The 45,775-nt window shown below is 68.4% G+C and carries 44 protein-coding genes, 2 pseudogenes and 1 riboswitch; of the genes and pseudogenes, 33 read left to right on the forward strand and 13 right to left on the reverse strand.

What is annotated here, in order from left to right:
- A pseudogene (locus MLGJGCBP_RS35090) lies at positions 1–627 on the forward strand (anti-sigma-D factor RsdA); the annotation flags it as partial.
- Positions 628–743: 116 nt separating this feature from the next.
- Here the strand turns inward: MLGJGCBP_RS35090 and MLGJGCBP_RS35095 are convergent.
- Positions 744–1,148, reverse strand: coding sequence for a DUF5319 domain-containing protein (locus tag MLGJGCBP_RS35095; RefSeq protein ID WP_005239778.1), 405 nt, complete (start codon positions 1,146–1,148; stop codon positions 744–746).
- A 230-nt stretch (positions 1,149–1,378) separates the two neighbouring features.
- On the opposite strand from MLGJGCBP_RS35095, the gene guaB reads away from it, so the two are divergent.
- The 4 genes and pseudogenes from guaB (at position 1,379) to guaA (ending at position 7,663) form a co-directional block, all read left to right on the forward strand.
- The gene (gene guaB, locus MLGJGCBP_RS35100) at positions 1,379–2,902 is read left to right on the forward strand and encodes an IMP dehydrogenase (protein ID WP_005239781.1); all 1,524 of its coding nucleotides are present in this window, start codon (positions 1,379–1,381) and stop codon (positions 2,900–2,902) included.
- A gap of 33 nt (positions 2,903–2,935) precedes the next feature.
- Positions 2,936–4,075, forward strand: coding sequence for a GuaB3 family IMP dehydrogenase-related protein (locus tag MLGJGCBP_RS35105; protein ID WP_087558425.1), 1,140 nt, complete (start codon positions 2,936–2,938; stop codon positions 4,073–4,075).
- A gap of 209 nt (positions 4,076–4,284) precedes the next feature.
- A pseudogene (locus MLGJGCBP_RS35110) lies at positions 4,285–6,024 on the forward strand (GMC family oxidoreductase N-terminal domain-containing protein); the annotation flags it as partial.
- Between the two features lie 67 nt (positions 6,025–6,091).
- Complete coding sequence (gene guaA / locus MLGJGCBP_RS35115) at positions 6,092–7,663, forward strand: glutamine-hydrolyzing GMP synthase (protein ID WP_160101529.1); 1,572 nt, start codon at positions 6,092–6,094, stop codon at positions 7,661–7,663.
- A 61-nt stretch (positions 7,664–7,724) separates the two neighbouring features.
- Here guaA and MLGJGCBP_RS35120 read toward each other — a convergent pair whose 3' ends face one another.
- Together MLGJGCBP_RS35120 and MLGJGCBP_RS35125 are read right to left on the reverse strand one after the other, a co-directional pair.
- Complete coding sequence (locus MLGJGCBP_RS35120) at positions 7,725–7,952, reverse strand: hypothetical protein (protein WP_160101531.1); 228 nt, start codon at positions 7,950–7,952, stop codon at positions 7,725–7,727.
- The gene (locus MLGJGCBP_RS35125; RefSeq protein ID WP_160101533.1) at positions 7,945–9,411 is read right to left on the reverse strand and encodes a PspC domain-containing protein; all 1,467 of its coding nucleotides are present in this window, start codon (positions 9,409–9,411) and stop codon (positions 7,945–7,947) included. Before MLGJGCBP_RS35125 ends, MLGJGCBP_RS35120 begins: the two co-directional genes overlap by 8 nt.
- Before the next feature lie 68 nt (positions 9,412–9,479).
- On the opposite strand from MLGJGCBP_RS35125, the gene MLGJGCBP_RS35130 reads away from it, so the two are divergent.
- The 6 genes from MLGJGCBP_RS35130 to MLGJGCBP_RS35155 all read left to right on the forward strand — a co-directional run bounded on the left by MLGJGCBP_RS35130 (position 9,480) and on the right by MLGJGCBP_RS35155 (position 13,823).
- Positions 9,480–10,856: an ATP-binding protein gene (locus tag MLGJGCBP_RS35130; RefSeq protein WP_160101535.1), complete on the forward strand. Its 1,377-nt coding sequence runs from the start codon at positions 9,480–9,482 to the stop codon at positions 10,854–10,856.
- 155 nt (positions 10,857–11,011) lie between these two features.
- Positions 11,012–11,515, forward strand: coding sequence for a YbaB/EbfC family nucleoid-associated protein (locus MLGJGCBP_RS35135; RefSeq protein ID WP_160101537.1), 504 nt, complete (start codon positions 11,012–11,014; stop codon positions 11,513–11,515).
- Positions 11,512–11,826, forward strand: coding sequence for a WXG100 family type VII secretion target (locus tag MLGJGCBP_RS35140; protein ID WP_160101539.1), 315 nt, complete (start codon positions 11,512–11,514; stop codon positions 11,824–11,826). The genes MLGJGCBP_RS35135 and MLGJGCBP_RS35140 overlap by 4 nt, the downstream gene beginning before the upstream one ends.
- Complete coding sequence (locus tag MLGJGCBP_RS35145; protein ID WP_160101541.1) at positions 11,826–12,683, forward strand: WXG100-like domain-containing protein; 858 nt, start codon at positions 11,826–11,828, stop codon at positions 12,681–12,683. The genes MLGJGCBP_RS35140 and MLGJGCBP_RS35145 overlap by 1 nt, the downstream gene beginning before the upstream one ends.
- Positions 12,680–13,177 carry an RDD family protein gene (locus tag MLGJGCBP_RS35150; protein ID WP_087558416.1) on the forward strand — a complete coding sequence of 166 codons (498 nt, stop codon included), beginning with the start codon at positions 12,680–12,682 and terminating at the stop codon, positions 13,175–13,177. Before MLGJGCBP_RS35145 ends, MLGJGCBP_RS35150 begins: the two co-directional genes overlap by 4 nt.
- Positions 13,164–13,823 carry a response regulator gene (locus MLGJGCBP_RS35155; RefSeq protein WP_015889975.1) on the forward strand — a complete coding sequence of 220 codons (660 nt, stop codon included), beginning with the start codon at positions 13,164–13,166 and terminating at the stop codon, positions 13,821–13,823. The genes MLGJGCBP_RS35150 and MLGJGCBP_RS35155 overlap by 14 nt, the downstream gene beginning before the upstream one ends.
- Before the next feature lie 12 nt (positions 13,824–13,835).
- Here the strand turns inward: MLGJGCBP_RS35155 and MLGJGCBP_RS35160 are convergent, their stop codons facing one another.
- On the reverse strand, positions 13,836–15,047 hold the full coding sequence (locus MLGJGCBP_RS35160; RefSeq protein ID WP_087558415.1) for a serine/threonine-protein kinase: 1,212 nt from the start codon (positions 15,045–15,047) through the stop codon (positions 13,836–13,838).
- A gap of 210 nt (positions 15,048–15,257) precedes the next feature.
- On the opposite strand from MLGJGCBP_RS35160, the gene MLGJGCBP_RS35165 reads away from it, so the two are divergent.
- The 10 genes from MLGJGCBP_RS35165 to MLGJGCBP_RS35210 all read left to right on the forward strand — a co-directional run bounded on the left by MLGJGCBP_RS35165 (position 15,258) and on the right by MLGJGCBP_RS35210 (position 24,336).
- The gene (locus tag MLGJGCBP_RS35165) at positions 15,258–16,097 is read left to right on the forward strand and encodes a hypothetical protein (protein ID WP_160101597.1); all 840 of its coding nucleotides are present in this window, start codon (positions 15,258–15,260) and stop codon (positions 16,095–16,097) included.
- Entirely contained in the window at positions 16,094–17,647 is a 1,554-nt protein-coding gene (locus tag MLGJGCBP_RS35170) for a DNA polymerase Y family protein (protein WP_160101543.1), read from the forward strand. The genes MLGJGCBP_RS35165 and MLGJGCBP_RS35170 overlap by 4 nt, the downstream gene beginning before the upstream one ends.
- Complete coding sequence (locus MLGJGCBP_RS35175) at positions 17,640–18,242, forward strand: dihydrofolate reductase family protein (RefSeq protein WP_160101545.1); 603 nt, start codon at positions 17,640–17,642, stop codon at positions 18,240–18,242. Before MLGJGCBP_RS35170 ends, MLGJGCBP_RS35175 begins: the two co-directional genes overlap by 8 nt.
- A 552-nt stretch (positions 18,243–18,794) precedes the next feature.
- Complete coding sequence (locus tag MLGJGCBP_RS35180) at positions 18,795–20,036, forward strand: RNA-guided endonuclease InsQ/TnpB family protein (protein WP_160101547.1); 1,242 nt, start codon at positions 18,795–18,797, stop codon at positions 20,034–20,036.
- Positions 20,033–20,404, forward strand: coding sequence for a VOC family protein (locus MLGJGCBP_RS35185; protein ID WP_160101549.1), 372 nt, complete (start codon positions 20,033–20,035; stop codon positions 20,402–20,404). The genes MLGJGCBP_RS35180 and MLGJGCBP_RS35185 overlap by 4 nt, the downstream gene beginning before the upstream one ends.
- A gap of 40 nt (positions 20,405–20,444) precedes the next feature.
- A complete protein-coding gene (locus tag MLGJGCBP_RS35190) occupies positions 20,445–21,224 on the forward strand; it encodes an alpha/beta fold hydrolase (RefSeq protein ID WP_160101551.1) in 780 nt (259 codons plus the stop codon).
- Positions 21,225–21,316: 92 nt separating this feature from the next.
- Positions 21,317–22,291 carry a R2-like ligand-binding oxidase gene (locus MLGJGCBP_RS35195; protein WP_160101553.1) on the forward strand — a complete coding sequence of 325 codons (975 nt, stop codon included), beginning with the start codon at positions 21,317–21,319 and terminating at the stop codon, positions 22,289–22,291.
- A gap of 35 nt (positions 22,292–22,326) precedes the next feature.
- A complete protein-coding gene (locus MLGJGCBP_RS35200; RefSeq protein WP_160101555.1) occupies positions 22,327–22,839 on the forward strand; it encodes a hypothetical protein in 513 nt (170 codons plus the stop codon).
- Positions 22,840–22,849: 10 nt separating this feature from the next.
- Positions 22,850–23,428, forward strand: a complete 579-nt coding sequence (locus tag MLGJGCBP_RS35205; RefSeq protein WP_160101557.1) for a YdeI/OmpD-associated family protein — start codon at positions 22,850–22,852, stop codon at positions 23,426–23,428.
- 29 nt (positions 23,429–23,457) lie between these two features.
- The gene (locus tag MLGJGCBP_RS35210; protein ID WP_160101559.1) at positions 23,458–24,336 is read left to right on the forward strand and encodes a sucrase ferredoxin; all 879 of its coding nucleotides are present in this window, start codon (positions 23,458–23,460) and stop codon (positions 24,334–24,336) included.
- Between the two features lie 5 nt (positions 24,337–24,341).
- Here the strand turns inward: MLGJGCBP_RS35210 and MLGJGCBP_RS35215 are convergent, their stop codons facing one another.
- Both MLGJGCBP_RS35215 and MLGJGCBP_RS35220 read right to left on the reverse strand, forming a co-directional pair.
- Positions 24,342–26,336: an SDR family oxidoreductase gene (locus MLGJGCBP_RS35215; protein WP_160101561.1), complete on the reverse strand. Its 1,995-nt coding sequence runs from the start codon at positions 26,334–26,336 to the stop codon at positions 24,342–24,344.
- A gap of 32 nt (positions 26,337–26,368) precedes the next feature.
- Positions 26,369–28,489 (reverse strand): MMPL family transporter, encoded by a 2,121-nt coding sequence (locus tag MLGJGCBP_RS35220; protein WP_160101563.1) that lies wholly within the window; start codon positions 28,487–28,489, stop codon positions 26,369–26,371.
- A gap of 104 nt (positions 28,490–28,593) precedes the next feature.
- Positions 28,594–28,723, forward strand: a riboswitch (cobalamin riboswitch).
- 99 nt (positions 28,724–28,822) lie between these two features.
- Here MLGJGCBP_RS35220 and MLGJGCBP_RS35225 point away from each other — a divergent pair.
- The 7 genes from MLGJGCBP_RS35225 (at position 28,823) to MLGJGCBP_RS35255 (ending at position 37,039) form a co-directional block, all read left to right on the forward strand.
- Positions 28,823–29,818, forward strand: coding sequence for an ABC transporter substrate-binding protein (locus MLGJGCBP_RS35225; RefSeq protein WP_160101565.1), 996 nt, complete (start codon positions 28,823–28,825; stop codon positions 29,816–29,818).
- On the forward strand, positions 29,815–30,903 hold the full coding sequence (locus tag MLGJGCBP_RS35230) for a FecCD family ABC transporter permease (RefSeq protein ID WP_160101567.1): 1,089 nt from the start codon (positions 29,815–29,817) through the stop codon (positions 30,901–30,903). Before MLGJGCBP_RS35225 ends, MLGJGCBP_RS35230 begins: the two co-directional genes overlap by 4 nt.
- Positions 30,900–31,676: an ABC transporter ATP-binding protein gene (locus MLGJGCBP_RS35235; protein ID WP_160101569.1), complete on the forward strand. Its 777-nt coding sequence runs from the start codon at positions 30,900–30,902 to the stop codon at positions 31,674–31,676. The genes MLGJGCBP_RS35230 and MLGJGCBP_RS35235 overlap by 4 nt, the downstream gene beginning before the upstream one ends.
- Positions 31,669–32,412 (forward strand): (2Fe-2S)-binding protein, encoded by a 744-nt coding sequence (locus tag MLGJGCBP_RS35240; RefSeq protein WP_160101571.1) that lies wholly within the window; start codon positions 31,669–31,671, stop codon positions 32,410–32,412. The genes MLGJGCBP_RS35235 and MLGJGCBP_RS35240 overlap by 8 nt, the downstream gene beginning before the upstream one ends.
- A 148-nt stretch (positions 32,413–32,560) precedes the next feature.
- Entirely contained in the window at positions 32,561–35,815 is a 3,255-nt protein-coding gene (locus tag MLGJGCBP_RS35245; protein WP_160101573.1) for an error-prone DNA polymerase, read from the forward strand.
- 25 nt (positions 35,816–35,840) lie between these two features.
- On the forward strand, positions 35,841–36,734 hold the full coding sequence (locus tag MLGJGCBP_RS35250; RefSeq protein WP_160101575.1) for a DUF4349 domain-containing protein: 894 nt from the start codon (positions 35,841–35,843) through the stop codon (positions 36,732–36,734).
- Entirely contained in the window at positions 36,731–37,039 is a 309-nt protein-coding gene (locus MLGJGCBP_RS35255; RefSeq protein ID WP_087558399.1) for a rhodanese-like domain-containing protein, read from the forward strand. The genes MLGJGCBP_RS35250 and MLGJGCBP_RS35255 overlap by 4 nt, the downstream gene beginning before the upstream one ends.
- A gap of 34 nt (positions 37,040–37,073) precedes the next feature.
- Here the strand turns inward: MLGJGCBP_RS35255 and MLGJGCBP_RS35260 are convergent, their stop codons facing one another.
- Positions 37,074–38,117, reverse strand: coding sequence for a TDT family transporter (locus tag MLGJGCBP_RS35260; protein ID WP_160101577.1), 1,044 nt, complete (start codon positions 38,115–38,117; stop codon positions 37,074–37,076).
- An 89-nt stretch (positions 38,118–38,206) separates the two neighbouring features.
- On the opposite strand from MLGJGCBP_RS35260, the gene MLGJGCBP_RS35265 reads away from it, so the two are divergent.
- Entirely contained in the window at positions 38,207–39,151 is a 945-nt protein-coding gene (locus tag MLGJGCBP_RS35265; RefSeq protein ID WP_087558397.1) for a LysR family transcriptional regulator, read from the forward strand.
- Here MLGJGCBP_RS35265 and MLGJGCBP_RS35270 read toward each other — a convergent pair.
- Positions 39,132–39,599, reverse strand: coding sequence for a tRNA (cytidine(34)-2'-O)-methyltransferase (locus tag MLGJGCBP_RS35270; protein ID WP_160101579.1), 468 nt, complete (start codon positions 39,597–39,599; stop codon positions 39,132–39,134). The two genes, MLGJGCBP_RS35265 and MLGJGCBP_RS35270, sit on opposite strands and share 20 nt — an antisense overlap.
- A 22-nt stretch (positions 39,600–39,621) precedes the next feature.
- Between MLGJGCBP_RS35270 and MLGJGCBP_RS35275 the strand changes: the two genes are divergently transcribed.
- Complete coding sequence (locus MLGJGCBP_RS35275; protein ID WP_160101581.1) at positions 39,622–41,253, forward strand: recombinase family protein; 1,632 nt, start codon at positions 39,622–39,624, stop codon at positions 41,251–41,253.
- Positions 41,254–41,292: 39 nt separating this feature from the next.
- Here the strand turns inward: MLGJGCBP_RS35275 and MLGJGCBP_RS35280 are convergent, their stop codons facing one another.
- From MLGJGCBP_RS35280 to MLGJGCBP_RS35290, 3 genes are read right to left on the reverse strand one after another with little or no spacing between them, the layout of a single operon-like run.
- Positions 41,293–41,547, reverse strand: coding sequence for a hypothetical protein (locus MLGJGCBP_RS35280; protein WP_160101583.1), 255 nt, complete (start codon positions 41,545–41,547; stop codon positions 41,293–41,295).
- A complete protein-coding gene (locus MLGJGCBP_RS35285; protein WP_201453295.1) occupies positions 41,547–41,930 on the reverse strand; it encodes a hypothetical protein in 384 nt (127 codons plus the stop codon). Before MLGJGCBP_RS35285 ends, MLGJGCBP_RS35280 begins: the two co-directional genes overlap by 1 nt.
- Positions 41,927–42,244, reverse strand: coding sequence for a hypothetical protein (locus MLGJGCBP_RS35290; RefSeq protein WP_160101585.1), 318 nt, complete (start codon positions 42,242–42,244; stop codon positions 41,927–41,929). The genes MLGJGCBP_RS35285 and MLGJGCBP_RS35290 overlap by 4 nt, the downstream gene beginning before the upstream one ends.
- Positions 42,245–42,992: 748 nt before the next feature.
- Between MLGJGCBP_RS35290 and MLGJGCBP_RS35295 the strand changes: the two genes are divergently transcribed.
- The 3 genes from MLGJGCBP_RS35295 (at position 42,993) to MLGJGCBP_RS35305 (ending at position 43,967) form a co-directional block, all read left to right on the forward strand.
- Positions 42,993–43,310, forward strand: a complete 318-nt coding sequence (locus tag MLGJGCBP_RS35295) for a hypothetical protein (protein WP_160101587.1) — start codon at positions 42,993–42,995, stop codon at positions 43,308–43,310.
- 31 nt (positions 43,311–43,341) lie between these two features.
- Positions 43,342–43,566: a hypothetical protein gene (locus MLGJGCBP_RS35300; protein WP_160101589.1), complete on the forward strand. Its 225-nt coding sequence runs from the start codon at positions 43,342–43,344 to the stop codon at positions 43,564–43,566.
- Between the two features lie 239 nt (positions 43,567–43,805).
- Positions 43,806–43,967, forward strand: a complete 162-nt coding sequence (locus MLGJGCBP_RS35305; protein WP_160101591.1) for a hypothetical protein — start codon at positions 43,806–43,808, stop codon at positions 43,965–43,967.
- Between the two features lie 25 nt (positions 43,968–43,992).
- Here MLGJGCBP_RS35305 and MLGJGCBP_RS35310 read toward each other — a convergent pair whose 3' ends face one another.
- Both MLGJGCBP_RS35310 and MLGJGCBP_RS35315 read right to left on the reverse strand, forming a co-directional pair.
- A complete protein-coding gene (locus tag MLGJGCBP_RS35310) occupies positions 43,993–44,904 on the reverse strand; it encodes a helix-turn-helix domain-containing protein (protein ID WP_160101593.1) in 912 nt (303 codons plus the stop codon).
- The gene (locus MLGJGCBP_RS35315; RefSeq protein ID WP_160101595.1) at positions 44,882–45,061 is read right to left on the reverse strand and encodes a hypothetical protein; all 180 of its coding nucleotides are present in this window, start codon (positions 45,059–45,061) and stop codon (positions 44,882–44,884) included. The genes MLGJGCBP_RS35310 and MLGJGCBP_RS35315 overlap by 23 nt, the downstream gene beginning before the upstream one ends.
- Positions 45,062–45,775 lie beyond the last annotated feature (714 nt).

Raw genomic sequence — 45,775 nt, forward strand, 5'->3', positions numbered from 1 at the left:
AAGTCGGTCGTGTTCAGCCAGCAGGCCGATTCGACCGTCGCGCAGATCGACACCACGTCGCAGCTGCAGGAGGCCGAACGGCTGATCGCCGCGGGCGACGCGGAGTCGGCGAAGGATCTGCTCGACGGTGCCGCCGACCGCGCGGGCGGTGTACGCGACGACGACATGCGCAACGAACTCGACGTGTGGCGGGCGAAGCTGGCCGCGGAGGTAGAGAAGATCGCCCCGACCACACCGCCGGCCGCGACCATGACGCCGGGTACCACCACCACCGACGCGCCGTCGCAGGCCACCTCGTTGCCGGCCACCGTTCCGGGAACACCCGGCTCGACGACGGTGCCGGGAGCCGAACTGCTGCCGGGAGCTCAGCTGCCTACGGATCTGCAGATTCCGGGGTTGCCGCCGATTCCGCTGCCGCAGCTCCCCACCATCCCGCCGCAGCCGCCGCTTCCTCCCGAGACGATGCCGTCCACGAGCCCGGACCCGACGATCATGCAGTTGCCGATACTGCCGCCGGACAATCCGACCACGCAGCCGCCCACTCAGCAGCAGCCGTCTCAGCAGCCCTCGACGGTGCCGCTACCGACCACCACGACCCCCGTCCCGGTGCTGCCGCCCACCAGCTAGCGGCTCGGCGGCCCACCCGCACAGACCACTGTGGCCCGACACTTCGCGTGTCGGGCCACAGTTGTCTGTGAATTCAGTTGTCTGTGAAAACAGGGTTTGTACCGGGTTGTGCCGGATCAGGCGTCGAAGCCGTCTCCGTGCAGAGCGTCGTTCATCGAGGCGTCCGCGTAGCCGCGGCAGTAGTCCCAGGTGACGTAGGCCTCGGGTGTCGGGTCGTAGGCGGGCTCGTGGGGGCGCACGGTGCCGTCGACCAGAAGCTGGAGGAGGTTGGCACGGAGCATGTCCCAATCGTGGTAGTGATCTTGCTGGCAGTCTTCGCAGCAGACGACGAGACCGCGGATCCCACGATGCGCCAGCAGCGCCTCGTACACGGCGAGGTCGGCCAGGTCTTCCTCCACGGCGAGACGCTCGTGGGGATCGAGTGGCTGGCCCGGTTCGATCGCATCGAGAGCTGCGGACGGGTCGGCGGGGTCGCCGGCGAAGGGGTCCGGGGGCAGACCTGGAGGCAGTTGATCGCGCACAGCACCACGGTACGCAGGTCAGCCCGGTCTGCGCCAGCCGTTCGGCGTACGCCCAGCGTGGGTGGGCTCCGTGGCGATCGCGTCGAGCCGATATCATGGTTTGCGGAGCTGGGAATATCGATCGTCGCTCCGGACTTTTCCCTGTATCCGTGTTCCCGCAGTTTCAGATCTGATGTCCGCAGACGGCGCCACCGGCGCTGCACCTATGTTCCATGGAGGGCCCGAACCGCATGACAAGTTCAGCAGGGCATGTACACACCGGCGGTGACGACCCGAACAAGGTCGCGATGCTGGGTCTCACGTACGACGACGTCCTGCTCTTGCCGGCGGCGTCGAATGTCATCCCCGGCCAGGTCGACACGTCCAGCCAGCTGACCAGGGACATCCGGCTGCGGGTGCCGCTCGTCAGTTCCGCGATGGACACCGTCACCGAGGCGCGGATGGCCATCGCCATGGCCCGCGCGGGCGGCATGGGCGTGCTGCACCGCAACCTGTCCGTCGAGGCGCAGGCCGGTCAGGTGGAGACGGTCAAGCGGTCCGAGGCCGGAATGGTCACCGACCCGGTCACCTGCAAGCCGTCCGACACCCTCGCCGAGGTCGACGCCAAGTGCGCCCGGTTCCGGATCTCCGGACTTCCGGTCACCGACGCGGCCGGGCAGCTCGTCGGCATCATCACCAACCGCGACATGCGTTTCGAGGTCGACCAGAATCGGGCCGTGTCCGAGGTCATGACGAAGGCGCCGCTGATCACCGCCCAGGAGGGTGTCACCGCCGAGGTGGCGCTGGGCCTGCTGCGCCGTCACAAGATCGAGAAGCTGCCGATCGTGGACGGGCAGGGCAAGCTCACCGGTCTCATCACGGTCAAGGACTTCGTGAAGACCGAGCAGCACCCGGACGCCACCAAGGACCGCGACGGCCGGCTCCTGGTCGGTGCCGCCGTGGGTGTGGGCGACGAGGCGTGGAGCCGCGCAATGGCTCTCACCGACGCCGGGGTCGACGTTCTCGTCGTCGACAGCGCGCACGGTCACTCGGCCGGTGTGCTGGACATGATCTCGAAGCTCAAGGCCGAGGTCGACGAGCGCGTGCAGATCATCGGCGGCAACGTCGCCACCCGCAGTGGTGCGGCCGCCCTCATCGAGGCCGGTGTGGACGCGGTCAAGGTCGGTGTCGGTCCCGGTTCCATCTGCACCACCCGTGTCATCGCCGGTGTCGGCGCCCCCCAGATCACCGCGATCCTCGAAGCGGTCGCCGCGGCCAAGCCGCACGGTGTGCCGGTCATCGCCGACGGTGGACTGCAGTTCTCCGGCGACATCGCCAAGGCCCTCGCGGCAGGCGCGTCGACGGCGATGCTCGGTTCGCTGCTCGCAGGTACCGCGGAGTCGCCGGGTGAGCTGATCCTGGTCAACGGCAAGCAGTACAAGAGCTACCGCGGCATGGGTTCGCTCGGTGCGATGCAGAGCCGCGGGGCCGCGAAGTCGTATTCCAAGGACCGCTACTTCCAGGACGACGTGCTGTCCGAGGACAAGCTGGTCCCGGAGGGCATCGAGGGCCGGGTCGCGTTCCGCGGTCCGCTGTCCCAGGTCACGCATCAGCTCACCGGTGGTCTGCGGGCCGCCATGGGCTACACGGGAGCGTCGTCGATCGAGGAACTGCAGAACGCGCAGTTCGTGCAGATCACCGCTGCGGGTCTGAAGGAGAGCCACCCGCACGACATCACGATGACGGTCGAAGCTCCCAACTACACCGCTCGCTAGCAACCAGTCACGATTCACGAGAAAGGGGCGCGCGTGCGCGACCTCGTTGAGATCGGCATGGGCCGAACAGCCCGACGAACCTATGAGCTGGACGACATCGACATCGTCCCCTCCCGCCGGACCCGCTCCTCCAAGGAGGTGTCCACCTCCTGGCAGCTCGACGCGTACCGGTTCGACATTCCGGTGCTGGCGCATCCGACGGACGCGCTCGTGTCGCCGTCGTTCGCGATCGAACTCGGCAAGCGCGGTGGCCTCGGGGTCATCAACGGTGAGGGTCTGTGGGGCCGGCACGCGGACGTCGAGGCCAAGCTCGCCGAACTCGTCGCGCTGGCGGAGTCGGACGTCGACGTCGAGGCGCCGATCAAGAAGCTGCAGGAACTGCATGCGGCGCCGTTGCAGCCGGGTCTTCTGGCCGCCGCGGTGGCGCAGGTCCGCGACGCGGGTGTCACGACCGCGGTGCGGGTCAGTCCGCAGAACGCGCGGGCGCTGACCCCGCAGTTGCTGGAGGCGGGCATCGACCTGCTGGTGGTGCACGGCACGATCATTTCCGCCGAGCACGTCGTCCACGGCGACAGCGAGCCGCTGAACCTGAAGACGTTCATCTCCGAACTCGACGTTCCGGTCGTGGCCGGTGGGGTGAGCGATCACCGCACCGCACTGCACCTGATGCGCACGGGCGCGGCCGGGGTGATCGTCGGGTACGGCTCCACCGAGGGCGCCACGACCACCGGTGAGGTGCTGGGCATCGGTCTCCCGATGGCGACGGCCATCGCGGACGCCGCCGCCGCCCGCCGCGACTACCTCGACGAGACGGGCGGTCGCTACGTCCACGTCATCGCGGACGGCGACATCACGTCGTCGGGCGACCTCGCGAAGGCGATCGCCTGTGGCGCGGACGCCGCAGTTCTGGGCGCGCCTCTGGCCGTTGCCGCGGAGGCTCCCGGCGGCGGCTGGTACTGGCCGTCGGCTGCCGCGCACCCGTCGGTGCCGCGCGGCACGATGCTGCCGGTCTCGTTCGGTGACCGCCCGTCGCTGGACCGGGTCCTGACCGGCCCGTCGGACGACCCGTTCGGCTCCCTGAACCTGGTCGGCGGACTGCGCCGCTCGATGGCGAAGGCGGGGTACTCCGATCTGAAGGAATTCCAGAAGGTGGGCCTGACGGTTCGCGCCTGAGGCGAACGCCGCCACTGCTTCTCTCGTCGCCCGATGCCGCATCGGTGCAGTTCAACTGCGCCGGTGCGGCATCGGGCGACGTGCGTTTGCGGGTATCGCGACCGTTCCTGATACCTCTCGTTACAGTTAAGGTGACCCTTGTGGCAGTTGTCACAACTGCCGGGTGCATACTGGCGAGTAATAAACTCAGGTTCGTTGGAGGTCGAGTGATGAGCAAGCAGCGCACAACGGATTACGACGTCCTCATCGTCGGTTCCGGATTCGGTGGCAGTGTCACCGCGCTCCGGTTGGTCGAGAAGGGGTACAAGGTCGGCATCCTCGAGGCGGGCCGCCGCTACGCCGACGCGGACTTCGCGAAGACCAGCTGGGATCTCGCGAAGTTCCTCTGGGCGCCCGCCCTCGGTTTCTTCGGCATCCAGCGCGTGCACCTGCTCCGCGACTGCCTCATCCTCGCCGGCGCCGGCGTCGGCGGCGGTTCGCTCAACTACGCGAACACCCTCTACAAGCCGCCTGCCTCCTTTTTTCAGGACAAGCAGTGGTCGCACATCACCGACTGGCACGACGAGCTCACGCCGTACTACGAGCAGGCCCGCAAGATGCTCGGCGTCGTCCAGAATCCGCACATGACCCCCGCGGACGAGATCATCAAGTCGGTCGCCGAGGACATGGGCGTGGGCGACACGTTCATCCAGACCCCGGTCGGCGTCTTCTTCGGCGAGGCGGGCAAGACCGTGCCCGACCCGTACTTCGGCGGCGTCGGCCCCGACCGCACCGGATGCATCGAATGCGGCGAATGCATGACCGGATGCCGGCACGGCGCCAAGAACACCTTGCTCAAGAACTACCTCGGACTTGCGGAGAAGTTCGGCGCGGAGATCATCCCGATGACGACGGTCAGCGGGCTGCGTGAGGCGTCCGACGGCACCTGGGACGTCTTCACCCGGCGCAGCGGGCCGCGGAAGAACCGGAATCGCAAGACGTACACCGCGGCGAACGTGGTCCTGGCCGCCGGCACGTGGGGCACTCAGCATCTGCTGTTCGACCAGAAGGAGTCGGGCGCGCTGCCCAAGATCTCCGACCGGCTGGGTGTGCTGACCCGCACCAACTCGGAGTCGATCCTCGGCGCCGCCAAGAACAAGGTGGACCCCGCGCTCGAGCTCACGAAGGGCGTCGCGATCACGTCGTCGTTCCACCCGACGTCCGACACCCACGTGGAGCCGGTGCGCTACGGCAAGGGGTCGAACTCGATGGCCATGCTGCAGACGCTGCTGACCGACGGCGGCGGCAGGCGGTGGATGACATTCCTCCGGGAACTCGTGAAGGATCCGACGGCACTGAAGGTCCTCACCCCGTACAAGTGGAGCGAGCGCACCATCATCGCGCTGGTGATGCAGAACCTCGACAACTCCATCACCACGTACACGAAGAAGGGCCTGTTCGGCCGGCGCAAGGTCACCAGCAAGCAGGGCCACGGTCAGCCGAACCCCAGCTGGATCCCGGCGGGCAACGAGGCGACCCGGCGGATCGCGGAGAAGATCGACGGTCGCGCAGGCGGCACCTGGGGCGATGTGTTCAACATCCCGCTCACCGCGCACTTCCTCGGCGGCTGCACGATCGCCTCGGACCCGTCGCACGGCGTCATCGACCCGTACCACCGCGTGTGGGGTTACCCGACGCTGAGCGTGGTCGACGGCTCGGCCGTGTCCGCGAACCTGGGCGTCAACCCGTCGCTGACGATCTCGGCGCAGGCCGAGCGTGCGGCGTCGCTGTGGCCCAACAAGGGTGAAGCGGACCTGCGTCCTGCGCAGGGGGAGGGATACCGGCGGCTGAACCCGATCGCGCCGATCAAGCCGGTCGTCCCGGAAGGCGCGCCCGCCGCGCTGGTGCTGCCGATCGTCGAGATCCGAAACGGCTCGGTGCTGCCGGACACGCGGAAGCACGGCGTTGCACAGCACCCGCAAGGGCCGGGTCGTGGGGTCGCGCAGACCACAGAGCTGCGCCGATTAGACTGACCCGGTGGCAGATATCGAGCAACAGAGACCGGTCCTCGTCGTCGACTTCGGCGCGCAGTACGCGCAGCTGATCGCCCGGCGGGTGCGTGAGGCCAAGGTCTATTCCGAGGTGGTCCCGCACACCGCGACCGTCGAGGAGATCGCGGCCAAGAACCCGCTCGCAGTGGTGCTGTCCGGCGGGCCGTCGAGCGTATACGCCGACGGGGCGCCCCAGCTCGATCCGGCCCTGTTCGATCTGGACGTTCCGGTGTTCGGCATCTGCTACGGATTCCAGGCCATGGCCGGTGCGCTGGGTGGGACGGTCGCCCACACCGGCACCCGTGAGTACGGTCGTACCGACCTGAAGGTGCAGGGCGGTTTGCTGCACGAGGGGCTGCCGTCGAGTCAGCCCGTGTGGATGAGCCACGGCGACGCGGTCACCGAGGCCCCCGAAGGTTTCACGGTGACGGCCACGAGCGAGGGCGCACCCGTCGCCGCATTCGAGGACCGGGCCCGCAGGCTCGCGGGTGTGCAGTACCACCCGGAGGTTCTGCACTCTCCGCACGGCCAGCAGGTGCTCAGCCGGTTCCTGCACGAGATCGCCGGCATTCCCCCCGCGTGGACGGCCGCGAACATCGCCGACGCCCTCGTCGAGCAGGTCCGCGAGCAGGTCGGCGACGGCAAAGCCATCTGCGGACTGTCGGGCGGTGTGGACTCCGCTGTCGCGGCGGCGCTCGTGCAGCGCGCGATCGGCGACAACCTGACGTGTGTGTTCGTCGACCACGGTCTGATGCGGGCCGGGGAGCGTGCGCAGGTCGAGCAGGATTTCGTCGCCGCCACCGGCGCCCGGCTCATCACGGTCGACGCCGCCGGCACCTTCATCGGTGAGCTGGCCGGGGTGTCCGACCCGGAGACCAAGCGCAAGATCATCGGCCGCGAGTTCATCCGCAGCTTCGAGGGTGCCGTCAGCGACGTCCTCGGCGAGAACGCCGCGCACGGCGACACGGTCGAATTCCTCGTGCAGGGCACGCTGTACCCGGACGTCGTGGAATCGGGCGGTGGCACCGGCACGGCCAACATCAAGAGCCACCACAACGTCGGCGGCCTGCCCGAAGACCTGCAGTTCACGCTCGTGGAACCGCTGCGCCTGCTGTTCAAGGACGAGGTCCGCGCGGTGGGACGCGAGCTGGGTCTGCCCGAGGAGATCGTGGGACGCCAGCCGTTCCCCGGCCCCGGGCTCGGCATCCGCATCATCGGCGAGGTCACCCAGGAGCGGCTCGACCTGCTGCGTCACGCGGATTCCATTGCACGCGAAGAGTTGACGGCCGCCGGGCTCGACGGCCAGATCTGGCAGTGCCCGGTGGTGCTGCTCGCCGACGTCCGCAGCGTCGGCGTGCAGGGCGACGGACGCACCTACGGGCACCCGATCGTGCTCCGCCCCGTGTCCAGCGAGGACGCGATGACCGCGGACTGGACGCGACTGCCCTACGACGTTCTCGAGCGGATCTCCACCCGGATCACCAACGAGGTTCACGACGTCAACCGAGTCGTGCTGGACATCACGAGCAAGCCGCCGGGCACCATCGAGTGGGAGTGACGCACTGTGCGCGGTGAGCGAGTCGTCCGACTCGCTCACCGCGCACGTGCGCGGTGAGCGCCTATCGTCGCCGGTTGGGCGCGAACACGAGTACCACGCCGACCAGCACCGCGACCACCACGAACAGCCAGCGGAATTCGACGTTCGCGAGCGGTTGCAGCGAGAACGGTCCCGCGAGCGCCCATCCACTCACCAGCAGTGCTGCCACTCCCGCGAAGAGCAGGAGCGGTGACGTGCGCTTGCGCGTCCGGGTCTGCTGGCCGTCCTGAGTGTCGTCGACGTCATCCACGGCGCACCTCCATACTTCCGAACCGGATATCTGCATTGAGGGTGAGGACGTGACCGTCCGTGCCGTCGGTGCCGCCGTCGAGACCGTCGGGGAGACACTGCGCGTCGCCGAACTGAGCGGTGCAGTTGTTCTCGACGTTCATGCCGGGCGGCAGAAGCACCACGACCTCACCGAACTGACCGCTGACGTCGACCGTCTTGTCCTCGGTGAGCGTGACGTTCCGGAGGTCGAGCGTGAAATTGCCGAACCCACCGGAGTAGGCGGGGTCGATGTCGGCCGCCGTCATGGGCACCCAGGTCCGGTCGCCCATGTTTTCGCTGTTCAGGTCGAGTGACCCGACGAGCGAGGCGAGGATCACGAAACCGGCGAGGGGGCCTGCGACGACGAGAAGCCCGTAGCCCTTGCGCAGGAAGCCGCCGATCAGCAGGCCCACTCCGATGACGGCGAGCGCGATCGCGCCGATCCGACCGGGGTTCAGCCAGTCGGATCCGGTGGCGACCGCCAGCGCCGTCGCTGCCGCGGCCGCGAGGATGGCCAGTCCGATCACCATGGTGGTCAGGCGGGAATGCGTGCGCTCCGATTGTACTGCGGGAGTGGTGGTCCTGGCCGGTTCGGGCAGATCCCACGCGAACGGCGCGACTCCGAGCGGATCCCATGCCGGTGGTCGCGGCTCGAGCGGCGCGAACGGCGCCGACGGTGCGTCGACCCGTGGACCGGCGGTCGGGGACTTCTCGAACGACACCGGATCGGTCTGGGGGGCAGGGGTTTCGGGTTTCAGTGCCTCGGTCGGGGCCTCGCCGGTCGCGTCCGCCGACTGCCCAGTCGTGGGAGGTGCACTCGGCGTGTAGGAGTCGGGAAGCTTCGTGTACGGACCGTACGCACCCGAACCGTACGTGCCCGGGCCGAACGGGTTGGCGCCGAACTGTCCGGGCGAGAAACTCGTCCCGGGATAACCGGTGCCGACACCGGGGGCGACGGCTCCGGCGGGTGACGGCGGGGGGATCGGCTGCCGCTGGTACAGCAGCCACAGGCCGCCGAGCATCAGCGCCATGCTGATCAGCCCTGAGCCGCCGAGGCCGACGCCGAAGGGGCCGACGGTGCTCACCGCGATCGCCAGTGCGACGAGAAGGACGACGGTCTTGGTGCCCGAGTCGGAACTGTGACCGCGTCCCATCAGCGACTCCGCGGGGGAGGCCGGGTCGCCCGACTTCGTGAGGGCGAGCCAGCACGCCAGGTAGAGGAGCACACCGGCGCCGCCGAAAATGGTGGACACGACGAACGCGACTCGTATCAGTACGGGATCGACGCCGTAGCGGTAGCCGATTCCCGCACAGACACCGGCGACGTGGCCACGGCCGGGCAACCGCACCGGTCGGGTCCGCCACAGATCCTGTATCTGCTCTTGGAAGCTCCCATTGCTCATACGACCATCGTTCCGGTCCCCGCGTTTCGCGTACATCGGGAAGTACCCTGATCTTTCCGGTCGGGGTGGGCCGGAATGCGGCCCGAAGTCAGGGTCGGACCCTGATGCCGCGGCCCCGGGATCGTGCCAGTATCGAAGGTGTGCAACCTGTGAACACGTCCGCGGGCGGCGCCCAGTACGCGGGCGCCGTGACCGCGCCGGTACCGCCCGGCGGTCCCCCCATGCCGCGGCTCGAACGCCGGACCGGTGGCCGCATCGTCGGCGGCGTCGCAGGTGGTATCGCCGACCAGTTGGATATCGACGTGATGAAGGTGCGGGTCGCGTTCGCCTGTCTCGCCGCTCTCGCCGGCGCGGGCATCGTCGGCTACGGGCTGTTGTGGATCTTCACGGCCGCGGGTTCGGACACGGAGAAACCCAGTGCGTCCGAGCGGCGCAGAGCGTACGGGCTGATCGCGATCGGCCTGGCCGGCGCATCCGCGTTGTCGTGGTTGTTCAGCGGCCGGGTCGGCTCGGTGATCGCACCGATCATCGTGGTGGCGGTCGGCGCGGCCCTCGTGTGGCGCGAATTCGACTCGGAGGGACCGCGCACCGTCATCGGGCTGCCGCAGCGCCCCACCGTCCTCACCTGGGCTCGGGTTCTCGGCGGCGTGACGCTCATCGTGTCCGGTCTCGGGGTGGTGATCCTCGCGCAGGTCGACTTCGCCGCGCTGCGTTCGTCGTTGCTGGCCGTCGTGGTCACCCTGGTCGGCGCCGGTCTGCTGACCGTGCCCCTGTGGTTGCGGCTGTGGCGGGCGCTGGGGGCGGAGCGTGCCGCCCGGATCCGCAACGAGGAGCGTGAGGAGATCGCGTCGCACCTGCACGATTCCGTCCTGCAGACCCTGGCGCTGATCCAGAAACAGGCCGACCATCCACAGGAGGTCGCGCGGCTCGCGCGGGGGCAGGAACGGGAACTGCGCAAGTGGTTGTTCGGTGGGGGAGACACCGACCATTCCAGCCTGGCGGAGGCGTTGCGCATCATCGCGGGCGAGGTCGAGGACCACCACGGCGTCACTGTGCGGCCGGTGACGGTCGGGGACGTGGCGCTCGACGTCGACGGCACCGGCGAGGGACTGTCGAAGGAGAGTTTCACGGCGGTGCTCGGCGCGACGCGGGAGGCTCTGGTCAACGCCGCCAAGCATTCCGGGGAGACCGACATCAACCTGTTCGCCGAGGCCGAGCGCGAGCAGGTCAGTGTGTTCGTTCGCGACCGCGGCGTCGGATTCGACGTCGACGAGGTGTCCCCGGACCGGCAGGGGCTGACGAAGTCGATTCGCGGGCGGGTCGAACGGCGAGGCGGGCACGTCGACGTGCGGTCCACGCCCGGAAAGGGCACCGAGGTGCGAATCCACATGCCGCGGAACGGCCGGACGCGCGCGGGAGCGGGGGCCGCCGAGAGCGCGGACACCGGCGTGGAGGACGTGCCGCTCAGTCAGGGCGCGTGAACACCACTTTCGTCGTGTCGGTTCATCTGATGCGCAGCGCCTGCTCGCATCCTGTCCCCGTGAGGGGGTAATGTTCGCCCGCGACGCGACTGTGGGGGTCGTGCGGTCACACCGTGCCGAGGCGGGGTGCGACGCGAGACGTCAAGGGGGGATTCATGTTCGACCGCGACAGCCTGCGGGTCCGTGAGCAGGAACTGCAGGGTCAGATCGATTCGATGCTGGCCACACTCGACCGGCAGACGCACGATCTGCATGCCGCTCAGCAACAGGTGGCACGGCTACGGGTGACGGGTGAGTCCGCCGACGGGCTGGTGCAGGTGGTGGTGAACTCGGTCGGCGGGGTGGTCGAGGTGCACCTGGCACCGGACGCGTTCCGGCGGTCGACCCCCGACTCGCTGGGACGCGCGATGACCGACGCCGCCCGCCGCGCCGGCGAGGCCGCGCACGCCGAGTCGATGCGCATCATGGGATCGATCGTGTCCGCGACCGAGACCCTGCCGGATCTGCCGGACCTCGTTCCTGGCGCGCCGAGCCTGCGGGACTTCCTCCCGCCGCTGACCCCCGAGGGCGGCGACACCCCGGCCGATCCGGAACCGGCCCCGGACGATCACTGCGACGGGTCGTGGAATCGGCCGCTGCTGCGGGACGGGTGGCAGTGAGCGCGCAGCTGTGGGTGGACCCGGCGCATCTGCGCGGCGTCGCACCCCGATTCGATGCCCTGTCGCAGCGGATGGCGGAGGTCGCCGCCACCTTGACCGCGACCCTCGACGGTGAGGGCGAGTGCTGGCGAACCGACGGCGCCGGGGCGACGTTCGCGAGCGGGTATCTGCCGTCCGCGGACGCGGCCGAACACTCGCTGGGCTTCGCCGTCGCCGCCCTGGCCGCGGTCGGGTCGAAGCTGCGGAGTACCGCCGACTCGTTCGACGACACCGACCGCGGTACCGCGTCCAGCCTCGCCGGGCTGTTCTGATGGGCATCGAGGTTCCGGGCGGGGTCCGCTGGTTGGCGGAGAAGGTGGTCGGGGCGGACTGGCCCGACGCGGACGAGACGGCGATGGAACGGCTCGGGCAGGGGTGGAAGGACGCCGGTGCCTCGCTCGACGACATCATCGACGAGGCCGATGCCGCGATCCGGTCGGCGTTGTCCGGTGTCCGTGGTGACGTCGAGACCGCGATGGCGCAGGAGTGGGCGCGGATCGGCGCGGACGGTGCGTTGCATGAGTTGTCGGAGTTGTTCCACGAACTCGGGGACACCCTGGACTGGTCGGCCGACGACATCCGGGTCGCGAAGCTGTCGATCATCGCGGCGCTGGTGGCGTTGGCGGCCGAACTCGTCGCGGTGGCCGTGGCGAGCGCGATGACGTTCGGTGCGGCGAGTCCGGCCGCGTTCGCGGCGGAGGCGGCCACCCAGGTCGCCGTGCGGATGATCATGCGGCAGCTGATCACCTCGCTCCTCCGCCGCGCCGCCGTCGGCGCGGCCAAGGGGGCGGCAGGTGGCGCCGCAACGCAGGCCGGACTCGAGGCTGCGTTTCAGAGGTATGAGATACACGTGGGCCGGCGCGACACCGTGGACTGGGGCAACGTCGCGGAGGCAGGCGGCAAGGGCGCGGTCCAGGGCGTGGTGAAGGGAGCGGTCAACGGTGCATTTGGGCTGAAATTCGCGGACCCGCGTTCTCGAGTCGGGGGCATGCTCGGCTCCTACGTGCAGGAACAGACCGTCGGCACACCGAGGTTCTCCGACGCCGTCGTCGACGAGGTCCTGGACCGGACCGGACTCGACGACGAGGTCCGGCGCGCCCGCGAAGAGATCGACGGGCGGCTGCCGTGACCAGAACCGGTGCGGACCGGCGGCCCCAGCCCGCCGGTTTCCTGCGGCGAGGTCTCGCGCTGGCGCTCGACCTCGCGCTGCATGTACTGATCGCCGCGCTGGTCGGCGTCGTCGTGTACGTGCTGCAGACGGATGGAGGCTCGGTGCAGTCGATCGTGGCCGAAGGGACGGCGGGACTCGCCACGATCCCGGCGTGGATCGTCGCCTCGTTCGTCCACCGGACCGCACTCCAGGCGCGATTCCATGCGACGTTCGGCAAATGGATGACGGGTCTGTGTGTCGTGCGGCCGGAGGACGGAACGTGGCCGAGCTTCGGATATCTGGTGAAGGCCTGGTTCCGAAGTGTCTATGCCATCGTCGAATCGGACATCGCCACGGACGGCGAAGACGGGATGCCTGCGGTGGTGCGGCGACCTGGTGAATCGTGCGACACGCTCTACAGTGGGGTGACACTACCGCCCACGCCGAGGAACAGCCGCAGTGACTTTGCCTGAAACACCCCCGTACCGTGTCTTTCTCGTCGACGATCATGCCGTGTTCCGCTCCGGTGTCCGCGCCGAGCTGGGCAGGGAAGCGGACATGGAGGTGGTCGGCGAAGCGGGCGGTGTCGCGGAGGCGGTCTCCGGGATCAACGCCACCTCGCCGCACGTCGTGCTGCTCGACGTCCACATGCCCGACGGCGGCGGTGTCGCCGTACTGCGGGGCATCGAGTCGGGTCCGGTGTGCCTGGCGCTGAGTGTGTCCGACGCCGCCGAGGACGTGATCGCCGTGATTCGCGCGGGCGCCCGCGGGTACGTCACCAAGACGATCTCGGGCGCCGAGCTGGCCGACGGCGTACGCCGGGTGGCCGGCGGTGACGCCGTGTTCAGTCCGCGGCTCGCGGGTTTCGTGTTGGACTCCTTCACCGGACGTTCCAATGCTCCTGAGCCGCAGCTGGATCCGGAGCTGGATTCGCTCACACCGCGGGAACTGGAAGTGCTGCGCCTCCTCGCCCGCGGTTACACGTACCGCGAGATCGCCGAGGAACTGGTGATCTCGGTGAAGACGGTCGAGACGCATGCGTCGAACGTGCTGCGGAAGACGCAGCAGTCCAACCGGAATGCGCTCACGCGGTGGGCGCACCGCAGGCGCATCGACTGACGTCCCCGGGGGTCAGGGCTGCGCGAGCAGGACGATCACGGCCACGAGCACGGCCAGGATCAGGATCGCGACCATGACACCCATGGCGATCGGCGCCCACGCGACCACCTGGTCGCGGACCGTGGGAGCCGGCGAACCCGGAGCGGGTTTCGCCGGGCGCGGAGGCCACTGCAACCGGCCGAGCGGACGCGGCACGTTCTTCAACGGCGTGCTCTGATGGACGGCGGGCAGCCCGGCCTGGGTGGAACCGACCAGTTTGCTGCGGCGCCGTGAGTCGGGCAACGGTGTCGAACGGTGAGCCCACGCGGGGATGGTGCCGTCCGCGGAATAGACGGGCGAGCCGACGAGGTGCGCGACGTTGCCGTCCCCGGCCATGGCCACCCGGGCCAGGGCGTCGCGGGCCTCGGCCATCGTCGGGCGACGCGCCGGGTCGGGTTCGAGGAGGTGCAGCAGCGTGTCGGTGAGCGGTCCGGCCTTGCTCGGACGGTAGATCTCGGCCTTCGCGACCCGGTGCAGGAGTGCGATGGAATCGGAGTCGATCCCGAACGGCGGCTGTCCTTCGACGACGGTGTACAGCGTGGACCCGAGCGAGAAGACGTCGCTGGCCTCGGTGGGGTCCTGACCGCGGGCGACCTCGGGGGAGAAATACGCGGGCGTGCCGGTGATGACCCCGTTCGCGGTGTCCGCGGAATCGCCCTTGGCCCGGGCGATACCGAAGTCGCTGATCTTGACGGTGCCGAGTTCCCGGCCGCGGTCGGCGACGAGGATGTTGCCCGGCTTGATGTCCCGGTGCACGATCCCCGCGGCGTGGGCGGCGGTGAGCGCGTCGGCCACCTGCGCGCCGATCTGGGCGACCTCGAGCGGAGGCAGGGTGTCGGCGATGTTCATCGCCTGGGCGAGACTGCGGGACGGCAGGTACTCCATGACCAGCCAGGGTTCCCCGGCCTCGAGCGCCACGTCGTACATCGCGATGGAATGACGGTGCGCGAGTTTGGCGGCGTTGCGACCTTCCCTCATGGTGCGGTCGCGGACCCGGCGGGCCTCGTCGGGGTCGAGTCCGGCCGTCGTGGTGACCTGTTTGATGGCGACGTCGCGGTGCAGCAGGGTGTCCCGTGCGAGCCAGACCGCGCCCATTCCGCCGCCGCCCAGTTTGGACCGCAGGCGGTACCTTCCGGCCACCAGGTATTCGGGTCCGATGCCCCTTTCGCTCTGCTCCTGCTCCATCACGCGTTCAGGTTAGAGGATTGTGCGGACACGGGATGCGCGGCCGTCCTGACCTGGTCGTTCTGGGTCCACTTGACGGGCATTCGCAGACCGGCTTTACTGGAAACGGGTTCGAAAATACGTTCGAACAAAGCGTCTGTTCGAGCCGCGTCTTCCCCGTGGTTGCCGACCGCTGTTGGTGTCGAGTGTCAGGGGTGTCAGTTGGCTGAAGTGGCCGGCGAGCCGGGGTTTCCGGTGCCGGGGTCTCCCGAGTTGTCCGGGCTGTCCCGGCAGGAGCGTCTGGACTACCTCCGGCGGCGGATGGCCGCTGTTCCCGCGCGCGGTGAATCGGTGGCGGGCCGGGCCCCGGTGGACGGCGGGTTTCCTGCGACGGGCACGTCCACGGCTCCCGATTCCCATGCCGCCGGGGTGCTTCCGGTTCCGGCCGCGCTGGCCGGCCTTCTTCCCCGGGGCGGGCTGGTGCGCGGTTCGGTGGTGTCGGTGTCGGGTGCCACCTCACTCCTGCTGGGGTTGGTCGCGTCCGTGACCGCGGGCGGCGGTCACGTCGCGGTGATCGGGCATCCCCGGCTCGGGGTGCTGGCCGCGGTCGAGATGGGCGCGCAACTGGAACGGCTGGCCCTGATCCCGGACCCGGGCGCCGATCCGGTGGAGATCGCCGCGGTGCTGCTGGACGGAATGGATCTGGTGGTGCTCGGGCTGGGAGGGGCGTCGGTGGCGCCGTCCCGTGCGCGTGCGGTGGTGGCCCGCGCCCGGAGCAAGGGGGCGACCCTGGTCGTCACGGACGGGCACTGGGACGGCGCGGAGATGCGGCTGGAGGCGCGGGTGCACGGTTATGCCGGGCTGGGCAACGGATCTCAGGACCGGGGCTGCGGGCGGTTGCGGTCCCTCAGCCTGGCGGTGTGCGCCCGGGGGCGGTCGTTCCAGCCGCGCACCACCCGGCTGGACGTGCGGTCGGCGCAGGGCCGGGTGGAATGGGTGGGCGCTCCGGAACCGGTGGTGCCTCTCGGGAACGTCCCCTTCCCGGAACCGGTGGAGGTGGTGGGCCTGTGAGCCGGGTGCTGGCACTGTGGTGCCCCGACTGGCCCGCGGTCGCGGCGGCCGCCGCCGCGGATCTTCCGCCCACTCATCCGGTGGCGGTGACGTCGGGCAACCGGGTGATCGCCTGCTCGGCACCGGCCCGCGCGGACGGGGTGCGGCGGGGTCTGCGCCGCCGCGAGTCCCAAGCCCGGTGTCCCCGGTTGCACGTGGTGGCAGCCGATCCCGACCGCGACGCGCGGCTGTTCGAGCCGGTCGCCTCCGCCGTCGACGCGGTGGCGCCCGGCGTCGAGGTGTTGCGGCCCGGTCTCGTGGTGCTGTCCGCTCGCGGCGTCGCCCGGTATTTCGGTTCGGAGGAAGCCGCCGCGGAACGGCTCGTGGACCAGGTGTCGGCGGTGGGGGTGGAATGCCAGGTCGGTATCGCCGATCAGCTGTCCACGGCCGTGATCGCCGCGCGCAGAGCAACTCTCGTGCCACCCGGTGAGGGGGCGGCCTTCCTGGCGCCGCTTCCGATGCGGGAATTGGCCGCGGAGCCGAGCCTCGCGGCGCCGCATCGCGGGGGGCTGGTCGATCTGCTGCACCGGCTCGGGTTGCGCACGATCGGCAGTTTCGCCGCACTGTCGGCGGGTGATGTGGCGTCGCGGTTCGGAACCGATGCGGTGCTGGCGCACCGGGCCGCACGGGGTGAGCCGGAGCGTCCGCCGTCGGGGCGGTCGCTGCCTCCGGACCTGGAGGTCGAGGAACGGTGCGATCCCGTCATCGAACGGGTCGACGCCGCCGCCTTCGCGGGACGGGCGTTGGCGGAGAAGCTTCATCGCACACTGTCGGATGCCGCGGTGGCCTGCACCCGGCTGTCGATCTCGGCGAGCACCGGCAACGGTGAACAACTGTCCCGGATCTGGAGGTGCGCGGAACCGCTGACCCCGGAGGCGACGGCGGACCGGGTGCGGTGGCAGCTGGACGGGTGGCTGACCGGTCGCAGCGAGAAGCGGCCCACCGCCGGTATCGCCGTCCTGCGGCTCGAGCCGGTGGAAGTGGTGGCGGCAGGCGCCCTGCAGCTGGGGCTGTGGGGTGGGGTCGGCGATCAGGACGAACGGGCCCGGCGGGCCCTGGTGCGGGTGCAGGGCCTGCTCGGCGGGGAAGCCGTGCAGGTAGGTGTCCTCAGCGGCGGTCGGGGACCGGCGGAACGCATCACGTTGCTGCCGTTGGGCGACGAGTTGATTCCTCGCAACGATCCGTCGGAGCCGTGGCCGGGCACGTTGCCGGAACCGGCGCCCGCCGCGGTGCTGACCGCGTATCCGGAGGTGTGGATGTCGGACGAGCGGGGTATGGCTGTGACGGTCACGGAACGTGGTGTGTTCAGCGCGCCTCCCGCGCGGCTGCGGTGGGGGAGTCGAGAGTGGGCGGTGTGCGGATGGGCCGGACCGTGGCCGGTGGACGAGCGGTGGTGGGACCCTCCGGCAGCGCGGACGGCGGCCAGGGCGCAGGTGCTGCTGGAGGAGTCGCGGGCGCTGCTGGTGATCTGCACGGCAGGCCGCTGGTCGGTGGAGGGAATCTATGAGTGACACGGGGCGCGGCGTTCCGCACCGCAGGGTCGTCGTCCAGGAATTGACGAGCCTCGACGGGTTCGTCGCCGGGCGGTCCGGTGAGCTGGACTTCTTCGAGGCGGTGCCGGATTACGGTGAGGTGGACCGGTACAACCTGCGGCTGCTCGCCGGCACGGACCTCGCCCTGCTGGGGCGCAGGACGTATCAAATGTTCTCGGACTACTGGCCCACGGAACAGGCGCAGGGCGAAGTCGTGGCAGAGACCGTCAACTCGATCCCGAAACTGGTGTTCTCCTCGACGCTGGACAGTGCCCCGTGGGGTGATCGGGAGCCGGCGCAGCTGTGGTCGGGCGATGCCGTGGACCGGGTGCAGCGACTGCGGCAGGAGCAGAGTGGCGACATGATCGTCTGGGGGAGTATCTCCCTCGCGCGGTCGCTGCTCGCGGCCGAACTGGTCGACGAGATCCAGCTACACGTGATTCCCGTCCTACTTGGGCACGGGCGCAGGTTCCTCGACGAGGACACCGGAATGCATTCGCTGACGTTGCTGGAGTCCAAGGGGTATGACTCCGGCGTCGTCACGTTGCGGTATCGGGTGGGGCGGGCGACGTAACATGCGCACCGGCCTCCCTTGCGGACCGGACGTCCGAAATGCTTTGCTGTGCAAAGGGTCGCGTGCCGGTGGCGGACAGCGTCAGGCATGGAGGCCGGCCGCGGTCGCGTCGTCGGCTCATGGCATACCTCGAAGGGTCGACTGTGACCATTTTCTCAACCTGAGCTATCGGCGGATTCCTGGCTGTTCAGTTCCGGGAGCACGCTGATCTGTGGTGGGGGTCGTTTCGGGGTGGATGTGGGTGTGGCGGGTCGGGTCGTTTCTGGTTGGTGATGTAGTCGGCGGTGGTCAACAACGGCGCTCCGCATGCGGATGCAGCGGAAGTGGGAGGGCGGACAGAGGTGGTTGCCCCACAAGTGTTTGCGTATGGGTTTGGGGAACTCCTGCCGCAGGCAGCGGGCGGATACGCCTTTGCCGTTGTTGATCAAGGCGCAGAGCTGCGCTGTGGGTGGTAGTGGATACCCCGGACTTGTCGGACCCCGCTGTCATGATCTGTGCACGCGTCGGCATCGGATCGGTGAACGCTCGTTGGCTAGCAGAGGTGGGTGCGAGGTGAAACGGATTGTCGTGGTCAAGCTCGTGCCCACATCCGATCAGTTCGCGGCGCTGGAATCAACATTGTTGGTGTGCAACGATATTGCCAACGAGATGTCCGGGTTGGCTCAGTCGATGCGACAGCGGTCGCGACGGGCGCTGCAAGTCGCGCTGTATCCGATGGTGAAGGCGCGGGGGCTCTCCGCCCAGCCGACGTTGCATGTTCTGCGGAAGGTTGCCGACGCGTACACCGCCCGGCAGGCGAACTTGACCAACGGAAACTACGGTCAGTCAGGCTCGAAACGGTATATGGCGGTGGCAGGTACCGCAGTCGAATTCCGGCCACTTGCTGCCCAACCGTTCGACGACAGGTGCCTGTCGTGGCAGGTGGAGTCCTCGACCGTGTCGATCTGGACCACCGTGGGCCGGATGCGGGGTGTGCGGTTCGTGTGCGCGCCGTGGCAACACGCACTCCTCGCGGACCGCAAAGGGGAAACAGACCTCGTCTACCGCGACGGTCACTTCTACCTGCATGCCACCGTGGACGCGCCCTCGCCGGAACCGGCCGCGCCGCCGGACACCGCCGTGGGCTGGTTGGGTGTGGATCTGGGAATTGTGAACCTCGCCGTCACCACCGACGACGATCCCGCTGACCTCGACGTGCGGTGGTCCGCCGGGGCCGTGACGGCGCGCCGGAAGAAGGACGCCGACCTACGCGCGAGTCTGCAACGAGTCGGCACGAAATCGGCGAAACGGAAATTGAAAACACGGCGACGAAAGGAACAGCGGTTCGCCACCGACATCAACCACCAACTGTCGAAAACTATTGTTGCCAGTGCACAACGCACCGGTCGGGGGATCGCGATGGAAGACCTGTCGGGTATCCGCGACCGGGTACGGCTAGCACGACAGCAGCGGACCCAACTCCACTCCTGGGGTTTCGCCCAGCTTCGAGCGCAGATCATCTACAAGGCCGAGATGGCTGGGGTGCCCGTCGCTGTCGTCGATCCCCGGAACACCTCGCGTACCTGTTCACAATGCGGGTACTGCGACAAGGCGAACCGGGTCTCGCAGGCAACGTTCCGATGCCGACAATGCCAGTGGGCCGGTCATGCCGACCACAACGCGGCCTGCAATATCGCCGCACTCGGGCATCGCATGTACAGGGCCGCCCAATCAACCGCGCCTATAGCAGCCACCCTTCCCACAGCCAGTGGGAACGTGAGCAGCAAACCCGGCCCTTTACGGCCGAGTAGTTGATCCACACGATAGTCGCCGCCAAGGACAAGCAGGAGTCGGCGACGTTCTTCACCACGCTGTTCGGGCTGCCGGACGCCGTGCCCGCCGGACATTTCCTGGCGGTCGCCCTCGACAACGGGGTGTCCCTCGACTTCGCGGAACCGCCGATCGAATTCCAGCCGCAGCATTACGCGTTCCTCGTCGGGGAAGACGACTTCGACCGGATCTACGACCTGATCGTCGAGTGGGGTCTCGACCACTGGGCGGATCCGCGGCAGACGCTGCCGGGCACCATCAACACCAACGACGGCGGCCGGGGCGTCTACTTCCTCGACCCGTCCGGCCACTACCTGGAGATCATCACCCGCCCGTACGGGTCGGGCCGGTAGTCCGCGGCCGGGGTGCCGGTGCTCGCTAGTCTGGATTGTCGTGGACACGACTCGGACTACCCCGACGCGTACCGGCATCGAGATCGCCTATCGGGACAGCGGTGAGCCGTCGGTGTCGGCGGACGTCTGTCCCGTGCCGGTGGTGCTGGTGCACGGGATGGGCGGTGACGGCGGCACCTGGGACCGGTTCGCCCGCGCACTCGTCGCGCAGGGGAGACGCGTCCTCGTCCCGGATCTGCGGGGGCACGGTCGCAGTGCCCGGGCCGGGTCGTATCGGTTCGAGGAGTTCGGCGCCGACGTGGTGGAGGTGTGCGACAACCTGGGGCTGACGAGGGTGGATCTCGTCGGGCATTCGCTCGGTGGTCATGCCGCGTCGCTCGCGGCGCAGGCCCGACCCGGGCTGGTCCGCCGGCTGGTGATCGAGGAGGCCCCGCTCCCGTTGCGTCCCGGTGACCCGGAACAGGTGTTCGCGAACCGGTTGCCGTCGCTGCCGGAACTGTGGCACGCGACGACGAGCGTCGTCCGGCATCCGCGGGCCGTGTTCGCCTTCGACCGGTCGATGACGGGCTCCGCGCTCGAGCAGTTCCGCCGCCCGGATCCGTTGTGGTGGGACCGATTGCCGGACATCGAGGCCGACACGCTCATTCTGCGCGGCGGACCGGGCGGGATGGTCGACCCGCGCAAGCTCGAATCCGCGGTCGCGGCGATACCGAGGTGCCGGGTGGTGGTGTTTCCCGGCGGGCACAGCATTCACCGCGACCGGTACGACGAGTTCGCGGCGGAGGTCCTGCCGTTTCTGATGCAGCCTCGGGCAAGCTGACAAAAAGTCCGAAAATGTAAACCGCGGCGGCCTCGACAGGACTAGCGTGGAAACGGAAAGAGGGGGCTCGGACCGAGGAAGAAGGACCCACGATGTCGACACTCACGCCAGGACGTCCCTACGCGCCCGGCAGGCAAGGGTTCAGCTCGCTCCGCGACGGGGGACTCAACTGGGACGCGTTCCCGTTGCGGCTGTTCACGAAGGGCAACGCCAAATTCTGGAACCCCACGGACCTCGACTTCAGCCGGGACGCGGAGGACTGGGAGGGGCTGAACTCGGAGCAGCAGCGGAACTCCACGTATCTGGTCGCACAGTTCATCGCCGGTGAGGAAGCGGTCACCGAGGACATCCAGCCGTTCATGAAGGCGATGGCCGCCGAGGGCCGCTTCGGCGACGAGATGTACCTGACGCAGTTCTGTTTCGAGGAGGCCAAGCACACCCAGGTGTTCCGGTTGTGGATGGACGCGGTGGGCCTGACCCGGGACCTGCACCCGTTCGTCGCCGACAACCCGTTCTACCGGCAGTTGTTCTACGAGGAGTTGCCGGGATCGCTGAAGGTCCTCGAGACCGATCCCAGCCCGGCCAATCAGGTGCGGGCCAGCGTCACCTACAACCACGTCATCGAGGGCAGCCTCGCGCTCACCGGGTACTACGCGTGGCAGAAGGTGTGCACGACGCGCGGAATCCTGCCGGGAATGCAGGAACTCGTCCGCAGGATCGGCGACGACGAACGACGCCACATGGCGTGGGGTACGTTCACGTGTCGCCGGCACGTCGCCGCCGACGACGGCAACTGGGGCGTGGTTCAGGAGCGGATGGCGGAGCTGATGCCGTTGGCACTGGGCATGATCGACTGGGTCAACAAGCAATTCGAGGTCCAGCCGTACGGGCTCGACCCGCAGGAGTTCATCGCGTACGCCGCGGACCGGGCGCAGCGCAGGCTGGGGGCGATCGAGTCCGCGCGCGGACGCCCGGTCGAGGAGATCGACCTGGACTACTCGCCCGAGGCGCTCGAGGAGAAGTTCGGCGAGGAGGACGCCGAGGCGATGTCCGAGGCTGCCGGCTGAGACACACTCCGCGGTGGCAATGGCAGGATCTGCTCATGGCGCTCACCGCACTCGACCGCAGACTCCTCGGCTGGTCCGCAGCATTCGTGATCTCGCAGGCGAACATCATCCGCCTGCTCGGTCCCGTGGCACCCCGGCTCGCCGAGATCCAGACGGCCCGCTCCGCGCGGGACTACACGGCGATCCTCGACGGGATGACCGCCTCCGACACGGCGCGCTACCGCAGCCACTACTACCCGGACTTCGTCCACCCGCTGATCTACGCCGTCGCGTTGCGCACGGGTGCCCGGCGGTTGGCGGAACTGACCCCGCTGTCGCCGAGAACGCAGAGGGTGCTGGCGGTGGCGCCGGTGATCTCGGCGGCGGGCGACTATGCCGAGAACGTCGTCGGGCTGCATCTGCTGTCCCACCGTGAGCACATCACCGACGCGACCGTACGGACCACCAGCGCGGTCAGCGTCACCAAATGGGTGCTCGCGCTCGGTGCGCTCGGGTACCTGTCCCAGGGATTCGTGAGGGTCTGGGCGGGAAAGCTGTTCTCCCGCTAGATTCAGGCGCATGGGTGCTGCCGAGCTGAGCGTCGAGTACTTCACCGGCCAGGCCGAGTTCCGGGAGTGGCTCGCCGCTCATCACGCCTCCTCGCCTGGTATCTGGCTGAAGATGGCGAAGAAGGGGTCGGCGCATTCGTCGATCGACTACGACCGGGCGCTGGAGGTCGCGCTGTGCTACGGCTGGATAGACAGCCAGGTGCGCCGCGTCGACGACGACTTCTTCGTGCAGCGGTTCACCCCACGCTCGTCGCGGAGTCCGTGGTCGAAGCGGAACCGCGAGTTCGCGGAGAAACTCGCCGAGGCCGGTCTCCTCGAGCCCGCGGGCATGGCCGAAGTCGAGCGGGCCCGGGCCGACGGCCGCTGGGACCGCGCGTACGCGGGACAGAAGGCGGCGGAGATACCGCAGGACTTCCTGGACGCCCTCGCGCGGAATCCCGAGGCCGAGGCCTTCTACGCGACACTCGACAGCCACAACCGGTACGCCGTCTACTACCGCCTGCAGGACGCCAAACGCCCGGAGACGCGTGCCCGCCGCATCGAGAAGTTCGTCCAGCAGCTGGCCGAGCGCAGGAAGTTCCACGACTGACCGATTTCGGCTACTGACACAATGGCAGCGTGCCCGACACGATCACCGCCACCTGTTCCGCGCTGTCCGCGACCGACGAACCCCTCGCGGGCACCGCTGCGCACGTCAGGGGCTGGGTGTGCCTGGAATTCCCCGGTGCGTGGGGCCGGGACGTGCTCGATGGCACCGCGCTCGGTCCGGACCTGGCCCGCGAACTCGACGTCCGCGCCGACGCCGCCGGGGTGCGGATCATGTTCATCCGCCGGCCCGGCCGCGGCACCGCGTCACCGGATCGGCGAACGGTGCTGCTGGCGCAGTCGCATCCCGCGCGGTCGTGGTGCGAGCGGCTGGAGATCGGCTACCCGGAAGACCTGCTCGACCTGGACCTCGGTCTGGTCGCGGGACCGGCACCCGGTCTCGGCACGCCGGTGACGGACCCCGTCGCCCTGGTGTGCGCGCACGGGAAGAGGGACCAGTGCTGCGCCGTGCTCGGGCGGCCGGTCGCGGCCGGTCTGGCCGCGGAGTTCGGCGACGCGGTGTGGGAGTGCTCGCACACGGGCGGGCATCGGTTCGCGCCGTCGCTGATCCTGCTGCCCACGGGCTACACGTACGGCCGGCTGTCGGCGCAGCAGAGCGTCGAGACGGTCCGCGCCGCCGCCCGGGGCGAGGTGTACCGGAGCGGGCTGCGCGGCCGCAGTTGCTGGGACACCCCGCGGCAGGTGGCGGAACTCGCCGTTCGCGATCTGGTCGACGCCGCCGCCGGCGAGCTGACGGTGGACGCGAATTCGGTTGTCACCCATCGCGACGGGCGTCGCTGGGTCGTCGACCTCGAGGAGCGGGAACTGCCGCCACGGCCCGCGAGTTGTGGGGCGGCGCCGAAGCCGGTGCGACCCGTCGTCGCCACCGGAGTCCGCGCCCTCGCCCCCTGAGGCGGTCACCAGTGGGTGCCGGGCACCAGCCTTCCGACCTTCCGGGCGGCGCGGCCGAGCACCGACGACGTGTGGGGCCGGGGTTCCGGCGTGCGACGAGGGGCCGGTGCCGCGTCGTCCGTGCTGGTTCCCTTCGCGGCCGGTGAATCGGGGAACATGCGGTACATCTGGTGCATCACGCGATCCTTGACCGCCGGTGCGAAGACGTGGCCGAGTTCACCGAGCGTGCCGGTCGGGACGTCGATGCGTTTGGGGCGTTCGATCAGCGCCCGGACGACCATGGCGGCCGCCTTCTCCGGGGACGTGATCGGCCCGATGTTGTACCGGCCGGTGGGCGCGATCATCGGCGTCTCGACCAGCGGCATGTGGATGGTGGTAAACGTGATTCCGTCCGAAAGGGTTTCGGATGCCGCGACGTCGGTGAATCCGTCGAGGGCCGATTTGCTGGCGACGTAGGCGGCGAACCGCGGGGTCGCGCCCTGGACCCCGGCGCTGCTGATGTTGACGATGTGGCCGAACCGCCGCTCGCGCATCTGCGGGAGGAAGGCGAGAATCAGCCGGACCGCGCCGAAGTAGTTGACGGCCATGGTCCGTTCGAAATCGTGGAACCGGTCCGTCGAGTGGTACAGCCCCCGGCGAATCGAGCGACCCGCGTTGTTGACGAGCATGTCGACGTGATCGTGTTCGGCGAGAACAGCTTTGACGGTGTGTTCGACCGACTCGTCGTCGGTGATGTCGCAGGGGTAGCCGTAGGCCTCGCCGCCCGCCGCGCGGATCTCGGCGACCACGGCGTCGAGTTCCGCGGCGCGCCGGGCGAGGAGGATGACCTTCGCGCCCTTGCGGGCCGTCGCGATCGCGGAACTCCGGCCGATCCCGGACGACGCCCCGGTGATCACGACGTGCCTGCCCACGAGCGGTCCGGCGGGGTGGGGCCTGCGCGCCCGGTCGGGGTCGAGGTTCTCGCGCCAGTACGTCCACAGCCTGCCGGCGTACGAGGCGAAGGGGGGCACCTCGATGCCGGTGCCGCGCAGCACCTCCCGGGTATCGCGGTCGTCGAACACCGTGGGCAGGGTCAGGTTCTCGACGAGCACCGGCGGGATGCCGAGTGCGTCGAGCACGGCCTTGCGTCCCGCGTCGAGGGTGGAGTCGGGGGTGGGGGTGAGGAACGGGCGGACGAGTTCGCCGGGCAGGCCGATCGCGGGGTGCGGTGCGCCTGCCGCCTCGGCGAGCGCGGCGTAGATCTCGCGGACCGGCTGGGGGCGCGGATTGACGAGGTGAAACGTCTGGCCGTCCCGTCCCGGCGCCGTCATCAGTTCCACGACGGCCGCCGCCACGTAGTCGACGGGCACGACGTTGGTCGCCCCGATCTTCGGGACCGCCACGGGCAGGGCCGCGGGGAGTTTCGCGAGTGCCGCGATGGCGGGGAAGAGGTAGTACGGGCCGTCGATCTTGTCCATCTCGCCGGTGACGGAACTGCCGACCACCGCGGCGGGGCGGTAGATGCGTGTGCGCAGGCCCTCGGCGTCGCGGACCAGTTTCTCGGCCTCGAACTTGGTGCGATGATACGGGGTGGGGAAGCCCTGGCCGAGATCGAAATCGGTTTCTCTGAACGGGCCTTCGTGATCTCCCGCGACGGCGATCGAGGAGACGTGGTGGAGAGTCGCATCCAGTTCCCGGGCCAGCGCGATGACGGAACGGGTGCCGTCGACGTTCGTGGCGGCCTGCTCGTCGCCGGCCGTGAGGTCGTAGATCGCGCCGAGGTGCAGGACGTGATCGGCCGCGGGGGCGGACTCGAGTCCGAGGCCGGGCTCGGTCAGGTCACCGATCAGCGGATGCACCCGTTCGCCGCCGGGCATGCCGTCGACGAGTGCCTCCAGTCGTGCGACGGACGCGCGCCGGACGAGGACGTGGATCTCGGCTGATGCATCGCGGTCGAGGATCAGGGGCAGCACGTGCCGGCCCAGGAATCCGGTACCGCCGGTGACGAGGTAGGTGGCCATGCCCCGAACTTACTCCAAAGTAAGATAATGCACTAGTGGCCGAGACCCACCTTGGCGTGCACCTTCTTCATCCACACCGGAGCCCACCAGTTGGCCTCGCCCATCAGCTTCACCAGGGACGGAACGAGGAGCATCCGGACCACTGTCGCGTCGACGAGCAGCGCGACGATCATGCCCACGCCGAGGAATCGCATGATCGACAGACCGGAGATGGTGAACGCCCCGGTCACCACCACGAGCAGCAGCGCGGCGGCCGTCACGATCCGGCCCGTGCGCTCGGTGCCGAAACGCACCGCCTCCTCCGTCGTCGCGCCCGCCTCGTGCGCCTCGACCATGCGCGACATCAGGAACACCTCGTAGTCGGTGGACAGGCCGAAGACGACGGCGAGGATGAGGACCACGAACGTCGCCTCGAGCGGTGCCGGACTGACCCCGAGCAGACCCGCTCCGTGTCCCAGCTCGAAGATCCAGGTCAGCACCCCGAACGTGGCGGCGAGACTCAGTCCCGCCATCGCGACCGCCTTGATCGGCAGCACCACCGAGCCGAACGCCAGGAACAGCAGCACCAGCGTCGAACCCACCATGATCGCGATCATGACCGGCATCCAGTGCACGATCGCGGTGTTGCCGTCGTCGACGGTCGCCTGGCCGCCGCCGACGAGGAGTTCGGTTCCCTCGGGGGTGGAGATGGCGCGGAGACCCACCACCGCCGCGCTCTGGTCGTCGGTGGTCACTCCCTCGGAGTAGACGGCCTGCACGGCCACCAGTTCGCCGCCCGCCGCGACGACGGTGGCCGCGCCGATGCCCGGCACCTGGCCTGCGGCCTGGGCCACTGCGGCTCCGTCGGCGGCGGTGGGCGCGGTGCCGTCGGTGCCCCGGAGGATGAGGGTGGCGCCGTTTCCGGTGGTGGGAAATTCGGTGGTGAGGGTGTCGGTGGCGATACGCGCGGGATCGTTCTCGGGCAGCGCCGTGTACGTGACCTCGCCGAGCGAGGCGCTGAGCAGGGGCGCGGCGAGGACCATCAGGCCCGCGACGATCCCGACCGCGATGGCGACCGGCCGCCTCATCACCGCGGTGACGACGGAGCCCCAGAACTTGCGGGCGCGCACCTCGCCGCGCTGCGCCGCGTCCTTGCGCCAGCTCAGCGCGTTGATGCGGTGACCGAGGATCGCGAGCAGCGCAGGTACCGCGGTGAGGGACAGCAGCGCCGCACTCGCGACGGCGGCCATCGCACCGAACCCGAGCGACTTGATCACGTCCTGCGGAAACACGAGCATCCCCGAGAACGCGCACACGAGAAGCAGTCCGGAGAACAGTACGGTGCGGCCCGCGGTCAGGACGGTCCGCCGGGTCGCCTCGGCGACGTCGGCGCCGGACTCGAGTTCCTCGCGGAAACGGCCGACGATGAACAGTCCGTAGTCGATCGCGAGCCCCAGGCCGAGCAGGGACGCCACGTTGATCGCGAACGAACTGACGTCGGTGAACAGGGTTAGCAGGCGCAGGGTCGCCAGGGCGTTGAAGATCGAGAGAAGCCCGACGAACACCGGCACGGCGGCGGCGACCAGTCCGCCGAAGATGAAGACCAGCAACACGAGAGTGATCGGCAGCGCGATCGCCTCGGCCCGCACCAGGTCCTGCTGCAGCCGGTTGTTGAACGCCACACCCACCACCGAGTTGCCCGCGAACTCGGTGTCGACGCCCTCCACCTCGAGCTTCGGCAGCAGGTCGTTGAACGTGGCGGCGGTGATCCCGGCATCCGGGTCGACGGTGATCGCGGCCGACGCCTTGGTGCCGTCCTCCGACACCATCAGTTGCTTCCGCGTGGCGTCCGCCGTCCAGTACGACGTCACCGAATACGTCGGCACCTCGGCGGCGAACCGGTCGAGGCTCGCGGTGACCTCGGGGCCGATGTCGTCGAGGGGCTTCCCGTCGGGTGCGGTGTAGATGGCGATGATGTCCGGCGTCTGCGGACCCAGATTGTCCTCGACGATTCGCGCCACCTCGGCGGATTCGCTACCGGGGTCGATGAATCCGCCCGAGCTGAGCTTCGCGAACACACCGGTGCCCCACACGCCGCTCACCAGGACGGCGAGCACGGCGAGGGTCAGGACCCACCATTTGCGTGAAACAACGGTCGAGGCCCAACGTGTCATGCGTCAACTCCGGGTGGTCGGGGGCGGTCGGCTGCGACTGCCGACTGTAGTGCGGATCGAGGGAATGCCGGTGGGGGTGTGACGCGGGTCCCGGCGAATCGTGCATACTCGGCAGTGCACTTGCAGTCACACGCACGGGGGAAGCCGGTCCGAATCCGGCGCTGACCCGCAACGGTAGGCCACCAGAGCTTTTCGGTGGCGAGCCCGATTACCCGGCGTGTGGTGTGCGACATCCTTTTCGTCGTGGTCTACGAAGCGGAGTCCCGCAGGCGCGCCTCCTCGTGGGCGTCTGCCGGCTTCTCATTCGTGGCTCTGAGCCGCAATGAGGTCTACATGCACAGTCAGTTGTTCCGAAGTTCCGCTCTGGTCACGCTCGCCGCGGCCGCGCTGGTGGTCACCGGATGTTCACGCGGGGAGTCCGTGGGGCAGACCGCTTCCACCGAATCCTTCGCCCAACCGGTGTCCGTCACCAACTGCGCGCGAACGGAGACGTTCGACGCGCCGCCCCAGCGCATCGTCAGCATGAACGATCACGTCACCGAGGTGCTGATCGAGATGGGGGCGGGCGATCGCATCGTCGGCACGGGTTACGGCGACGCGACCCCGCTGCCGGAGTTCGCGGACGCCTTCGCGAAGATCCCGAAACTCGCGAAGGAATACCCGACCCGGGAACAGATCCTGGACCTCGACCCCGACCTGGTGGTCGGCGGCATGCGCAGCGCGTTCGACGAGAAGGCGGGGCGCTCGCGCGAATCCCTCGGCGAACAGGGCATTCCGACGTTCCTGTTCTCCGAGTACTGCGGGCAGGGTTTCCCCGACATCGGGCTGCTGCGCAGCGATTACACGCAGCTCGGTGAGATTCTCGGCGTCCCGGACGAGGCACGCGCCGTCACCGACCGGGTGACGTCCGGACTGCAGGCCGTCCGGGACGAGATCGCGGGCACCACGCCGGTTCCGACGTTCTTCTACGATTCCGGCGAGGACGTTCCGCTGACCATCGGCGGTGTGGGTGTCGGCCAAATCATCGCGGACCACGCGGGTGCGGCCAACCTCTTCGCCGAGGGACAGAAGCCGTATTCGCAGTCCACGTGGGAGGTCATCGGTGAGCGCGCCCCGGAGGCGATCGTCGTCCTCGACTACGGCACGACGAGCGCGCAGGCGAAGATCGATTTCCTGACGTCGCACCCGATCATGTCGAAGACGCCCGCCGTGAAGGCCGGTCGTTTCGTGGTGGTGCCGCTCGACGACTTCTTCGAGAGCCCGCGGCTGGTGCGGTCGGTCGAAACGATCGCGCGGGCGCTGCATCCGGACGCCGTCGGTGCCCGATGACGACGACCGCTGAACGCGCTGCGCCGCCGGTCGCGGCGCCGCACCCGGTCCGCGCCCGCCTCGGGTTCGCGGGCCTGATGATGCTGCTCGCGCTGGCGACGCTGTTCGTCCTCGGCCTCGCGGTGTCGTTCGGTTCGGTGCGCATCCCGGTCGGCGACGTCTGGGCGATCGTCGCGCACCGGGTGGCGCCCGGCGCGTTCGACTCCTGGTGGTCGCAGGCGCGGGAATCGATCGTCCTCGACTCCCGGCTGCCGCGGGCGCTGACCGCCGCGGTCGTCGGGGCGGCGCTCGCCCTGGCCGGCGCCGTCGCGCAGGCGGTGACCCGGAATCCACTGGCCGACCCGTATCTGCTCGGGGTGTCCTCGGGCGCGGGTTTCGGCGTGGTGGTGGTGACGGTGCTCGGGCTCGGGGTGGGGGCGCTCGGCGCGTTCACGATTCCCGCCGCGGCGTTCCTGGGCGCGATGGTACCGCTGTTCCTGTCACTGGCGATCGGTGGCCGGTATCCGCAGCCGACCGCCGTCATCCTCGTGGGTGTCGCGTCGGCGCAGGTGTTCTCCGCTCTCATCACCTTCTCGATCCTGGTCGTCGCGGACGAGCACCAACTGAGTTCGGTGATGCACTGGCTGGCGGGCGGTTTCGGCGACTCACGCTGGGCGACGCTGATTTTCCCGGCTCTCGCACTCGCGACGGTGGGGGCGGCGATGATGCTGAGCGCGAGCCATATCGACCTGCTGCAGGCGGGAGACGACGGCGCCGCCGCCCTCGGCATGAACGTGCGGCGCTTCCGCGTCGTGCAGTTGCTCGGGGTGTCGATGCTGGCCGGGGCGGCCGTGTCCGTCGCGGGCGGCATCGGCTTCATCGGCCTGCTCGTGCCGCACCTGGCCGGGTACGTCGTAGGGGCCCGCGCGGTCCGGTTGCTGCCGGTCGCCGCGTTTCTCGGCGCGATCGCGATGGTTGCGGCGGACACGGCCGCGCGGTCGGTCGCGCGGAGCGTCGAGGTCCCCGTGGGCGTCGTCACCGCCCTGGTGGGAGCACCGATCTTCGTGTGGATGCTGTACCGGCAGTACGGGAGGGCCGAGCGGTGACCGCGCTGAGCCTGCACCGGGTGCGCGCCGAACTCGGGTCGCGGGAAGTGCTGCGCGGCGTCGACCTCGCCGTCCGCCCCGGTGAGGTGCTGGCGCTGGTCGGGCCCAACGGTTCCGGGAAGACCACGGCGCTGCGCTGCTGCTACCGCGCGCTCACCCCGACCGCGGGCGCCGTCGTCGTCGACGGAACGGACAGCGCCGATCTGGGCAGACGAGAACTCGCCCGCACGATCGGCGCGAGTACCCAGGAACCGCGGGTGTCCGCGGGACTGACCGTGCGCGAATCCGTGTCGCTCGGACGCGTCCCGCACCGGGGCTGGTTCGAACGGGCGAACGGGGTCGACAGCGAGATCGTGGAGACGTGCATCCGGCAGGTGGGGCTGGCCGAACTCGCCGGCCGCGACGTGCAGACGCTGTCCGGCGGGGAACGTCAGCGGGTGTCGATCGCCCGGGCTCTCGCGCAGCAGCCGCGGGTCCTGCTGCTCGACGAACCCACCAACCACCTCGACCTGCGGCATCAGCTGACGGTGATGACCCTGCTGCGCGACCTCGCGTGCGACGGTCTCGCGATCGTCGTGACCATGCACGACCTCCGGCTGGCCGTGGAGTACTGCGACACCCTGGCCGTGCTGCACGATGGACGGGTGATCAGCACCGGTCCGCCCGCCGACGTCCTGGACGACACCGTGCTCGGCGGGGTGTTCGGCATCCGCGCCGTCGTGCGGTCGAGTCCGCGGCTGTCGATGGAGATCCTGGGGCTGGCCGATGGATGAGCAACTGCGGCGCGCGTACGAGGTGACCGCCCGCCGCGTCCCGATGATCGCCGACCAGATCGCACACCCCGGCGCCGCGTCCTTCCCGGCCGCATTGCTGACCGATCCCGGCTGGCTCGCGGACCGGGTGGCGGACACGGCGGCGCGGTGGGGCAGCGACGACCCCCGGGTCAACGGCACCCTGTGGTGGTACTCGGCCAGTTCGACGCTGACCGGGATCCCGATCGCGACCGCGCTCGTCACGGGTGTCGCCGCTCACCCGGGGCTCGGCGACGCCGTGGCATTCCTGCGGGACGACGGGTACCTCGGCGGCATCACCGCGTCGTCGGGGCTGCCGGTCACCGAGGGGCTGTCCGAACTCGCGGCGGAGATGGCCGCGGCGCTGACGTCGATCGTCGATGCGCTTGCTGCCGCATCCGGGGTGCGGCACGCCGCGATGTGGGCGATCGCGACGGATTCGATCGCCAACCGGGCCCTCGACGCGGGAACGGCGTGCGGCGACCGCGTCCGCGGCAGCATCTTCGCCCGCGGTCTGGTGGACGCACTGCGCCACGCCGGTGTCGTGCTGCCGGACCCGCGGTTCGTCGACGTCCGGGCCGGGACGCTGTCGTGCCGGTTCACGCAGCGGGCGTCGTGTTGCCTGATCTACGAGACCCCCGGCTCGGGCAAGTGCGTGAGCTGCCCGCGCAGGCCTGCCGAGGACCGTCTGAGAGGTCTGGCCGCGCTCGTGACGTGAGCCGCGTTGACCGGCCCGTGAGTGGGATGGCAGACTGAAGTAGTCGAACTCCAGTTCGAATGATGCGTCTTCCCCGGCGGCATCTTCCCTGTGTTCAGGCACGGCGTGCTCAGGCACGGCACGTGCACGACATGAAGAGGTGTGCCCGATGGGTTGGGGAAACGGTCCGCCGACGTGGTCCGAGATGGAACGCGTCCTGTCGGGCAGGCCGGGGCGGGTCGACCCGGAGTCGATGTATCCGGGCGACGGCGGCGACAGTCCCGCGTGGTCGCGCAAACGGGGGGAGTACCGGGCGGGCCGTCAGGAGCGTCCCGGTTCCACTGTGCCGTACGCCGAACTGCACGCGCACTCGGCGTTCAGCTTCCTCGACGGCGCCTCCCCGCCGGAAGAATTGGTGGAGGAGGCCGTCCGGCTCGGTCTGGAGGCCATCGCGCTCACCGACCACGACGGGTTCTACGGTGTGGTCCGGTTCGCCGAGGCGGCGAAGGAACTGAACATGCGCACCGTGTTCGGGTCCGAACTGACGTTGGACGACGCGCACCTGCTGGTGCTGGCGCGAGGCCAGGAGGGGTACCGGCGGCTCTCCCGGGAGATCGCGGCGGCGCATCTCGCGGGAGGGGAGAAGGGCAGGCTGCGCTACGACCTCGACGGCCTCGCCGATGCGGCCGGCGGGCACTGGCAGATCCTGACCGGCTGCCGGAAGGGGCATGTGCGTCAGGCACTGGCCGGCGGCGGCCCGGACGCCGCGGCCGTCCGGCTCCGGGAACTGATCGACCGGTTCGGGGCCGACCGGGTCACGGTGGAACTCACTCATCACGGCGTCGCGGAGGACGCCGAGCGCAACGCCTGCCTCGCCGAACTCGCACAGCGGCACGGACTTCGGGTGATCGCGTCCACGGCGGCGCACTTCGCGGGACCGCCGCGAAGGAGGCTGGCCATGGCGATGGCCGCGGTCCGGGCCCGGCAGAGTCTCGACGACGCGGCCGGGCGCCTGGCGCCCGCCGGGGGAGCGCACCTGCGGTCCGGCGAGGAGATGGCGCACCTGTTCGCCGCGTACCCGGACGCCGTCCGCGGTGCCGCGGAACTCGGCCTGGAGTGTGCGTTCGACCTGCGGCTCATCGCGCCGCAACTGCCCCCGTTCGACGTTCCCGACGGGCACACCGAGGCCAGCTGGCTGCGCAGTCTCACGATGGACGGGGCCCGCCGCCGCTACGGCGCGCCTGCGGACCGGCCGGAGGCCTACCGGCAGATCGAGCACGAACTGGACATCATCACCGAACTGAACTTCCCGGGCTACTTCCTGGTGGTCCACGACATCGTGTCGTTCTGCAAGAACAACGACATCCTTTGCCAGGGAAGGGGTTCGGCGGCCAACTCCGCCGTCTGCTACGCCATCGGCATCACCAACGTGGATCCCGTCCGCAACAAGCTGCTGTTCGAACGTTTCCTCTCGCCCGAACGCGACGGCCCCCCGGACATCGACGTCGACATCGAATCCGACCGCCGGGAGGAGGCCATCCAGCACGTCTACACCAAGTACGGACGCCAGTACGCGGCGCAGGTGGCGAACGTCATCACGTACCGCGGAAAGTCCTCGGTGCGGGACATGGCCCGGGCACTGGGTTTCTCGCAGGGGCAGCAGGACGCGTGGAGCAAGCAGGTCAGCCGCTGGGGTGGGATCGGGAAGGAGGCCGGCACCGACATTCCGCCCGCCGTCCTCGAACTGGCCGCTCAGATCGAGGGGTTTCCGCGGCACCTCGGCATCCACTCGGGTGGCATGGTGATCTGCGACCGGCCGATCGCCGACGTGTGCCCGGTTGAGTGGGCGCGCATGGCGAACCGCAGTGTTCTGCAGTGGGACAAGGACGATTGCGCCGCGGTGGGTCTGGTGAAATTCGACATGCTGGGCCTCGGCATGCTCTCCGCGCTGCACTACATGATCGACCTCGTGGCCGAGCACAAGGGGATCGAGGTGGATCTGGCGCAGCTGGACCTGTCCGAGGAGGCCGTCTACGAGATGTTGCAGCGGGCGGACTCGGTGGGGGTGTTCCAGGTGGAGTCGCGGGCGCAGATGGCCACCCTGCCGAGGCTGAAACCGCGGAACTTCTACGACCTGGTGGTGGAGGTGGCGCTCATCCGCCCCGGCCCGATCCAGGGCGGATCGGTGCACCCGTACATCCGCCGCCGCAACAAGCTCGAACCGGTGACCTATGACCACCCGTCCCTGGAGAAGGCGCTGAAGCGGACGCTGGGTGTGCCGCTGTTCCAGGAACAGCTGATGCAGATGGCGGTCGACGTGGCGGGTTTCAGCCCGGCCGAGGCCGACCAGCTGCGCCGGGCGATGGGGTCCAAGCGGTCGCCCGAGAAGATGGAACGGCTGAGGGGGCGGCTCTACCAGGGCATGCGGGACCTGCACGGGATCGGCGAGGACGTCGCTGACCGGATCTACGAGAAGCTGTACGCGTTCGCGAATTTCGGTTTCCCCGAAAGTCATTCGCAGAGTTTCGCGGCCCTGGTGTTCTATTCGTCGTGGTTCAAGCTGCATCACCCGGCGGCGTTCTGCGCCGGTCTGCTGCGGGCGCAGCCGATGGGGTTCTACTCGCCGCAGTCGCTGGTGGCGGACGCCCGCAGGCACGGGGTGCGGGTGCACGGCGCGGACGTCAATGCGAGCCTCGCGCACGCGACAGTCGAGGCGGGCGGGACGGAGGTGCGGCTCGGGCTCGGGGAGGTGCGGCACATCGGGACCGCGCTGGCCGAGCGGATCGTCGAATCCCGCGGCGACGGCGGGCCGTACATGTCGTTCCTCGACCTCACCGGCCGGGTGGAACTGAGCACGGCGCAAGCCGAATCGCTGGCCACCGCAGGTGCTCTCGACAGTTTCGGGTTGTCCCGGCGGGAGGCGTTGTGGGCGGCGGGCGCCGCGGCGGGGGAGCGCCGCGACCGGTTGCCGGGAATCGGGGCGTCCACCCGCGCGCCGACCCTGCCGGGGATGAGCGATCTCGAACTGGCCGCGGCGGACGTGTGGGCCACCGGGGTGTCACCGGACACGTATCCCACCGAGTTCCTGCGCCCGCAACTCGATGCGCTCGGGGTGATTCCGGCGGCGCACCTGCTCGACGTTCCCGACGGGGACCGGGTTCTGGTGGGTGGGGCGGTGACACACCGGCAGCGCCCGGCGACGGCGGCGGGGGTCACGTTCATCAACCTCGAGGACGAGACCGGGATGGTCAACGTCGTCTGTTCGGTCGGGTTGTGGGCGAAGTACCGCAAGCTCGCCAACACGGCACCCGCACTGCTGGTCCGGGGCAAGGTGCAGAACGCGGAGGGCGCGGTGACGGTGGTGGCGGATCGGTTGCAGCTGATGGATTTGCGGGTGTCCGCCAAATCGAGGGACTTCCGATGAGCGCGCGCACCGCTAGCATCTGGTCATGAGGAGATACGTGTTGTCGGCGATCGTCGTGGCCACGCTGGCGCTCGCGGGGTGCGGGGGTTCGAACAGCGGCTCCTCCCAGTCGTCGCCCGCCCCCTCGCCGGGGGACTCGAGCCGGATGGAAATCGGTGGCGCGGTACAGCAACCCGCGAAAGACCAGGCGCCCACCGAGCGCCAGGAGATCATCACCGGTCAGGTCGCGCTCACCGCGGGCGACCCGGTGGCCGTCGGCAGGCAGATCGTGGACAAGGTCGACGATCTGGGCGGGCGCATCGACCAACTCACCGAACAGCCGGGCTCCGACGACCAGGACGCGAGCAGTTCCCTCACCATCCGGGTACCCGCCGACTCGCTCACCCGGACGCTGGACGATCTGCGGGAGCTGGGCAAGGTCACCAGCGTCAGTGTCACGAAGAGCGACGTGACGATGCAGTCGCAGGATCTCGACGCCCGGATCGGCGCGTTGACGGCGTCCGTCACCCGCCTGCAGGGGCTCATCACGTCGGCCGCGAACACCGCGGATCTGATCGAGGCCGAGAAGGCGTTGTCCGAGCGGCAGGGCGAACTGGACAGCCTCACCGCTCAGAAGCGATCGCTGAGCGACCAGGTGGCGCTGGCCACGATCATGATCGACGTCACCACCACCGATGCCGAACGGCCGAGCACCGGTCCGGACAACTTCTGGGAAGGCGTCGTCGCGGGCTGGAACGCCCTGCTGTCGGCGATCGCGGCCGGCGCCGTGGTCGTGGGGGCGCTGATTCCCTGGTTCGGTTTCGTGGCCGTCATCGCACTGGTCGTGTACGGCGCGTACCGTCTGCGCCGGACGTACAACAGGCCGCCCAGCCCCCCGTCGGGCCCGGCGCCGGAACGAGAAGAGGCGAAGACCCCATGATCGAAGTCGACCTGAATGCCCTGGACGGCGCATTGGCGTCGGGCGCCCCCGTCATCGACGTGCGCGAGGCCGACGAGTACGCCCAGGCCCGGGTTCCCGGGGTGACGCTGATTCCGCTCAGCGAGTTCGTCGCGCGCGTCGACGAGATCCCGGATGCCGACGTCGTCTACGTGATCTGCGCGGTCGGCGGCCGGAGCCTGCAGGCGGCGGAGTACCTGAATGCGCGGGGGATCAACGCCGTGTCGGTGGCGGGCGGGACGTCCGCGTGGATGCAGTCCGGCCGCCCCATCGAGTCCGGCGCGTGACTCGTAGTTACCGAGTCCGGCGCGTGACTCGCAGTCAGCGGCTGACGCTGTAGGCGAGGACGCCGTCCCGGGTGCCGCGTTCGCCCAGTTGCCCGGCGGCGTGCCGCAGCGTGTGGACCGCGACGGTGCCCCAGATGACGACCAGCGCGCACCACAGGGCCACGCCTGCGCCGACGATCACGACGGAGTCCGTCGCCAGGCCGAGCGAGTTCGCGCCCAGAGCGCAGGTGCCGACGGGGAACGTGAAGCTCCACCAGGCGGGTGTGAACGTCAGCCCGCGGCGAAAGGCCCTGGCGGTCACGGTGACCACGGTCGCGAGGGCGAGGACGCCGAGCGCGCCGACGGTGGTCCCGTAGACGACGCCCACACTGTGGAGCCAGGCGTGGCCGGACGCCGCGCCGAGCAGATTGATCGCCGCCACCGACTGCCCGATCACGCCGAGCGGAATCCAGAGCGTGGGCACGAGCGGGGTGGCGGGGAGTCCGTTGCTCAGCAAATGGCGTCCGACGACGACGGCGACGGTCAGTGCGGCGCTCAGCGCCAGCGCGAACAGCGAGTAACAGACCGCCAGCATCGCGATCTGCGGTGCGCCCTCGGGGAGGTGCTTGACCAGTGCGGCTCCGGAGGCGGCCGACACCATGGGCGGCACGACGGGCATGAGCCAGGACGGCACCGGGGTCACCTGATGGGGCCGGGTCAGCCTGCGGGCCATGACGGCGTAGGTGACGAGCCCGATGCCGGTCCCGATCGTCCACAGTGTGGCCGAGGCGGGGACGGCGACGTCGCCGAGAAGCGCGCGACCCGCTGATCCGGTGCCGGCGCCGACGGTCAGCACCGCCATCGACACGGCGCCGTAGAACGGGAACATCGTGTGGCTGCGGGCGTCGGCGAGGGCGTCGTCGCGGCGGTGGATCCAGTGCCGCACCAGTGCGGTCGTCAGCAGCACGAGCAGCGTCACGGCGATCAGCCAGAAGACCTCGGAGGCCGTCCGGACCACCGGAACGCCGGCCGGAAATGCGGCGGCGACGACTGCGAGGATGCCGGTGCCCATCACTGCTGCGAACCAATTCGGGGTCATACCCAGAGCTTGCCGTCGCATCGTCGTGGCCGGTAGAAGGCTTGTCGTTGAATGCCCACAAATCACGTTTGTGGGACTAGCCTTGGGTTGTGCCGCTGTCTCCCCGAGTACCCGAACTCAGTGCCCTCGACGTCCTGCTGTCCGTCGAGCGGCTCGGGAGCATGGGTGCGGCGGGGCGCGAGCACGGTCTCAGTCAGCAGGCCGTCAGCGCCCGGGTGCGGTCGGCCGAGCGTCAGTTCGGCATCAAGGTGTTCAGCCGCGGCGCCAGCGGGGTGCGGCCCACGTCGGAGGGCGCGCTCATCCTCGAATGGGCGAGTCACATCCTCGCCACCGCGGAGGAGTTGGCGTCGGGAGTCGCGGCGCTGCGAGGGGAACGGCAGGCCGGCCTCACGGTCGCGGCCAGCATGACGATCGCCGAGTACCTGGTTCCCGGGTGGACCGTCGCGATGCGGCGCAAGTACCCGAACGTGGTCACGAACGTGCGGCTGCTCAACTCGTCCGAGGTGACCGCCCGGGTGCTGTCCGGCGAGGCTGACCTCGGGTTCGTCGAGGGCCCGGACATTCCCGCGGGACTGCAGGTGCGGGAGATCGGCCGCGACCACCTGGTGGTCGTGGTGCCGCCGGAGCACGAATGGGTGCGCCGGTCACCGATTCCGGTGTCCGAACTCGCGGCGACCCCGATGATCCAGCGCGAATCCGGGTCCGGAACGCGCACCACCCTCGAGAACGCGGTCCCGCAGTGCGTGCCGCCGCTGCTGGAGCTGACGTCGTGCACGGCGGTGAAGGCGGCGGTCGTGGCGGGCAACGCTCCGGCGGTGCTGTCCTCGCTGGCGGTCGCCGCCGACCTGACGGACGGCAGGCTCGCCTCCGTTCAGGTGGAGGGGCTGACGCTGCCGCGGCGGCTGTCCGCCGTCTGGGACCCGGTGCGTGGGGTGCAGGGTGCGGCCCGGGACTTCCTCGACATCGCACTCGGTGCCGGCGCGGCCGCGGGGGTCGGGGCCGTGACTGCCGGAGCTACAGCGCAGCCCCGCTGAATCCGTGCTGGCGCCACGCCTCGTACGTCACGAGGGCCGCGGCGTTGGACAGGTTCAGCGACCGCCGGCCGGGCAACATCGGGATGCGGACTCGCTCCGTCACGTGCGGATCGGCCAGCACCTCCGCCGACAGCCCGGTGGGTTCCGGACCGAACAGCAGGACGTCGCCGGGCTGGTAGGCGATGTCGGCGTACGACACGGTGGCGTGCGCGGTGAATGCGAACACCCGCGCCGGTTCCACCGCCGCCCAGGCCGCCTCCAGGTTCTCGTGCACGGTCACCGACGCCAGGTCGTGGTAGTCGAGCCCGGCCCGTTTCAGTTTCGGTTCGGACAGGTCGAACCCGAGCGGTCCCACGAGGTGCAGTTCGCAACCGGTGCCCGCCACCATGCGGATGGCGTTGCCGGTGTTGGGTGGGATTCGGGGTTCCACAAACATCACGTTGAACACAACAGACTGTAGCATCCTGTGCATGTCAACCTCTGCGGATCCTAGCCGTGTCCTCGGTCGATTGCGGATCTCCCGCGCCACGGAGGAGTCAACTTCTATCGAGCGTCAGCGCGAGATTATCGAGCGGTGGGCAGAATCCCACGGTCATACCGTGGTTGCGTGGGCAGTGGATGAAGACGTATCCGGGTCAGTGGATGCGTTCGACACCCCGGCTCTGGGTCCGTGGTTGACGGACCCGAGCAAGATGCATGAGTGGGACATCATCGTGGCGTGGAAGCTCGACCGGCTTGGCAGGAACGCTATCCAGCTCAACAAACTGTTCGGGTGGTGCAACGAGCACGGTAAGACGCTGGTCTCGTGCTCCGAGTCGATCGACCTCGGAACCTGGGCAGGCCGGATGCTGGCCGGTGTCATCGCTGGTCTCGCTGAGGGTGAGCTAGAAGCGATCCGGGAACGGACCTTGGCATCACGGGCCAAGCTCCGTGACGTTGCTCGGTGGCCGGGAGGGAAACCTCCGTTCGGTTACACGGCTGTAAAACGGACAGACGGCCAAGGCTGGAGATTGGAGATTGACCCTCTGGCGTCCTCCGTGGTCCGCCGGATTGTCGACTCCGTACTCGATGACCAACCGTTCACGGCAACCGCCAGAAAATTGAATGAGGAGGGTGTTCTCACCCCAGGCGACTACTACCGAACCGTGAGAGCTGGTACCCCGTCCCTGCACAAAGACGACGGAATCGTAGAACCTCGGTCCAAGTGGGCGCCGACCACTATCCGGCAGCTTCTCCGCTCGAAGGCTCTCCGTGGCCACGTCCACCACAACGGGGAGACGGTTCGCGGTGACGACGGTCAGCCGCTCCAGATGGCCGAATCGCTTGTGGAGCCTGATGAATGGGCGTTGATCCAGGCTTACCTGGACCGTAGGGCAGAGTCCCGCAAGGGGATCAAACGGACCGAATCCAGCCCGCTCTCCGGTGTCGCGGTCTGCCTGGTGTGTAACAACCCTCTGCACCACAGTCGGCACACGACCAAAGGGCACCACTACCGGTACTACCGGTGCCCTGAGAAGCACACGACACAGATTCCAGCCGAATACCTGGAGGAGCTGGTAGAGGAGTATTTCCTCCGTGATGTCGCGGACCTGGAGGTCCGAGAGCGTGTCTGGGTTCCTGGTGACTCTCGGGATGCGGACCTGAAAGACGCTCAGTCGGATCTGGACGAGTTGACCAAGGCTCTCGTGGGTATGAGGTCGGACCGGGTTGTTCAACGGATCCACGAGCAGCTTCGGGCTGTTGATGCCCGGATCATCGAACTCGAATCGACGCCAGCCCGTGAGGCCCGGTGGGAGTACCGGGCCACCGGTGGCACGTACCGTGACGCCTGGGAAGCAGCCGACACCGATGCTCGGCGCGAACTACTCCTCAGGTCCGGTATCACTCTTGCCGTACGGCTGGACACCGGAGGAGTCCGCCGGTCTAGGTCCCACGATGGAAACTGGACCATTGATATTCGCATCCCCGAGGGCTTCTTTGAGTCACTCGGGGTTGAGATGCCCGAGCACGTACGCCAGCGGCTCTATGACCCGAAGGAACTCACCGAGGAGGAGTGGAGAGCGCTTGCGGCTGAACCCAGCTACACCGAGGAGGGGGCGTAGCAGCCTGCCTGCTTTTGGCCGGCTGCGGAGCCGGGGGGCTTAGCCGCTGGTCATGCCGATCCTGATCCAGTCGACTACCGAGATGCCCAGCTCTTCCCTCAGCTCCTGGGACTTGTCGTGGTACTCGTTTTTCCGTTCCGGGAGGCCCAGCTCCTCCCGGACCCAATCGTCAAGATCGTTCATGTACGCGTTGAGGGAGCCGAACACGTCCCCGGTGCTGATCACCGGGGAGTGGAACCTCTCGGGTACCCGGTCGGCCAAGCTGACCCGCTTGGAGGAGTGTCGCCGTGCCATCAACGCACCACCGTGAACGTTGCTTGCTTCGCCGAGGTGCGGCGGGACTGACTGGTCTTCTCGGCCTTCGCCTGCAGGGTCTCGTCCGTCTCAGGCAGTGACAGCTTGGTGACGAGCTGGGCGAGTAGCCCACGCTGGAACCGGACCTCGGAGATCAGCGGACTGATCACCTGTTGGCCCATAGACCCACTGGTGGTGAGCGATTGGCCCTTCTGGGCCTTCTCCAGCTCTGCGATGGTGTCGACTACCCTGCACGCCTGCTCCAGGACCTCGACGCGGTGCGGGTCCTGGCTCAGGTCGAACTCTTCCAGGGTCCTGATCCAGAACTTCTTACCGGGGGCATCCAGCCCACGGGGCATACGGGGCTTCTTGTTCTCGGTCATGCTGCGTACTCCTTCTGGGCCTGTGCCCGGTCTGCGAGGAACTCGACGAAGTTCCTGCGGCGTTTGGTGGTGTTCGTCCTCGGATTCGTCGGGACGAGATTGGACACGACGTGTCCGGGGGTTCCTGGTGCGGACAACGGGACGGCGTGGTCCAGGTGCCAGCCGTCCTGGAGCGGCTGGCCGGTGTACACGTCGCGGTCTGGTGAGATCCCCCGACGCTCCCAGTCGGCTAGCAGCTCCTCGGGGGTGATGCTGTCGGCGGTTACGCCGAGCTTGCGTGCTCGGACGGCTCCACTGTTCAACCGCTGACCCATCGGATTCTCGGCCCAGTGCCTCTCGATCCGAGTGCGTTCCTGCTCGCGATGGTCCTCGCGGTAGACCGCGCGACGAGCGAGGTCACAGTCGACGCATTGGCTGCGTAGACCGGCCCAACCTCTCGAATTGGGCCGGAAACGGTCGATTGGCAGGGCTTCAGAGCACTTTGAGCACCGTTTCTGCCCTTCCGCGAACAGGGCTTTTCTTGCTTCCTTCTCGGCTTTGGTGATGTCTCCCATAGTTCAAATCTCCTGTGTGTGAGTGGAATTACTTGTTTTGGTGTCGCTCTCGGCGACTTCTGAAAAAACCAACGATCTTTTTGCTCAGCGGGTGGCAGATCCGCATAACGCCCCGAGCGGGGGTGTGCGGGCGGGGGATCACCCCCGTGGGTACCCATACCCACCCTGACCTGCGGATACGTCCCCGAGTCGGTGCCCAGCCGGTACCCGGAGCGAGACCCCACCCAAGCCCGGAGCCTGCCCTCCCAGAGGCAGGCACCCGAGGACCCCAAGCCCCAGACCCAGGCACGCCTGCCCAGTGCCCCTACCCAGGGCACCCCACCCGGTACCCCGGTGCCCCCTGCCCGGTGCCCTGTCTCCCCTCTACCCCGGCAGTGCCCTACCCCAAGCCCGGTGGATACCCGTGCTCACCAGGCCATACTCAGTTCGTGTTGCATTTGTAGGTACAGACGTGCTTATCTGTACCCACACCAGCCAGACGGGCTGGCTCACAGAGGGAGTCACTCAGATGTTCAACAACAAGATCCTCAGCGCCGCAGTCGTTTTCGTGTTCCTGCTCGTGGTGTTCGGAGCTGGCTTCTCGGTCTCGTCTGCGACCGCTTCAGCTCAGCCGGTGTCAGCAGCTATGACGTGCGAAGACGCTCCTGAGTACATGCCTGCCGGTGCGTGTGATCCGGCTGCAGTCGAGGTCAACGAGGCTGTGGCGTTCGTCCTGAGCGACTGCACCGATGGCCTGCCGGTTCGTATCGACCCGGTGACCGGAGGTCTCTACGGAGACCAGGACCGCAACGGTCGCCTCGATGGCGATGACTGCGCCTGGTCCTGACGAGCACACCCACACGAGAGGAATGATTCCGATGCTCACAACCACCGAATACGCCATCTGTGACACCTGCGCTGTGGTGCTCGTCAATGACGATTACTCAGGCATCGACTCCGAGGACCTGGCGAACGTGGAAGCGTTCGCGTCTGCTCACCTGGTCACCCATACCGGGGAGTACGACCCTGCGGGTTATTGGACCTGTGAGGCGTGCGAGTCGGTGCAGATCGGTACCGGCCACATCTTCGAGATGGAGGCCTGATCATCATGGTTGATCTGACCAAGGCATCCGACCGGTTCCCGATGCACCCCGCAGCCGGGGAGCTGCGAGCGTTCGATCGACTCGGGCTTAGCGAGTACCAGCGTTGCCGCAGGGTCCAGCGGGACCATCGTCGTCTACGAGCCATCCACTCAATCTCCAAGCGTTGATCAATCCGACTGGCCGGACTCCTCAGGGGTCCGGCTTTCGTCGTTTCTCAGACCTCAGGAAGGATTAGGACCATGGCAACACCGTTGAGGAACATCAGGGTCTCAGATGAGCTGTGGCAGGCAGCCCAGGCGAAGGCTGCCCAGGAGGGGACCACGGTTACCACGGTCATCGTGGAGGCTCTGAAGGCCTACACGGGAGCCGACAAGATCCACGTGTTCCCTGGGAACCGATGATTGTGGGATTCCCACAAGGACCGGTTCAAGAACCTGCAGGTGGATCGTTGCCGGCGGCCACCGCCGGCCTGTAGGAACCTCCAAGCGTTGGCCGGTGGTAGTCCTCGAACGGATCGAACGAGGAGACCAGGTCTGTCTCTTGCTTCGGCAGGTCGGTAGCCCAATCGGGCTTCGTCTCCCACGGCTGAGGCATGGTCGACACGGGAACCACGGTCTCAGTGGTGACCGTCTGACGTTCATTCTCCCACTGCTCCCATGGGCTTACTGCCCAGGGATCAGATTGGAAGATCTCCCTGGTGAGGTCGGCCGCTATACGGACGGCCTCCTCGGGGACCTCTTGGTCCACGGTTGGTTCTTCCTCCATTGCAGCGACGTCAGTCGCTAAGGGTTGATCCTTGTCCGCTTCCTGCGGACTTGCATGATCTGATGGACGCTCTTCAGGATCTGATCCTTGAGGATCTGATCCAGGATCTGATGGACCGACGTGGGTGTCGGGTATGTGTGCTGGTTTTGTCGGGTATGGGGACACGGAATGTCGGGTATGGGGGTCATCAATACCGACACTGGTGTCGGGTATGTCGTCGGCTCCATTGCCGACACTGGTGTCGGGTATGTCGTCGGCTCCATTGCCGACACTGAGGGCGGGTATGGCGAGGTCGAACACTGACGCTCTCCTGGCGTAGCCGGATCCCTTGGACCTCTGGACCAGCCAGCCCTTGGCCTTAAGCGCCTTGATCGCACGCTCCACTGTGCGTGCGCTCATGTTCGTGTCAGCCGCGATCCGCTCGATTCCTGGATGCCCGTTCGTACCGTTCTCGCTGGTGTAGTCGAACACGGTGACGAGGACTCGGTACTCACCGTTGGTGATGTCGGCTCCGTGCAGAGACTTGAGCCAAGTGAGCTTGCTGAACTTGTTACTTCGTGATGGTGCTGACACTGCTTGCTCCTCCAAGAGCTTGATGGATGTTGTCCTGAAGAGCTGTCAGCTCCTCGGCGTTGAACATGAGGGCCTTCTCGATGCCCTCGACTTTGATGCGGTAGACCTTCTTTCCGAGCTGGCGACTCCAGTGCTCGGTGATGGTCGACTTCCTCACGGTGTCTCCTCGGTGACTAGGTGGCCGGTTCCTGGGCAGGTGTAGTCCCAGTTCCGGAGTTCGTACTCGGTCGCGTAGTCGAACCTGCTCAGGCAGTGGGTACATGCCCCACATAGGTGGGACGTGATCCGGTTCGTCGTCGGGTTGACAGCCGGTGACTTCCGGCAATGAGGGCACTTGGTGCGTTCCCATCTCGGCATTCGTTTGTCTCCTCGGTTGGTGTTGGTGCAGACACCCCGGCGTTAGATCTCCGGGGGTACGTCGGGTGTCAGATGCGACGGAAAGTCGCTCAGGATTGAGCTGAGCCGGTGTTCTGAGCTACGTCCAACGGTGTTGGCTTCCGTCGCTTGTTCTCTCGTTTGCGCCTGTACCTGCTGCGCTTGGCTTCGTGGGTGAGCACGCGGCGTAGATCCTTGACGCATGCTCGATACTCCGAGAACGCGTCAGCGGCTGTGACCAGAGCTGACCACGCCTCTGTGAGTACGGCGTTGTCCTCCGGGCTGAGGCCCGGTGTCTGGCACTGATTCTCTAGTTGGTCCAGCTCCTGGTGTACGAGCTGGCACAGCCTGGAGCAGTTCTTGAACCCTTGGTCCACGATGTGTTGAGGGACTGTGCCAGGGCACTCGGGTCTTGAGCACGGAGGACAACGCCGTACTCACAGAGGCGTGGTCAGCTCTGGTCACAGCCGCTGACGCGTTCTCGGAGTATCGAGCA

The organism is Rhodococcus sp. T7 (assembly GCF_009872365.1).
GTDB lineage: Bacteria > Actinomycetota > Actinomycetes > Mycobacteriales > Mycobacteriaceae > Rhodococcus_F.

Coding starts and splice junctions, on each gene's coding strand:
- guaB (WP_005239781.1), top strand. CDS start 1,379: ATGACAAGTTCAGCAGGGCATGTACACACCGGCGGTGACGACCCGAAC.
- MLGJGCBP_RS35125 (WP_160101533.1), bottom strand. CDS start 9,411: ATGTACGCGAAACGCGGGGACCGGAACGATGGTCGTATGAGCAATGGG.
- MLGJGCBP_RS35130 (WP_160101535.1), top strand. CDS start 9,480: ATGCCGCGGCCCCGGGATCGTGCCAGTATCGAAGGTGTGCAACCTGTG.
- MLGJGCBP_RS35135 (WP_160101537.1), top strand. CDS start 11,012: ATGTTCGACCGCGACAGCCTGCGGGTCCGTGAGCAGGAACTGCAGGGT.
- MLGJGCBP_RS35145 (WP_160101541.1), top strand. CDS start 11,826: ATGGGCATCGAGGTTCCGGGCGGGGTCCGCTGGTTGGCGGAGAAGGTG.
- MLGJGCBP_RS35160 (WP_087558415.1), bottom strand. CDS start 15,047: ATGGAGCAGGAGCAGAGCGAAAGGGGCATCGGACCCGAATACCTGGTG.
- MLGJGCBP_RS35175 (WP_160101545.1), top strand. CDS start 17,640: ATGAGTGACACGGGGCGCGGCGTTCCGCACCGCAGGGTCGTCGTCCAG.
- MLGJGCBP_RS35195 (WP_160101553.1), top strand. CDS start 21,317: ATGTCGACACTCACGCCAGGACGTCCCTACGCGCCCGGCAGGCAAGGG.
- MLGJGCBP_RS35200 (WP_160101555.1), top strand. CDS start 22,327: ATGGCGCTCACCGCACTCGACCGCAGACTCCTCGGCTGGTCCGCAGCA.
- MLGJGCBP_RS35205 (WP_160101557.1), top strand. CDS start 22,850: ATGGGTGCTGCCGAGCTGAGCGTCGAGTACTTCACCGGCCAGGCCGAG.
- MLGJGCBP_RS35215 (WP_160101561.1), bottom strand. CDS start 26,336: ATGGCCACCTACCTCGTCACCGGCGGTACCGGATTCCTGGGCCGGCAC.
- MLGJGCBP_RS35220 (WP_160101563.1), bottom strand. CDS start 28,489: ATGACACGTTGGGCCTCGACCGTTGTTTCACGCAAATGGTGGGTCCTG.
- MLGJGCBP_RS35225 (WP_160101565.1), top strand. CDS start 28,823: ATGCACAGTCAGTTGTTCCGAAGTTCCGCTCTGGTCACGCTCGCCGCG.
- MLGJGCBP_RS35230 (WP_160101567.1), top strand. CDS start 29,815: ATGACGACGACCGCTGAACGCGCTGCGCCGCCGGTCGCGGCGCCGCAC.
- MLGJGCBP_RS35240 (WP_160101571.1), top strand. CDS start 31,669: ATGGATGAGCAACTGCGGCGCGCGTACGAGGTGACCGCCCGCCGCGTC.
- MLGJGCBP_RS35245 (WP_160101573.1), top strand. CDS start 32,561: ATGGGTTGGGGAAACGGTCCGCCGACGTGGTCCGAGATGGAACGCGTC.
- MLGJGCBP_RS35250 (WP_160101575.1), top strand. CDS start 35,841: ATGAGGAGATACGTGTTGTCGGCGATCGTCGTGGCCACGCTGGCGCTC.
- MLGJGCBP_RS35255 (WP_087558399.1), top strand. CDS start 36,731: ATGATCGAAGTCGACCTGAATGCCCTGGACGGCGCATTGGCGTCGGGC.
- MLGJGCBP_RS35260 (WP_160101577.1), bottom strand. CDS start 38,117: ATGACCCCGAATTGGTTCGCAGCAGTGATGGGCACCGGCATCCTCGCA.
- MLGJGCBP_RS35275 (WP_160101581.1), top strand. CDS start 39,622: ATGTCAACCTCTGCGGATCCTAGCCGTGTCCTCGGTCGATTGCGGATC.
- MLGJGCBP_RS35280 (WP_160101583.1), bottom strand. CDS start 41,547: ATGGCACGGCGACACTCCTCCAAGCGGGTCAGCTTGGCCGACCGGGTA.
- MLGJGCBP_RS35285 (WP_201453295.1), bottom strand. CDS start 41,930: ATGACCGAGAACAAGAAGCCCCGTATGCCCCGTGGGCTGGATGCCCCC.
- MLGJGCBP_RS35290 (WP_160101585.1), bottom strand. CDS start 42,244: ATGGGTCAGCGGTTGAACAGTGGAGCCGTCCGAGCACGCAAGCTCGGC.
- MLGJGCBP_RS35295 (WP_160101587.1), top strand. CDS start 42,993: ATGTTCAACAACAAGATCCTCAGCGCCGCAGTCGTTTTCGTGTTCCTG.
- MLGJGCBP_RS35300 (WP_160101589.1), top strand. CDS start 43,342: ATGCTCACAACCACCGAATACGCCATCTGTGACACCTGCGCTGTGGTG.
- MLGJGCBP_RS35305 (WP_160101591.1), top strand. CDS start 43,806: ATGGCAACACCGTTGAGGAACATCAGGGTCTCAGATGAGCTGTGGCAG.